At 68.2% G+C, this 55316-nt stretch carries 54 protein-coding genes, 1 tRNA gene and 2 pseudogenes (1 of these 57 running past the window's edge); 35 read left to right on the top strand and 22 right to left on the bottom strand.

All coding sequences use genetic code 11. The annotated features are described in order from the left end of the window. The coding region (locus tag EEY80_RS14655) for an ABC transporter permease (protein WP_126977653.1) at nucleotides 1-1169 on the top strand (1169 nt) is incomplete at its 5' end. Nucleotides 1170-1203: 34 nt separating this feature from the next. Here the strand turns inward: EEY80_RS14655 and EEY80_RS14660 are convergent. The 7 genes from EEY80_RS14660 to EEY80_RS14690 all read right to left on the bottom strand — a co-directional run bounded on the left by EEY80_RS14660 (nucleotide 1204) and on the right by EEY80_RS14690 (nucleotide 9917). Continuing rightward, entirely contained in the window at nucleotides 1204-3639 is a 2436-nt protein-coding gene (locus EEY80_RS14660; protein ID WP_126977655.1) for a heavy metal translocating P-type ATPase, read from the bottom strand. Between the two features lie 117 nt (nucleotides 3640-3756). Further along, entirely contained in the window at nucleotides 3757-4821 is a 1065-nt protein-coding gene (locus EEY80_RS14665) for a hybrid-cluster NAD(P)-dependent oxidoreductase (RefSeq protein WP_126977657.1), read from the bottom strand. A gap of 79 nt (nucleotides 4822-4900) precedes the next feature. Next, nucleotides 4901-6136 (bottom strand): aromatic ring-hydroxylating oxygenase subunit alpha, encoded by a 1236-nt coding sequence (locus EEY80_RS14670; RefSeq protein WP_126977659.1) that lies wholly within the window; start codon nucleotides 6134-6136, stop codon nucleotides 4901-4903. Nucleotides 6137-6340: 204 nt separating this feature from the next. After that, complete coding sequence (bktB, locus tag EEY80_RS14675) at nucleotides 6341-7528, bottom strand: beta-ketothiolase BktB (protein WP_126977661.1); 1188 nt, start codon at nucleotides 7526-7528, stop codon at nucleotides 6341-6343. Nucleotides 7529-7640: 112 nt separating this feature from the next. Then, nucleotides 7641-8132 carry a CreA family protein gene (locus EEY80_RS14680; protein ID WP_126977663.1) on the bottom strand — a complete coding sequence of 164 codons (492 nt, stop codon included), beginning with the start codon at nucleotides 8130-8132 and terminating at the stop codon, nucleotides 7641-7643. After that, the gene (locus tag EEY80_RS14685; protein WP_126977665.1) at nucleotides 8111-8929 is read right to left on the bottom strand and encodes a metallophosphoesterase family protein; all 819 of its coding nucleotides are present in this window, start codon (nucleotides 8927-8929) and stop codon (nucleotides 8111-8113) included. The genes EEY80_RS14680 and EEY80_RS14685 overlap by 22 nt, the downstream gene beginning before the upstream one ends. Before the next feature lie 4 nt (nucleotides 8930-8933). Then, complete coding sequence (locus EEY80_RS14690) at nucleotides 8934-9917, bottom strand: diacylglycerol/lipid kinase family protein (protein ID WP_126977667.1); 984 nt, start codon at nucleotides 9915-9917, stop codon at nucleotides 8934-8936. Nucleotides 9918-10093: 176 nt separating this feature from the next. Here EEY80_RS14690 and EEY80_RS14695 point away from each other — a divergent pair, with 176 nt between their 5' ends. Further along, nucleotides 10094-10981 (top strand): MBL fold metallo-hydrolase, encoded by an 888-nt coding sequence (locus EEY80_RS14695; RefSeq protein WP_126977669.1) that lies wholly within the window; start codon nucleotides 10094-10096, stop codon nucleotides 10979-10981. Here EEY80_RS14695 and EEY80_RS14700 read toward each other — a convergent pair. From EEY80_RS14700 to EEY80_RS14710, 3 genes are all read right to left on the bottom strand, one after another. Further along, nucleotides 10947-11723, bottom strand: coding sequence for a metallophosphoesterase (locus tag EEY80_RS14700; RefSeq protein WP_126977671.1), 777 nt, complete (start codon nucleotides 11721-11723; stop codon nucleotides 10947-10949). The genes EEY80_RS14695 and EEY80_RS14700 overlap by 35 nt on opposite strands. 166 nt (nucleotides 11724-11889) lie before the next feature. After that, on the bottom strand, nucleotides 11890-13485 hold the full coding sequence (gene serA / locus EEY80_RS14705; protein ID WP_126977673.1) for a phosphoglycerate dehydrogenase: 1596 nt from the start codon (nucleotides 13483-13485) through the stop codon (nucleotides 11890-11892). Between the two features lie 112 nt (nucleotides 13486-13597). After that, entirely contained in the window at nucleotides 13598-14752 is a 1155-nt protein-coding gene (locus EEY80_RS14710; RefSeq protein WP_126977675.1) for a phosphoserine transaminase, read from the bottom strand. An 888-nt stretch (nucleotides 14753-15640) separates the two neighbouring features. Here EEY80_RS14710 and EEY80_RS14715 point away from each other — a divergent pair. The 7 genes from EEY80_RS14715 to EEY80_RS14745 are packed head-to-tail and all read left to right on the top strand — an operon-like array spanning nucleotide 15641 to nucleotide 23301. Next, a complete protein-coding gene (locus EEY80_RS14715) occupies nucleotides 15641-16786 on the top strand; it encodes a glycosyltransferase (RefSeq protein ID WP_126977677.1) in 1146 nt (381 codons plus the stop codon). Further along, nucleotides 16783-17127: a glycosyltransferase family protein gene (locus EEY80_RS14720; protein ID WP_126977679.1), complete on the top strand. Its 345-nt coding sequence runs from the start codon at nucleotides 16783-16785 to the stop codon at nucleotides 17125-17127. The genes EEY80_RS14715 and EEY80_RS14720 overlap by 4 nt, the downstream gene beginning before the upstream one ends. Nucleotides 17128-17130: 3 nt before the next feature. Next, complete coding sequence (locus EEY80_RS14725; protein WP_164738270.1) at nucleotides 17131-17907, top strand: glycosyltransferase; 777 nt, start codon at nucleotides 17131-17133, stop codon at nucleotides 17905-17907. A 20-nt stretch (nucleotides 17908-17927) separates the two neighbouring features. After that, nucleotides 17928-19295 carry a Coenzyme F420 hydrogenase/dehydrogenase, beta subunit C-terminal domain gene (locus EEY80_RS14730; RefSeq protein ID WP_126977683.1) on the top strand — a complete coding sequence of 456 codons (1368 nt, stop codon included), beginning with the start codon at nucleotides 17928-17930 and terminating at the stop codon, nucleotides 19293-19295. Between the two features lie 36 nt (nucleotides 19296-19331). Next, entirely contained in the window at nucleotides 19332-20555 is a 1224-nt protein-coding gene (locus tag EEY80_RS14735) for a polysaccharide pyruvyl transferase family protein (protein WP_126977685.1), read from the top strand. A 5-nt stretch (nucleotides 20556-20560) separates the two neighbouring features. Continuing rightward, a complete protein-coding gene (locus tag EEY80_RS14740; RefSeq protein ID WP_126977687.1) occupies nucleotides 20561-22051 on the top strand; it encodes an oligosaccharide flippase family protein in 1491 nt (496 codons plus the stop codon). Nucleotides 22052-22083: 32 nt separating this feature from the next. Beyond that, complete coding sequence (locus tag EEY80_RS14745) at nucleotides 22084-23301, top strand: glycosyltransferase family 4 protein (RefSeq protein WP_126977689.1); 1218 nt, start codon at nucleotides 22084-22086, stop codon at nucleotides 23299-23301. 24 nt (nucleotides 23302-23325) lie between these two features. Here EEY80_RS14745 and EEY80_RS14750 read toward each other — a convergent pair. Next, a pseudogene (locus EEY80_RS14750) lies at nucleotides 23326-23490 on the bottom strand (IS5/IS1182 family transposase); the annotation flags it as partial. Between the two features lie 208 nt (nucleotides 23491-23698). Here EEY80_RS14750 and EEY80_RS14755 point away from each other — a divergent pair. The 9 genes and pseudogenes from EEY80_RS14755 to EEY80_RS14795 form a co-directional block, all read left to right on the top strand. Continuing rightward, nucleotides 23699-24244 (top strand): annotated as a pseudogene (locus EEY80_RS14755) (transposase); the annotation flags it as partial. 145 nt (nucleotides 24245-24389) lie between these two features. After that, a complete protein-coding gene (locus tag EEY80_RS14760; RefSeq protein ID WP_126977691.1) occupies nucleotides 24390-24671 on the top strand; it encodes a hypothetical protein in 282 nt (93 codons plus the stop codon). 137 nt (nucleotides 24672-24808) lie between these two features. Then, entirely contained in the window at nucleotides 24809-25096 is a 288-nt protein-coding gene (locus EEY80_RS14765) for a hypothetical protein (RefSeq protein WP_126977693.1), read from the top strand. Nucleotides 25097-25105: 9 nt separating this feature from the next. Then, complete coding sequence (locus tag EEY80_RS14770) at nucleotides 25106-25537, top strand: tyrosine-type recombinase/integrase (protein WP_268885660.1); 432 nt, start codon at nucleotides 25106-25108, stop codon at nucleotides 25535-25537. Nucleotides 25538-25795: 258 nt separating this feature from the next. Further along, on the top strand, nucleotides 25796-26674 hold the full coding sequence (locus EEY80_RS14775; RefSeq protein ID WP_126977697.1) for an alpha/beta fold hydrolase: 879 nt from the start codon (nucleotides 25796-25798) through the stop codon (nucleotides 26672-26674). A 44-nt stretch (nucleotides 26675-26718) separates the two neighbouring features. Continuing rightward, nucleotides 26719-27366: a hypothetical protein gene (locus EEY80_RS20290; RefSeq protein WP_205749133.1), complete on the top strand. Its 648-nt coding sequence runs from the start codon at nucleotides 26719-26721 to the stop codon at nucleotides 27364-27366. Between the two features lie 21 nt (nucleotides 27367-27387). Further along, nucleotides 27388-27990 carry a CGNR zinc finger domain-containing protein gene (locus EEY80_RS14785; protein WP_126977699.1) on the top strand — a complete coding sequence of 201 codons (603 nt, stop codon included), beginning with the start codon at nucleotides 27388-27390 and terminating at the stop codon, nucleotides 27988-27990. Nucleotides 27991-28094: 104 nt separating this feature from the next. Then, the gene (gene serB, locus EEY80_RS14790) at nucleotides 28095-28970 is read left to right on the top strand and encodes a phosphoserine phosphatase SerB (RefSeq protein WP_126977701.1); all 876 of its coding nucleotides are present in this window, start codon (nucleotides 28095-28097) and stop codon (nucleotides 28968-28970) included. Nucleotides 28971-29019: 49 nt separating this feature from the next. Then, entirely contained in the window at nucleotides 29020-29490 is a 471-nt protein-coding gene (locus tag EEY80_RS14795) for an acyl-CoA thioesterase (RefSeq protein WP_126977703.1), read from the top strand. 18 nt (nucleotides 29491-29508) lie between these two features. Here EEY80_RS14795 and EEY80_RS14800 read toward each other — a convergent pair whose 3' ends face one another. Beyond that, nucleotides 29509-30498 (bottom strand): asparaginase, encoded by a 990-nt coding sequence (locus tag EEY80_RS14800; RefSeq protein ID WP_126977705.1) that lies wholly within the window; start codon nucleotides 30496-30498, stop codon nucleotides 29509-29511. A 227-nt stretch (nucleotides 30499-30725) separates the two neighbouring features. Here EEY80_RS14800 and EEY80_RS14805 point away from each other — a divergent pair, with 227 nt between their 5' ends. From EEY80_RS14805 to EEY80_RS14830, 6 genes are all read left to right on the top strand, one after another. Next, complete coding sequence (locus EEY80_RS14805; protein WP_126977707.1) at nucleotides 30726-31259, top strand: invasion associated locus B family protein; 534 nt, start codon at nucleotides 30726-30728, stop codon at nucleotides 31257-31259. A gap of 155 nt (nucleotides 31260-31414) precedes the next feature. Further along, complete coding sequence (gene rlmN / locus EEY80_RS14810; RefSeq protein ID WP_126977709.1) at nucleotides 31415-32617, top strand: 23S rRNA (adenine(2503)-C(2))-methyltransferase RlmN; 1203 nt, start codon at nucleotides 31415-31417, stop codon at nucleotides 32615-32617. Nucleotides 32618-32668: 51 nt separating this feature from the next. Continuing rightward, on the top strand, nucleotides 32669-32884 hold the full coding sequence (locus EEY80_RS14815) for a hypervirulence associated TUDOR domain-containing protein (RefSeq protein WP_126977711.1): 216 nt from the start codon (nucleotides 32669-32671) through the stop codon (nucleotides 32882-32884). Between the two features lie 151 nt (nucleotides 32885-33035). After that, the gene (locus tag EEY80_RS14820; protein ID WP_126977713.1) at nucleotides 33036-34346 is read left to right on the top strand and encodes a PQQ-dependent sugar dehydrogenase; all 1311 of its coding nucleotides are present in this window, start codon (nucleotides 33036-33038) and stop codon (nucleotides 34344-34346) included. Between the two features lie 216 nt (nucleotides 34347-34562). After that, entirely contained in the window at nucleotides 34563-35228 is a 666-nt protein-coding gene (locus EEY80_RS14825) for a hypothetical protein (RefSeq protein WP_126977715.1), read from the top strand. Nucleotides 35229-35262: 34 nt separating this feature from the next. Next, entirely contained in the window at nucleotides 35263-36153 is an 891-nt protein-coding gene (locus EEY80_RS14830; protein ID WP_205749134.1) for a S8 family serine peptidase, read from the top strand. An 81-nt stretch (nucleotides 36154-36234) separates the two neighbouring features. On the opposite strand, the gene EEY80_RS14835 is transcribed toward EEY80_RS14830, so the two are convergent. Beyond that, nucleotides 36235-36660 carry an organic hydroperoxide resistance protein gene (locus EEY80_RS14835; protein ID WP_126977717.1) on the bottom strand — a complete coding sequence of 142 codons (426 nt, stop codon included), beginning with the start codon at nucleotides 36658-36660 and terminating at the stop codon, nucleotides 36235-36237. 121 nt (nucleotides 36661-36781) lie between these two features. Between EEY80_RS14835 and EEY80_RS14840 the strand changes: the two genes are divergently transcribed. Further along, nucleotides 36782-37237 carry a MarR family winged helix-turn-helix transcriptional regulator gene (locus EEY80_RS14840; RefSeq protein ID WP_126977719.1) on the top strand — a complete coding sequence of 152 codons (456 nt, stop codon included), beginning with the start codon at nucleotides 36782-36784 and terminating at the stop codon, nucleotides 37235-37237. A gap of 16 nt (nucleotides 37238-37253) precedes the next feature. Here the strand turns inward: EEY80_RS14840 and EEY80_RS14845 are convergent. After that, nucleotides 37254-37330, bottom strand: a tRNA-Met gene (locus tag EEY80_RS14845). Nucleotides 37331-37412: 82 nt separating this feature from the next. Continuing rightward, nucleotides 37413-38024, bottom strand: coding sequence for a L,D-transpeptidase (locus EEY80_RS14850; protein WP_235829864.1), 612 nt, complete (start codon nucleotides 38022-38024; stop codon nucleotides 37413-37415). A 424-nt stretch (nucleotides 38025-38448) separates the two neighbouring features. Here EEY80_RS14850 and urtA point away from each other — a divergent pair, with 424 nt between their 5' ends. The 7 genes from urtA (at nucleotide 38449) to EEY80_RS14885 (ending at nucleotide 44734) form a co-directional block, all read left to right on the top strand. Then, a complete protein-coding gene (gene urtA / locus EEY80_RS14855) occupies nucleotides 38449-39735 on the top strand; it encodes an urea ABC transporter substrate-binding protein (RefSeq protein ID WP_126977721.1) in 1287 nt (428 codons plus the stop codon). A gap of 98 nt (nucleotides 39736-39833) precedes the next feature. Beyond that, nucleotides 39834-41432: an urea ABC transporter permease subunit UrtB gene (gene urtB / locus EEY80_RS14860; RefSeq protein ID WP_126977723.1), complete on the top strand. Its 1599-nt coding sequence runs from the start codon at nucleotides 39834-39836 to the stop codon at nucleotides 41430-41432. 125 nt (nucleotides 41433-41557) lie between these two features. Then, nucleotides 41558-42712, top strand: coding sequence for an urea ABC transporter permease subunit UrtC (urtC, locus tag EEY80_RS14865; RefSeq protein WP_126977725.1), 1155 nt, complete (start codon nucleotides 41558-41560; stop codon nucleotides 42710-42712). Next, a complete protein-coding gene (gene urtD / locus EEY80_RS14870) occupies nucleotides 42709-43446 on the top strand; it encodes an urea ABC transporter ATP-binding protein UrtD (protein WP_126977727.1) in 738 nt (245 codons plus the stop codon). Before urtC ends, urtD begins: the two co-directional genes overlap by 4 nt. A 1-nt stretch (nucleotide 43447) precedes the next feature. Continuing rightward, nucleotides 43448-44143, top strand: a complete 696-nt coding sequence (urtE, locus tag EEY80_RS14875; RefSeq protein ID WP_126977729.1) for an urea ABC transporter ATP-binding subunit UrtE — start codon at nucleotides 43448-43450, stop codon at nucleotides 44141-44143. 68 nt (nucleotides 44144-44211) lie between these two features. Continuing rightward, nucleotides 44212-44460: a type II toxin-antitoxin system Phd/YefM family antitoxin gene (locus EEY80_RS14880; protein ID WP_126977731.1), complete on the top strand. Its 249-nt coding sequence runs from the start codon at nucleotides 44212-44214 to the stop codon at nucleotides 44458-44460. Continuing rightward, entirely contained in the window at nucleotides 44450-44734 is a 285-nt protein-coding gene (locus tag EEY80_RS14885) for a type II toxin-antitoxin system RelE family toxin (RefSeq protein WP_126977733.1), read from the top strand. The genes EEY80_RS14880 and EEY80_RS14885 overlap by 11 nt, the downstream gene beginning before the upstream one ends. A gap of 10 nt (nucleotides 44735-44744) precedes the next feature. Here the strand turns inward: EEY80_RS14885 and EEY80_RS14890 are convergent, their stop codons facing one another. The 7 genes from EEY80_RS14890 to EEY80_RS14920 all read right to left on the bottom strand — a co-directional run bounded on the left by EEY80_RS14890 (nucleotide 44745) and on the right by EEY80_RS14920 (nucleotide 51959). Continuing rightward, a complete protein-coding gene (locus tag EEY80_RS14890; RefSeq protein WP_268885661.1) occupies nucleotides 44745-45236 on the bottom strand; it encodes an RNA pyrophosphohydrolase in 492 nt (163 codons plus the stop codon). A 92-nt stretch (nucleotides 45237-45328) separates the two neighbouring features. Next, complete coding sequence (locus EEY80_RS14895) at nucleotides 45329-46717, bottom strand: S41 family peptidase (protein WP_126977735.1); 1389 nt, start codon at nucleotides 46715-46717, stop codon at nucleotides 45329-45331. A 3-nt stretch (nucleotides 46718-46720) separates the two neighbouring features. Then, nucleotides 46721-47902 carry a murein hydrolase activator EnvC family protein gene (locus EEY80_RS14900; RefSeq protein ID WP_235829865.1) on the bottom strand — a complete coding sequence of 394 codons (1182 nt, stop codon included), beginning with the start codon at nucleotides 47900-47902 and terminating at the stop codon, nucleotides 46721-46723. A 3-nt stretch (nucleotides 47903-47905) separates the two neighbouring features. Then, entirely contained in the window at nucleotides 47906-49441 is a 1536-nt protein-coding gene (gene gpmI / locus EEY80_RS14905) for a 2,3-bisphosphoglycerate-independent phosphoglycerate mutase (protein ID WP_126977737.1), read from the bottom strand. 181 nt (nucleotides 49442-49622) lie between these two features. Beyond that, nucleotides 49623-50093 (bottom strand): 23S rRNA (pseudouridine(1915)-N(3))-methyltransferase RlmH, encoded by a 471-nt coding sequence (gene rlmH / locus EEY80_RS14910; protein ID WP_126977739.1) that lies wholly within the window; start codon nucleotides 50091-50093, stop codon nucleotides 49623-49625. A 12-nt stretch (nucleotides 50094-50105) separates the two neighbouring features. Further along, nucleotides 50106-50477: a ribosome silencing factor gene (rsfS, locus tag EEY80_RS14915; protein ID WP_328590530.1), complete on the bottom strand. Its 372-nt coding sequence runs from the start codon at nucleotides 50475-50477 to the stop codon at nucleotides 50106-50108. 132 nt (nucleotides 50478-50609) lie between these two features. Then, the gene (locus EEY80_RS14920) at nucleotides 50610-51959 is read right to left on the bottom strand and encodes a mechanosensitive ion channel family protein (RefSeq protein WP_126977743.1); all 1350 of its coding nucleotides are present in this window, start codon (nucleotides 51957-51959) and stop codon (nucleotides 50610-50612) included. A gap of 348 nt (nucleotides 51960-52307) precedes the next feature. On the opposite strand from EEY80_RS14920, the gene leuC reads away from it, so the two are divergent. The 3 genes from leuC to EEY80_RS14935 form a co-directional block, all read left to right on the top strand. After that, complete coding sequence (gene leuC, locus EEY80_RS14925; RefSeq protein ID WP_126977745.1) at nucleotides 52308-53750, top strand: 3-isopropylmalate dehydratase large subunit; 1443 nt, start codon at nucleotides 52308-52310, stop codon at nucleotides 53748-53750. Between the two features lie 96 nt (nucleotides 53751-53846). Further along, nucleotides 53847-54452 (top strand): 3-isopropylmalate dehydratase small subunit, encoded by a 606-nt coding sequence (gene leuD, locus EEY80_RS14930; protein ID WP_126977747.1) that lies wholly within the window; start codon nucleotides 53847-53849, stop codon nucleotides 54450-54452. 291 nt (nucleotides 54453-54743) lie between these two features. Then, nucleotides 54744-55316, top strand: the 5' portion of a protein-coding gene (locus EEY80_RS14935; protein WP_126977749.1) for a hypothetical protein. Its footprint extends 261 nt past the window's final position; only the first 573 of its 834 coding nucleotides appear in the window; its start codon is at nucleotides 54744-54746; the stop codon falls past the right edge of the window.

Here is a 55316-nt window from a genome sequence, read left to right on the forward strand (position 1 = left end):
GGGCCGGCCGGGCGCGGGCGCTGCGCGGGCGGCCCGGCCTGCGGCTGGCGCTGGCCGCCATCGGCGGGCCGCGGGGCGAGGCGGGGCCGGTGATCCTGTCGCTGGGGCTGGGCCTGTCGGTGCTGGCGGCGGTGGGGCAGATCGACGCCAACCTGCGCGCCGCCATCGACCGCGACCTGCCCGAGGTGGCGCCCAGCTATTTCTTCGTCGACATCCAGAACGACCAGCTGCCGGGGTTCCGCGACCGGCTGGAGGGCGACCCGGCCGTGACCGGGGTGCAGACCGCGCCGATGCTGCGCGGCATCATCACCCGGATCAACGGTGCAGAGGCGCGGGCGGTCGCGGGCGATCACTGGGTGCTGAACGGCGACCGCGGCGTCACCTATTCCGCCGCGCCGCCCGAGAACACCACCATCACCGCGGGGGCCTGGTGGCCCGAGGGCTATGACGGCCCGCCGCAGGCCAGCTTTTCCGCCGAGGAGGCGGCGGAGATCGGGTTGCAGCTCGGCGACCGGATCACCGTCAACATCCTCGGCCGCGACATCGAGGCCGAGGTGACGAGCTTCCGCACCGTCGATTTCTCCACCGCCGGCATCGGCTTCGTCATCGCGCTGAACCCGGGGGCGCTGGCCGGGGCGCCGCATACGCATATCGCCACCGTCCATGCCGAGCCGCAGGCCGAGGGCGCGATCCTGCGCGATATCGCCACCGCCTATCCCAACATCACCGCGATCCGGGTCCGTGACGCCATCGACCGGGTGGCCGAGGCGCTGGCCGCCATCGCGCAGGCCACCTCCGTCGCGGCGGCGGGTACGCTCGTCACCGGCTTTGCAGTGCTGATCGGCGCGGCGGCGGCGGGCGAGCGGGCGCGCGTCTACGAGGCGGCGCTGCTGAAGGTGCTGGGCGCGGGGCGGGGGCGCATCCTCGGATCCTTCGCGCTCAGGGCGGCGATCATGGGCGCGGCGGCGGGCGCGGTGGCCGTGCTGTTCGGCGGGCTCGCCGGATGGGCGGTGATGACCTTCGTCATGGAGGCGGGCTATGCCTTCGAGCCGGCCAGCGCCTTTGCCATCGTCCTGGGCGGCGCGGTGCTGACGCTGCTGGCGGGGCTGGCCTTCGCGGTGCGGCCGCTGGCGGCACGGCCGGCGCAGGTGCTGCGGGCGCGGGACTGACGCCGCGCCCCCCGTCACCCTCCGTCGCCCTCCGTCACCCCGCGCGCCGCAGCCGCAGCGCGTTGGTCACCACGAAGACCGAGGAAAAGGCCATCGCCCCGGCCGCCAGCATCGGCGACAGCAGCATCCCGTTCACCGGGTACAGCACGCCCGCCGCGACCGGGATCAGCACCACGTTATAGGCGAAGGCCCAGAACAGGTTCTGGCGGATGTTGCGCATCGTCGCGCGGCTGAGCGTGATCGCCGTTGCCACCGCGCCGGGGTCGCCCGAGGCCAGCACCACCTCGGCGCTGTCGATGGCGACGTCGGTGCCGCCGCCCATCGCCAGCCCCACCTCGGCCGCGGCCAGCGCCGGGGCATCGTTGATGCCGTCGCCGACGAAGGCCACCGGCCCCGGCAGGGCGCGGATCGCGTCGAGCTTGCCTTCCGGCAGCACCCCCGCCGTCACCCGGTCGATCCCCGCCCGCGCCGCCACCGCCCGGGCCGTGGCCGGCGCATCGCCCGAGATCATCGCCACCTGCAGGCCCATGGCGCGCAGCGCCGCGACCGCCGGCGGCGTGCCGGGCTTCAGCGGGTCGGCCACGGCGAGGATGGCGGCGGGCCGGCCGTCGCGGGCGACGAGGATCGGGGTCTGCGCCTCTGCCGCCAGCGCCTCGGGCGCGGGGGCGCCGGGCAGCTGCCAGTCGATCCCCGCCTCTTCCATCATCCGGGCATTGCCGATCCGCAGCGCGTGGTCCCCCACCCGCGCCGTCAGGCCGCGGCCGGGCAGGGCCTGCACCTCTGCCGCCCGGGGCAGGGCCAGCCCCCGCGCCTCGGCCGCCGCAGCCAGCGCATGGGCGAGCGGGTGTTCCGACCGCGCCTCGGCCGCCGCAACCTCGGCCAGCAGGGCATCGGCCTCCAGCCCCGCGGCGACATGGATCGCGGTCAGCGCGGGGCGGCCTTCGGTCAGCGTCCCGGTCTTGTCGAAGGCCACGGTCCGCACCCCCGCCAGCCGCTGCAGCGCATCGCCGCGCCGGAACAGCACCCCCAGCTCCGCGCCCCGCCCGGTGCCGACGAGGATCGACACGGGCGTGGCCAGGCCCATCGCGCAGGGGCAGGCGATGATCAGGACGGAGATGCCGGCGACCAGCGCATGGGTCAGCCGCGGGTCCGGCCCGATGGCCAGCCACAGCGCGAAGGCGAGCGCCGCCAGCGCCATCACCACCGGCACGAAGACCCGGGTGACCCGGTCCACCAGCGCCTGCACCGGCAGCTTCACCCCCTGCGCATCCTCGACCAGCCGCACGATCCGCGACAGGACCGTGTCCGCTCCCACCGCCGTCACCCGCACCGACAGCGCGGCGGTGCCGTTGACGGTGCCGCCGGTGACGGCATCGCCCGGCCGCTTGCGCACCGGCGCGGGCTCGCCCGTCAGCATCGCCTCGTCGATATGGCTTTCGCCCTCGGTCACCACCCCGTCCGTCGGCACCCGCTCGCCGGGCGCGACATGCAGGATATCGCCGGGAACCAGATCTGCCACCGCGACCTCGATCACCCTGTCGCCGCGCGCGACGCGGGCGGTGTCGGGGGCCAGGCTCATCAGCCGCCGGATCGCCGCGCCCGCCTGCCCCTTGGCGCGCGCCTCCAGCCAGCGGCCGACGAGGATCAGCGTCACGATGGTGGCCGCCGCCTCGAAATAAACGGCGCGGGCGGTGGGGGGCAGCAGGGCGGGGGCAAGGGTGGCGACGGCCGAATAGCCGAAGGCCGCGAGGCTGCCCAGGGCCACGAGGCTGTTCATCTCGGGCGCGCCGCGGGCCAGCGCCGGCAGGCCGATGGACAGGAACATCCGTCCCGGCCCGGCCAGCACCGCCGCCGTCAGCACCATCTGGATCAGCCAGCTGGCCTGCATCCCGATCGTCGCCATGATCCAGTTGTGGAAGGCGGGCAGCATGTGGCCGCCCATTGCCAGCACCACCACCGGCAGGGTCAGCGCCGCCGACAGGATCACCCGCCGCCGCAGGCCCGCCGCCTCGCGCGCCTGCCGGTCGGCCATCGGTTCGGGCGCGCTGTTCGCCCCGGGCGGGGCGGCCGCATAGCCCGCCGCCGTGACCGCCGCCGCCAGTTCGCCGGGTGAGGTGGCGCCGGTCAGATAGCGGATGGTCGCGCTGCGGGTGGCGAGGTTCACCCCGGCCTCGACCACGCCCGGCACCGCCGCCAGCGCGCGTTCGACCCGGCCGGTGCAGGAGGCGCAATGCATCCCCTCGACCGTCAGCCGCGCCTCGGCCGTCTGCGCCGGATAGCCCGCCGCGCCGAGGGCCTGCGCCAGGGCCCGGGCATCGGCGGGGGCGTCATACTCCACCCGCGCCGTGGCCGACATCAGGTTCACCGCCGCCGCGTCCACGCCGGGCACCGTCGCCAGCGCCCGTTCCACCCGCCCCACGCAAGAGGCGCAATGCATGCCGTCAACGGCAAGCGTCAGGGTCTGGGACATGGCAAAGGGCCTCCGGCTCGTTTGCCCGGAAGCTAGGCCTGCGGCGGAGATATTTCAAGCATGGTTGAAATGGCAGGCGCCGCGGGCCTTGCGCCGCATCGCCGCAGGTGGCCCCGCCTAGACCTCGACCACCACCCGCCCGATGGGCCGCGAGCAGCAGGCGAGGATATAGCCTTCCTCGACATCCTCTTCCGAGATGCCGCCGGAATGCACCATCACCACCTCGCCCTCGGCCTTCATCACCTTGCAGGTGCCGCAGACGCCGAAGGTGCAGCCCGAGGGGATGTTCAGCCCCGAGGCCCGCGCCACGGTCAGGATCGTGTCGGTCTCGCGGCAGGTGGCGGTGACGCCCGAGGAGGAGAATTCCACCTCGGCCATCCGGTCGTCCGAGGGCACCACATCCTCGGGCACGTCGGTGGCCTCTTCCACAGGCGCGTGGAAACTTTCCTGGTGGTAGTTGGCCATGTCATAGCCAAGGCTCGCCAGCATCTCGCGCACCGAGGTCATGAAACTTTCGGGGCCGCAGCAGAACACCTCGCGTTCCAGATAGTCCGGCGCCATCAGGCCCAGCATCAGCGCATTGAACCGGCCGCGATAGCCGGTCCAGGTGCGGTAGTCGTCGTCGTCCTTCACCACCCAGTGCAGCTTCAGCCCGGGCGTCCGGCTGGCCATGTGTTCCAGCCGCTGGCGGAAGATCAGGTCCTGCGGCCGGCGGGCGGCATGGATGAAGCAGATGTCGGGCTGGTGGCCCGAATCCCAGATCCAGGTGGTCATCGCCATCATCGGCGTGATGCCCGACCCGGCCGAGATCATCAGATAGCGGCGCGGCTTCTCATCGGGCAGGGTGAAGTCGCCGCCCGGGCCGAAGGCCTTGATCCGCATCCCGGGCTTCAGCCGGTCCAGCATCCAGCGCGTCCCGACGGAGCCCTCCTGCGCCTTGACGGTGATGGTCAGCGACAGGGGCCGCGAGGGGCTGGAGGAAATGGTGTAGGTGCGGTGGACGGTGCCGCCCGGCACCGGCAGTTCCAGCGTCAGGAACTGGCCGGGCACATGGTCGAAATAGGCCCCCGAGGGCGCGCGGAAGCAGAAGCTTGCCACATCCGGCGCCTCGGGGATCACCATCGTCAGTTCCAGAGGCTCGCTGTCGCGCCAGGGCTGCGCGGGGCGGAAAGTGCCTGCCATGTCGGGTTCGGGCCTCGGTCTTCGCCGGGTATTTCGCCGGGTCTGCATCGTGGCCGGCCCTTGCGGGCCGGCGGCGGGATCACTCGGCGGCCATCACGCCGCGCCCGGTCAGGCGCTGCATCATCGTGCCGCAATACCAGTCGACGAACTGGATCACGCCTTCCTCGACCACGGTGGAATAGGGGCCGGGTTCGTAGGCGGGCGAGTTGATGCCGTACTGGTTTTCCTCGACCACCTGACGATCCTCGTCATTGGTGGCGATCCAGACCTCGGTCAGCTTCTGCAGGTCGTAGTCCACGCCCTCGACCGCGTCCTTGTGGACCAGCCATTTGGTCGTCACCAGCGTTTCCTGCGGGCTGATCGGCAGCACCCGGAAGACGATGGCGTGATCGGCGAGGAAGTGGTTCCAGCTGTTCGGGTAGTGGTAGAACAGCAGCGACCCGGCATCGTTGAACGGCACGTCGCCCATCCGCTTCGACACGGCGGCCTTCGTGTTCATGGTGAAGCTTTCGGCGTTGTTCAGCAGCGGAATCCGCGCCAGCCGCCACTGGAAGTCGGGCTTGTTGGTAAAGCGCGAGGGCAGGCCCGAGTCTTCGCAGCGCGCCCAGTGGTCCATGATCTCGGGCGCGGCGCTGTCGGGGCCGTCCATCGCGGTCATGGTGGGGCTGTCGGAATAGGTGCGGCACAGCGAGGGATGCGAGCCGCCGCAGTGATAGCATTCGCGGTTGTTCTCGATCACCAGCTTCCAGTTGCCCTTCTCGACGATGGTCGATTCGAAGGCGACCTTGGTATCCTCCAGCCGGTGCGGGCCAATATAGGCCTGCATCTTCTCGGCCAGCATGTCGAAAGCGGGCGCGATGTCGGCGAGGCAGACGAAGACCATCCCGCCCGCCTCGCGGCAGTGGACTTCCTTCAGGCTGAACTTCGAGGCGTCGAAATCGGGGCCCATGTCCTTGGCCCACAGGAGCTTGCCGTCGAGTTCGTAGGTCCACTGGTGATAGGGGCAGACCAGCTTGGGCGCCGAACCCTTGACCTTGGAACAGATGCGCTGGCCGCGATGGCGGCAGGTGTTGTGGAAGGCGCGGATCTTCTTGTCGGCGCCGCGGACCACCACCACCGGATAGGCGCCGACCTGCATGGTGACGTAGTTGCCGGTCTTCGGGATCTCGCAGGCGGGCAGCGCGAAGAGCCACTCCTTGTACCAGACCTGCTGAAGGTCGATCTCGAACAGGCCGGGATCGGTGTAGAAGGGCTGGGGCAGCGCGTGGTTGTGCTTGCGGCTGAGCAGCAGCTGGATGGCGTCGGCGTCGCGCATGGATGGTCCTCTGGCAATACGCGGTGAGGGAAAGGCGTGACGGCGATCATGCGCCAAAGCCGGCGCCGCCATTTGGCAAAAAGCGACATTCGGTGAAACGATCCCGATATGCCCATGCCACGGCGGTCACGAACCCGTCACGCGGGCCGCGCCGTCCGGGGCCGGACGGTGCCGGCCCCCCTCCCTGACCGGCCTGCGCCGCGGTCAGAGCCGTTCGATGGCGATGGCGATTCCCTGCCCGCCGCCGATGCACATGGTGATCAGGCCGAGCCGTCCGCCGGTGCGGTCCAGTTCCGCCAGCGCCTTCACCGCGAGGATCGCGCCGGTCGCGCCCACCGGATGGCCGAGAGCGATGGCCCCGCCGTTCGGGTTCACCTTCGCCGGATCGAGGTTCAGCGCCGCCGACACCGCCAGCGCCTGCGCGGCGAAGGCCTCGTTCGATTCGACCACGTCGAAGGCGTCGGGGGTAAGCCCCGTCCGTTCGCACAAGAGCCGCACCGCCGGGATTGGACCCACGCCCATGATCCGCGGCGGCACGCCCGCCACCGCATGACCCAGGATGCGGGCGCGCGGGGTCAGCCCCGCCGCCTCGGCCGCGCCGGCGCGGGCCAGCACCAGCGCCGCGGCGCCGTCGTTGATGCCGCTCGCGTTGCCGGCGGTCACGGTGCCGTCCTTCTGGAAGACCGGCTTCAGCCCGGCCAGCGCCTCGGCGCTGGTGGCCTTGGGATGTTCGTCGGTGTCGAAGGTCACAATGCCCTTGCGCGTCTCGATCTCGACCGGGACGATCTGGTCGCGGAAGCGGCCCTCGGCGATGGCGCGGGCGGCGCGGGTCTGGCTTTCCAGCGCGAAGGCATCCTGCGCGGCGCGGTCGATGCCCCGTTCCGCCGCGACGTTCTCGGCCGTCACGCCCATGTGCCCGGTGCCGAAGGGGCAGGTCAGCGCCCCGGTCATCATGTCGAGCGCCTTCACGTCGCCCATCTTCTGCCCGAACCGGGCCGAGGGCAGGATATGGGGCGACCGGCTCATGCATTCGGCCCCGCCTGCCAGCGCGAAATCGGCCTCGCCCAGCATCAGCACCTGCGCGGCCGAGACGATGGCCTGCGCGCCCGATCCGCACAGCCGGTTGACGTTCATCGCGGGGACGGTGTCGGGGATGCCGGCGTCGATGGCGGCGACCCGCGCCAGGTACATGTCGCGCGGCTCGGTGTTGATGACATGGCCGAAGACGGTGGCGCCGATGCGGTCGCCCGCGATCCCGGCGCGGTCCAGGGCGGCCTTGGCGGCGATGGTGGCCAGCCGGGTCGGCGGCAACGCGGCGAGGCTGCCGCCGAAGGTGCCGATCGGGGTGCGGGCGGCGGACAGGATCACGATCTCGTCGGTCTTGGCAGTCATGGAAACCTCCCTCGGGTGCGGGCGCAGCCTAGCCGCGCATCCCGGCGCTGGCCAGTCGCCGACGCGTCCCTGACGCTGTGTCACGGGACGTGCGGGGCGCGTGCGCGGCGGATCAGGGCGCCGGGTCGGCGGCGCCCGTCTGCCACAGCGGCACGGTAGAGATCGACATCTTCGCCGACCCTTCCGCGATCTGCGCGGAATGGGCGAGGTAGATCAGCACCTCGTTCTCGGCGTCATAGACGCGGCGCACGCGCAGCGACTTGAAGATCAGCGACCGGCTGGTGCGGAAGACCTCTTCGCCCTCGGGCGAGCGGTCGATGTCGCCCAGCCGGATCGGACCGGTCTGGCGGCAGGCGATGGATGAATTCGACGGGTCCTCGAACCAGTTGCCCTGGCTCAGCCGGTCGATCATGCCGCGTTCGAAATAGGCGACGTGGCAGGTGACGCCCGAGACCTTCGGATCGGCCAGCGCCTCCAGCACGATGTCGTTGCCGGTCCAGTCCACGCCGACGCGGCCGATCTCTTCGGCGGAGGCGGCGGAGGGCAGGGCCGTGCCGCAAAGGCCGGCGAGCAGGGCAAGGGTCAGCGCGGGGCGGGTCGCCATCCGGTCTCTCCTTCGACGAAATCGGCGCTGGTGCCGGCGGCGAAGCCCAGCCCGTCGAGCGTCGCGAAATAGCGCGTCACCCGAATCCCGCGGGCGCCGGTGCCGTCCAGCGTCTCGATCAGGTTGAAGTCGTTCTCCTCGCCGCGCAAGCGGGTCGAGAGGCCGGTGCCCGCGGCAACCAGCAGCATGGTCCGCCCGCCCTCGCGCAGGATGTCGGCCGCCGCGCCCCAGGTGTGCAGGTGCCCCGACAGCACCAGATCGGCGCCCGCCTCGTCCAGCGCCCGGGCCGCCTCGCGCCCGTTGGGCATCGGTTCCTTCTTCGATCCCGGCGGGTGGACCAGCGGGTGGTGCATCACCACGACGCGCAGCACGCCGTCGGGCGCGGTGCGCAGCCGCTCGGTGGCGCGGGCCAGGCTGCCGCGCCGGACCCGCCCGCGTTCCCAGGCCTTCGGATCGGCGGTATTGATGCCGATCATCCGCAGCCCCGGCAGGTCGAGCATCGGTTCCAGATCGCGCGAGATCTCGGACCGGTACATGGCGAAGGGCCGCAGGAAGCGCGACAGCGGCCGGTCGAGCGGGATGTCGTGGTTGCCGGGCACGCACAGCACCGGGCAGTCGATGCTGGACAACAGCGCCTGCGCCTCTTCGAACTGCCATTCGCGGGCGCGCTGCGTCAGGTCGCCGGACAGCGCGATGGCGTCGGGCTGCAGCGCCGCCACATGATCCAGCAGCGGCTTCAGCAGTTCCGGGCGGGTGCGGCCGAAATGCAGGTCGGACAGGTGCAGCAGTCTGGGCATCGGCTCAGGCCGCGCCGGCCGAAGGGACAGCCGGTTCGGCCGGCACAGCGCCGCCGACGCGATTGGCGGCGCTGGCCGATTCCCCCGCCCCCTGATCCGGCGCCAGCACGGTCAGCGCCTGTTCCCGCATGCGAAAGCGGAAGGGCTGGGCCATGCGGTCGCGTTCGCCGTCGCGGGCGATGGTGCGGCGGGGGCGGCGCGTCTCGATCACGATGTCGCGCCCGCACAGCAGCTCGAAGTCGCGCTCGGGCCGGGCCGCGCGCATCGCCAGCCGGATCGCGAACCGGATCAGCTGCCAGCGCGAACAGTCCGGGGCGAGGAACACCGCGAAGTCGCCTTGTTCCAGACAGTCGGCCCCCGGCAGTCCGAACTGGTCGAGCTGGTAGCCATTGGCCGCGACGAAAACCATCGGCGTGCGCAGCCGCCGCGCCTGCCCGTCGATGGTGACCCGCATCGACGAGGGCCGGCGAAAGCTGGCGATGGTGGTCAGCACCGACCAGTAGGCCGCCATCCGCGACCTGCCGAAGCGGCCATAGACGCTTTCCCGGTTCTGCAGGATTTCCGCATAGAGCCCGAGGCTCGCATTGTTCAGGAACAGCCTGCCGTTCACCTCGCCGACCGAGATGCGGCGCGGCACCGCCTCGGTCAGGGCGACGAGCGAGTCCTCCGGCGTCTGCGGAAAGCCGAGGCTGCGCGAGAAATAATTGAACGTGCCCATCGGCAGCACGCCCATGGCGATGTCGCTGTCCAGCAGTTCCGCCGCCACGGCGCAGACGGTGCCGTCGCCGCCTGCCGCGATGATGGTGGCGAAGCGGCCCTCGTCCCGGGCGGCGCGCGCCTCGGCCGCGATGCGGTGGCCTTCATGCACCAGCCGCACCTCGGGCGTGCCGCCGATCCGCTCGATCAGCGGGTCGAGCAGCGCATGCATCCGCGCGGCCTTCTTCTTGCCCGATCCGGCATTGGCGATGATGCAGACGGGGCCTTGCATGCAGGGACTCTCCTTGTCGGGGCGCACGGGATGCCATGGCCAACGCCGGCCCCCCGGCCGGGTTCCGCAGCGCGGCGTCGGCGGCGGGCGACCGGGGGCGCAGGCAAATCGCGGGTTGATGGCCGCGGGAAAACAGGCGATCTGCAGGGGACGCCGTGGAATTCAGGAGATGGAATATGAGAAACCCGATCGTGCGGAGCTTCTTCGACCGGGCCACGGGCAGCCTGCAATATGTCTTCCACTGCCCGGCGACGCTGCGGGGCGCGGTGGTGGACCCGGTCTGGAACTACGATCCCCGGGCCGTCGCCGTCTGGACCGACAGCGCCGACGAGATCGAGGCCTATGTCCGCGACAGCGGGATCACGCTGGACTGGATCCTCGACACCCATCCCCATGCCGACCATTTCAGCGCCGCGCCGATCCTGTCCGAACGCTTCGGCGGCGTGCCGCGCGCCATCGGCGATCAGGTGCCGCGTATCCAGAGGCTGTGGCAGGAGATCTATGGCTGGACCGAGGACGAGACGCCGGGCCCCGAGGTCTGGGACCGGCTGTTCGCGGCGGGCGACAGGTTCATGGTGGGCGAGGTGCCGGTGCGGGTGCTGTTCTCGCCCGGCCATACGCTCGCCTCGGTCAGCTATGTCGCCGGCGATGCGGCCTTCGTCCACGACACGCTGATGAAGCCCGCCAGCGGCACCAGCCGGGCGGATTTCCCTGGCGGCGATGCGGGGCAGCTGTGGGATTCGATCCAGGAGATCCTCGCCCTGCCGCCCGAGACGCGGCTCTATGTCGGGCATGACTATCCGGCTAAGGACGCCGACCCCGAGCCGATGGCGACGGTGGCCGCGCATCGGGCCGCGAACGCGCATGTGAAGGAGGGCACCGCCCGCGCCGATTTCGTCGCGCGGCGCGAGGCGCGGGACGCGACCCTGCCGCTGCCCGAACGGATGATCGCGGCGCTGCAGGTCAACCTGCGGGGCGGGCGCCTGCCGCCGGCCGGGCCGGACGGCCGTTCGCGGCTGGTCTTCCCGGTCAACCGCTTCGCGCCGCACCGAACGGGGCGCTGAGCGGGGCGGCGGGCAGCAGGGCCTGCCGCCCGGCCCCGGTCAGGCGGAAGGCGTCGCGCCCCTCGATCACCACCGCCACCAGCGGCCGGCCATAGCCCGCGCCGCCGTCGATGTTCAGCCGGTTGCGGTAATGCTGCGGCGCCTCCAGCGCGGTATGGCCGTGCACCACCAGCGCGCCGTGATCGCGCGTATCGTCGAGAAAGTCGCGGCGGATCCAGACCAGATCGGTTTCCGTCTGGTAGGGCATGCCGACGCCGGGGCGGATGCCGGCATGGACGAACAGCGCCTCGCCCCGCAGGTGCCAGGCGGGCAGGGCGCGCAGGAAATCGACATGGGCACGGGGCACGGCGGCGCGCGCCTCGGCATGGACGGGGGCCACGGGCCGGTCGGCGGGCGCGTGCAGCCCGTAAGAGGCGAGCGTCATCCCGCCGCCGATATTGGGGTGCAGATAGCTGAGATCCGCCCGCAGACCGGGATCGCGCGCCTGCGGATCGTCCATGAAGGTCGTGAACATCCGGTCGTGATTGCCCTTCAGCACCACCCAGGGTTCGCCGCGGGCCTGCCCCTGCATCAGATGCTCGATCACGCCGCGGCTGTCGGGACCGCGATCCACCAGGTCGCCCACATGCACCACCACCGCCTCGGCATCGCCGGTCGCGGCGCGATCCGCCTCGATCAGGGCATGGGCGGCCAGAAGCGCGTCATGCTGGCCGTGGATGTCGCCGATGGCATAGGTCCGCATCTCGTCTCCGCGTCGGGAAGGGGGAAGGTTCAAGACAGAGCCCTGCGGGCCGAGGGGACCGCAGGGCTTCGTCGCGTCCTATAGCGCGACTGTAACGCTTCGTCGAAGGGCGGCGTTCCGCGCCCGCGGTCCGCCGCCGATCGGGCCCCGATGGGCCCCTGCTGGATCAGGCCGCCTCGAACTGCAGCGGGCGCACCTGCTGGAACAGGCCCGTCGCCTCCAGGTCCAGACGCACCGCCTCGGGCAGCGGTTCGTCCAGATAGAGGATGGCGATGGCATCGCCGCCGGTATCCGACCGGCCGAGGGTGAAGTTGGCGATGTTCACCCCGTGCTTGCCCAGGGTGCCGCCGAGCGCGCCGATGATGCCCGGCACGTCGCGGTTGGTGGTGTAGAGCATGTGGCTGCCGACCTCGGCGTCAATGTTGATGCCCTTGACCTGGATGAAGCGCGGCTTGCCGTCCGAGAAGACGGTGCCGGCGATGGACCGTTCGCGGCTGTCCGTCACCATCGTCAGCTTGATATAGGCGTCGAACACGCCCGACTTTTCCTGCCGGGTGGTCGAGATCTGGATGCCGCGTTCCCGGGCGATCACCGGGGCCGAGACCATGTTGGTGTCGGGGTTGGTGGCCTTCATGATGCCGGCGATGGCGGCAGCGTTCAGCGCGGCGAGGTTCATCTCGGCCACGGCACCGTCATAGAGGATGTTGATCGCCTTGATCGGCTCGTCGGTCATCTGGCCGACGAAGGCGCCCAGATGGCCCGCGAGCTTCACCCACGGCCCCATCACCGCGGCCTCTTCGGCGGTGACCGAGGGCATGTTCAGCGCGTTCTGCACCGCGCCGGTCAGCAGGTAGTCCGACATCTGTTCGGCCACCTGCAGCGCGACGTTTTCCTGCGCCTCGGTGGTCGAGGCTCCCAGATGCGGCGTCACCACCACGTTCGGCAGGTTGAACAGCGGGCTGTCGGTCGCGGGTTCCACCTCGAACACGTCGAAGGCCGCGCCGGCCACATGGCCCGAGGCCAGCGCCTCGGCCAGCGCCTTTTCGTCCACCAGCCCGCCACGGGCGCAGTTGACGATCCGCACGCCCTTCTTCGTCTTGGCAAGGTTCTCGGCCGACAGGATGTTGCGGGTCTTGTCGGTCAGCGGCACATGCAGGGTGATGAAATCGGCCCGCGCCAGCAGCTCGTCCAGTTCGACCTTCTGCACGCCCATGGTCTTGGCCCGCTCTTCCGACAGGAAGGGGTCATAGGCCACGACCTTCATGTGCAGGCCAAGCGCGCGGTCGCAGACGATGCCGCCGATATTGCCCGCGCCGATCACGCCCAAGGTCTTGTTGAACAGCTCGACCCCCATGAACTTCGACTTCTCCCATTTCCCGGAATGGGTCGAGGCAGAGGCTTCGGGCAGTTGCCGGGCGACAGCGAACATCATCGCGATGGCATGTTCGGCAGTGGTGATCGAGTTGCCGAAGGGCGTGTTCATGACGATCACGCCCTTCTTCGACGCGGCCGGGATGTCGACATTGTCGACGCCGATGCCGGCGCGGCCGATGACCTTCAGGTTTGTGGCCTTTTCCAGCAGGGCGGCGGTCACCTTGGTGGCGGAGCGGATGGCGAGGCCGTCATACTGATGGATGATCTCGGCCAGCTTTTCCTTGTCCTTGCCGAGCTTCGGCATGTAGTCGACCTCGACGCCGCGGTCGCGGAAGATCTGGACGGCGGTTTCGGAAAGTTCGTCGGAAACGAGAACGCGGGGGGCCATGTCGGGCTCCTGGAAAATGAGGATGGGGAAGGGCCGGGCGCGATCCGCCCGGTCGGGTATCCGGCGTCCGGAAGGGCGGGTGGGCCTGCGCCCTCCCGGACCTCCCGAGGGATCAGGCGGCTTTCGCCTGCGCCTCGATCTCGGCCGCGAAGGCCCATTCGATCCACGGCATCAGCGCGGCGACATCGGCGGTTTCCACCGTCGCGCCGCACCAGATGCGCAGGCCGGGGGGCGCATCGCGATAGGCGCCCGCATCCAGTGCCACGCCCTCTTTCTCCAGCCGCTTGGCCACGGCCTTGGCGAAGGCCGCGCCATCCGCGATGCGCGGGTCGGTGAACTTCAGGCAGACCGAGGTGCAGGAGGCGGTGGCGGGATCGACGGCGAGGTTCGCGATCCAGTCCTTGTCGGCGATGTAGCCGGCGATGGCCGCGGCATTCGCCTCGCTCCGCGCGATCAGCGCGGGCAGGCCACCAAGCGACTGCGCCCATTTCAGCGACACGAGGTAATCCTCGACACACAGCATCGACGGCGTGTTGATCGTCTCGCCGGTGAAGATGCCCTCGATCAGCTTGCCGCCCTTGGTCATGCGGAAGATCTTCGGCAGCGGCCAGGCGGGGCTGTAGGTTTCCAGCCGCTCCACCGCGCGGGGGCTGAGGATCAGCACGCCATGCCCGCCCTCGCCGCCCAGCACCTTCTGCCAGGAGAAGGTGGTGACATCGAGCTTGTCCCAGGGCAGGTCCATCGCGAAGGCGGCGCTGGTCGCGTCGCAGATCGTCAGGCCGGCGCGGGCGGCGGGGATCGCGTCGCCGTTCGGCACGCGCACGCCCGAGGTGGTGCCGTTCCAGGTGAAGACCACGTCGCGGTCGAAATCGACCTCGGCGAAATCCACGATCTCGCCATAGGGGGCCTTGCGGACCGTCGCATCCAGCTTCAGCTGCTTGACGACATCGGTGACCCAGCCCTCGCCGAAGCTTTCCCAGGCCAGCATCTCGACCGGGCGGGCGCCGAGCAGCGACCACATCGCCATCTCCACCGCGCCGGTGTCGGAGGCGGGGACGATGCCGATGCGGTACTCCGCCGGCACGCCCAGAATTTCGCGGGTGAGGTCGATCGCCTCTTTCAGCTTCGCCTTGCCGATGGCGGCGCGATGCGACCGTCCGAGCGGCGCGTCAGCGAGCATGTCGAGGGAGTAACCGGGGATCTTCGCGCAGGGGCCCGAAGAAAAGCGCGGGTTTGCCGGGCGCGCGACCGGGGCGTTCAGTGCCATGCTGGTATCCTTCCAGATAACCGCCCTTCGTTGGGGAAGGGTGTCCCGCCGCCGGAGATACGAAAGCCCGTGAAATAAAGCAAGGGGCAAAAGCGGTTGCCTGCAGGCGTGTGCGGGCGAAGGCAGAACTTTGCGAGAACTTAGGAGGCTAATTCGCACAAAATCCGCACAAGATGTTCTGGGCTCGTTCGGGCCAACGAGAGGAGAACCCTGGATCCAAGCTCCCCGAGAGGCGTCGATGGCGCCTGCAGCTGCCAGCCTAAATTCTCCGCGGACCGGCGGTTTTCTGCACATGCAGCATGCCGGCCGATGATGGAGGGGGTTCTCGCTGCACGCGGGGGTTGCGCTTGATGAAAGCGCCCCATACGACAGACACAGTCGCAAGACTGACACTGTTGCGCCGTAAGCCCTGCAAAGGCCACCTGTTGCCGAGATTCGACGCGTAGTCAGTGCAGTTGCCGTGATTGGACGCGTAGTCAGTAGTTGTCAGCCCTGTTGGCCCCTCAAGCGGGGCCCGTCGCCGGAGCCGCCGGGGGATGTAAGGGGCTGGTGCAGTGCAAGCCAAGAGAAGCAAACCGCGAAGCCTGTCTTCGCATGACCAGAGCGGGCGTATGGCCAAGGCAGTTTCAGGACCACCGTCCCTGCCCTTCCAGATGGAGACAGCGCCTTGCGCCAGATGATTGTCGGCAACGACTCTGACCCAGAGCTCGCCGGCGTTGCTTTGTGCAGGACGGGGCCGACCGGGATGGTTGCTGAAGCCGGGCACGAGGATGCCACCGAACACGACGAACCACTCCGGAGTGGTTTGGGGTCGAACCGCGCGCGGCTGCTCGCGGGGCGGATGGCGATGCCCTATCGGGATTGGCTTGCGCGGAAAGGCGCGCCGCGATGACCCGGGCTGTCCCGCATTCAGACCGCGTGTCGAAGCGTTCGCTGGTTTTCCTTTGGAAGATTTTTGGACCCATGCATGCTGACCGTTGCGACGCTGTCGCTAGGCTCTACGGGCCCAAGGCGCACGTCGCAGGGTTGGAATTGTTGTCTCGCTCCGAGGTCTATGCATGGGACAGTGAGGCTCGGGCCAGTTTCGACAAGACCACTCTTTTTCCGCAGGCGGCGAAACGGCTGGGCGTCCTGAAACATCTCCGCGAAATCGCACGCTTCCGGGCACGACATCCCAATTCTGATTGGTTCATGTGCCATTACGAACGGCCTGAGATGTTGCTGGCGGCCTGGTATCTTCGGCTGCGCGGCCACCGAGTGTTCACCATGGGATGCTCCAAGTTCGACGACTTGCCCCGCAAGGTCTGGCGCGAATGGACGAAGTCACTTTACCTAAGACCCTATCATGGCGCGATCGGTTCCGGGATCCGATCGGTGGGCTATTTCCGCTTCCTTGGGCTGGGGAAGAGGCCTGTCGTCGGCGAACACAACACCGTCTCACTCGCGCGGATCCGGGCGCTTTCGAACACTGCACCCGCACTAGGCGGCCTGCCCTTCGCGGAACGTCACTTCACCATCGTGGCGCGCCTGGTGCCCAAGAAGAACCTCGCGATGGCCCTGCGCGCTTACGCGCAATATCGGGCGTCCGCCGTGAGTCCCCGGCCCCTGCATCTGTGTGGCTCCGGGTCATTGGAAGCAGAGCTGCGAGCCTTGGCGCAGTCCTTGGGCATAGACACCCATGTGACATTCCACGGCTTTGTGCAGACAGCCGATGTCGCCAAGATACTCGGCTCGACGCTGGCGCTGCTGCTGCCGAGCGTAGAAGAACAGTTCGGGAATGTGGTGATCGAAGCTCAGGCCATGGGGCTGCCGGTCATCTTGTCCGACAGCTGTGGCGCGCGCGATCTTTTAGTGCGAATAGGTGTGAACGGCTTCGTGATCGAGCCCGACAACCCCGCCGGCCTCGCCTGGTGCATGAGCCGCATGTCGGATGACGAGCAGACCTGGACGTCGATGGCAACAGCGGCCGCACAGAGCGCCGAGGGCGGCGATGTGGCTAAGTTCGCAGAAGCAGCGAGAGAGCTGGCGCCATGAAGATCCTTCACATCATACCCTCTGTCAGCGCCGAATGGGGCGGTCCGACCGAATATGCGCGCATCATGGCAGAGGAGCATGCCCGTGTCGGACATCAATCGGAGTTTGCGACCTTAGATTCCTCCGGCGCCCCGCATGTCGAAGCATTTCATTTTCCGGTCCATGCCTTCGGCCCGGGCTTCGGCCGCACGAAGGTCACGCCAGCTTTTGGCCGAGGTGTAGAGAAACTGGTCCCCGGTTTTGACGCTGCCGTTGTGCACGGCTTGTGGCACCATGCGTGCGCCGGCGCCTTCGGGGCGATGAAACGCCATAATCTGCCTTGGCTGGTCTTCACGCACTAGATGATGGATCCCTACTTCCGCAGCGAAAGGCCCGTAAAGCACGCGGCAAAACAGGCGTTCTGGCTGCTCTGGCAGGGTAGGATGCTGTCCAATGCTCATGCTGTTCTTTTCACCTGCAAGGAAGAGAAGCGCCTGGCCCGCGGGACGTTCTTCGGCCACGCTGACTATCGGGAAAGAGTGGTTGCGTTCTGCGCCGCAGATCAGGCTACATCAGCAGCGCCCGGCCTTGATGCCTTCCGTGCAGCGCACCCAGTCCTTCAGGACCGCGACTACCTACTGTTTGTCGGACGCATCCACCCGAAGAAGGCTTACGACCAGCTTATCACCGTCTTTGCTACCGTGGCAGATCTCGACCCGGGGATTGACCTCGTCATCGCGGGGCCAGACCAGACCGGGTGGGTTCCGGCATTGAAGGCGCAGGCCGAAACCCTAGGCATCGGCAACCGCGTGCACTGGCCGGGCATGATCGGCGGTGATGTGAAGCAGGCAGCCTGTGCCAATGCTCGTGCCTTCGTTCTGCCCTCTCATCAAGAGAACTTCGGGATCGTTGTGGCTGAAGCGCTTTCGGCCGGCACGCCCGTGCTCATTTCGAACAAGGTCAACATCTGGCGTGAAATCGAGTCTGATGGGGCAGGCCTCGTGGCGCCCGATACGGTCGAGGACACCTCGGACATGCTGCGCCGCTTCCTGACGATGCCGGCGGAGGCCGCGCCCGACATGCGCCTGGCGGCGCGGCGCTGCTATGATGAGCATCTCATGAGAAGGAACGCAGAGACGTGACTGTTGCACGCGTAGGGGCGATGAGCTTGAAGGATGAAATCGCCCCGGTGATCGCTGGTGGTTTCTGTGTAGGTTGCGGGGCCTGCGCGGTCGCGGCCCCCGAGGCAATCAGCATGGTGCGCGACCTTGACGGTGTCTGCCAGCCGCAGATCCGTAAGCCCGCGCTGCTGGATGGCGTTGCGGGGGGCGTCTGCCCGTTCTCGGACGCCGCCCCGGACGAAGACGCCCACGCGCGCCGCTTGTTCCCGGGCGATGTGACGCCCGATGCACATCTGGGCCGCTACCGGCGAACCCTGGCAGGCCATGCAGCTGAAACGGATTTCCGTCAGGGTGGCAGTTCGGGCGGCGTCACCACGTGGGTCCTAGTCGAAGCTCTGCGCCAAAACAAGATCGACGCCGTCGTGCATGTGCACCCCGCAGCGGGCGGGGCACTGTTCGATTTCGATCTAGCCCGGACAGAGGATGAGATCCGCTCCGGGGCCAAGACGCGCTACTATTCGGTCAGCTTCGAGACTGCCCTGAGGTGCGCCGTCGATGCCAAGCTCAGGATCGCCTTTGTCGGGGTGCCCTGCTTCGTGAAGGCGGTGCGCAACCTGGCGGCGCGGGACCCCGACATCGCACAGCAGGTGGTGCTGACGGTCGCAATCATCTGCGGGCACATGAAGTCGCCGGGCTTCGCCGAAAGCCTCGCCTGGCAGGCCGGTGTGCCGCCTGATGACATCGCTGCAGTTGACTTCCGGGTCAAGCGGCCGGGGCATTCGGCCAAGCAATACGGGTTTTCGGTGAAGCGCGCAAAGGACGCCGCGACCTTGGTCAAACCGATGGGCGAAATGGCGGGGCGACGTTGGGACGGCGGATATTTCCGGCTGAAAGCCTGCAATTTCTGCGACGATGTGGTGGGCGAGACGGCGGATATATCCTTCGGTGATGCTTGGCTTAAAGAATACGACGGTGATCCGGGCGGCACCAACGTCATCGTTGTGCGCAGCGACTTGGCAGATGCCCTGATCCATAGCGGTCAGAGTTCGGGGGCGCTCGACGTGCATGACCTTCCCCCCGAACGCGCGATTGCCTCGCAGAGTGCGGGGTTTCGCGACCGGCGGGATGCACTAGCCTACAGGCTCTGGCTAGCCGATCACCGAGGCGGCTGGCGTCCGCAAAAACGGGTGCAGCCGGGGCGTGACCATCTCACGTTTATGCGCCGGGTGATCTATCGGATAAGGGGCGTCGTGCGCGTCCGGAGTTTTGCCAGCCTGCGCCTGAGCAAGCGGTTGGGTAGCCCGCGTCCCTATGTGTGGGAAATGACATTCTGGCACGCCATCCTGCGGCTCGCCGGAGATCTTGAAACCCTCACCGTGAAGATTTCCTCGCGCCGCCGCCGCCGCTAGGCGCCGGCGCCCCGCAACCTAATCAAGGCTCTAACCATGAAAAAGACGGTCCTCTTTTCCTACCAGCAGCTGTCGAACGTCGGCTGCGAGATCATCATCCGGGGCACGGTCGCGTTCCTGGCCCGAACTTTCCCGCAATACGATCTGGAGTTCGTCGTCTCCAGCTACAACCCCGAGAGGGACAGGGCCTTGCTGGCGGACGTGGCGGGGGTAAGGGTCGTGCCAATGCAGGGCTGGAAACGCTATCTGCGCGGGTTTCTTCAGAAGACTGGCTTGTTCGACTCGCGCTGGGTTCCCCGTTTCGCCACATCGGAGTTTCGCCGAGCGGATCTGTTCTGCTCGGTTGGCGGCGACATCTACACGATGTTCGGCAACTCCATTCCGCATGACTGGCTGGGCTATGAGAACTTTGCGACCAGACACGGCATTCCTTCTATCATGTTCGGCGCCAACATGGAGCGCTTTGAGATCGTGCCAGAGGCTGACCGCAGGAAGCTGATCGACCACCTCAAGCGGTTCAAGGTGCTGGCCGTGCGCGACGCGGGCACGGTCGAGTATCTGGGCAGTCACGGCGTTTCCGACAACGTGACCCTACACCCCGACCCTTGTTTCTGCCTGCGCCCCATCACGACCTTCGAACGTAGGCCGATCCGACGGATCGCGATCAACTTCACGCCCATCCTGACCCGCGACTTCGGCGCGCCGGTTGTTGAGCGCTTTGCGAAGGTCGTCGAAGCTCTGGTCGGAAAGGGCTATGAAGTCTCCCTTGTGCCACATGTCTACTCCAGCGAAGGCCTGCCCTCGCTCAGCGATCCCGACGCGCTGGCGCGCCTCTACTCGGCCCTGTCGCCCGACGTCCAGGCAAAGGTGCTGAGGTTCGAGGGCCCGATCTCCTTCGCCACCGTGGCCGCCGCCCTGCGCGAGATTGACCTGTTCGTCGGAGGCCGAATGCATGGCTGCCTGAACTCGCTGACCCTCGGCAAGGCAGTCTGCTTTGTGGGCTATAGCCGGAAGGTGCGCACGATGGTTGACTGGCTCGCCTCGGAGAGCCCGTTCAGCGTAGTGTCGCAAAGCTATGGCGCGGTGCCCGCAGATGAGATCGATGCGGCCTGGCTGGAACAGCTGATCGCGGCCCATGACGCTTGGGCAGCGGCCGACCCCGACGGGAAAGTGGTCATAGACACGCAAGCCTACCTCGACAGTTTGTCCGCCCGCGCTCGAGTGGCCGAGGCGGTCGACTTGAGTGCGTCGAGACGATAGCGAGCATGGCAGAGGATCCAAAAGGGCAGCGGCCAGCAGGCAGCGGGCGCGTTGCCTTCAGGGGCATGGTCTGGACCGCCGCGGCGCTGATCTTTTCCAAGGCGCTGTCCTTTGTCAGTCAGATCGCCCTTGGCTATCTCCTGGCGGTCGAGACCTATGCGATCTTTGCACTCCTCACGACGGCCATGATCTTTGTAAGCGGTTTCCAGAATTCTGGCGTGTCCAAGGCGCTGATCCAGCAGCAGGAGCGTCTGGACGCTCTGTTGCCCGAGTATTCTGCGTTCGCGCTGTGGATGGGCCTGATCGGTTTTGTGCTGCTGATCGTGACGGGGGCAGCCTTCCAGAGCCTCTACGACGTGCCAGGCCTGTTCCTCATCATCTTTGTTCAAGCTCTTAGCCTGCCGCTGATCGCGATGTCGACGATCCTGATGGCGGTGCTCAGCGCTCGACTGGCGTTCCGGACGTTGAACCTGATAGAGATGCGCCGGTCGCTGACCTACTACGCAGTGCTAATCATCGGGGCGGCCGTCGGAACTGCGGGTTTCACGATGGCGCTGGCGCTGTTGGCTGGCGCGATACTGCATCTGACTATGCTCGCGCGCACGGCGGCGCCATTCCACATCGGTTTCCGCCTGTCATTCGCCCGGTTCCGTGCGATGGCCTGGCAACTGCGCTGGATCATCATTTCGGCCTTCCTGTTCGCGCTTGGCATGAACGGCGATTACCTGGTTCTAGGCAAGATGCTGCAATCGCAGGACGTGGGGTATTATTTCTTCGGCTTCATGCTAATCACCAACGTGACGATCTTGCTGGCCAGCGGCATCAACCAAACCCTGCTTCCGGTCTTTTCCAAGCTCAAGAACGACCTTCCCGCGTTGCAGAGACAGGTTCTGATGTCGAGCGGGGCGATCACGCTGATGGCGTGCATGCTGTCGATCTGTCTGATCGGTTTTGGCGCCGTTATGGTCCATCTGATCTGGGGCGGCAAGTGGGACGGCGCGATCGTGGTCGTGCTGTCGGTTGCTGCAATCCAGCCGGTGCGCCTGACGGCGACGATGGGCGGTGTCGTCCTCGAGGCACAGGGCGCATGGAGCCTGCGGCTGGGCACGCTTGTGTTCGACGGAGCGCTGATCCTGGTCTGTTCGGCCGTCGGAGCCTGGCTGGGTGGACTTTATGGCGCCGCCATCGCCGTGGCAGTCCAACGGGCGGCGACGGGGCTGATAACCTTTCCGATGGGTGTGCGCCGGATCGGAATTGGCTGGCGGCGGATCGGGGCCTTCTGGCTGCGTTGCCTTGGGCCTTACTTCCTAGTGGTGGGGGGGCTGTTTCTGCTGGCGCCGGACCGCTATGCAGATGCCGATACTTGGGCAATTGTGGGGCGGGCAGCGCTGGAAACTGCCGGAGCACTGGCGGTTTTCGTGGCCGCCAACATGGTGTTCAATCGCGAACTGCTCGGGGCGATGGCCGGAGTGATCCGGTCGCGGAAACCCGCATGAAACAGCTATCTTTATAAAGTGCGGATCCGGCAATGACCCAGCAAAAGCGCCTTCTCTTCATCGCCTCGGGCACAGAAGGCTATGGCGTGCGGCGGGTCTGGGACAGCCTCGTTGGCGGCCTGACGGCCCGCGGCTACACTGTCCATGTTGCCCTCTTGACGGGCGGAGCCGGAGCAGCGCAAGGCTGGTGCGCGATGGGCGCAGAGATCACTCAAATCGCGCCGGGCGCCTCCCTGCAGAACGCCGGTGAGGCCCGCTGGGGAAAAGCAGCGGCACTAGGATCACGAGCGTTGACACAGTTCCGGATGATCGGGCGCCTAACGGCGCTGGCGCGCAATACAGCGGCAGATAGGATCGTAGTTCAGAGCCCCCTCGAAGTGCCGATGGCCGCACTGGTTGCCAGACGCTGCGGTATTCCTCTTTATTGGATGATGCCCAACGGTGTCTCGGACACGTATCCGCTGGACATTAATCGGAGGCTTTATGCGCTGCTCGGGCGCCGGGCAAACCTCGTGCCGCTGGCCAACTCCCGCTATACGCTAGGCACCTTGGGGTCGCGGGCCGTTCAGGCGGAAGTCTTGCATCTGGGGATCGACATTCAGGAGTTCTTCCCCGGGCGTTGGGATCCTGCCGCTGCCGCGGAACTGCGAAGATCCCTCGGGCTGCGCGGGGATGGCGCGGTTCTTGGACTATTCGCAAGGCTTGTGCCGAACAAGGGCCTTGGCGTTCTGGTCGAGGCCCTGGGCCTGCTGGCGGCTGAGGGTCATCGCCCGAACGTGCTGATTTGCGGCGGCCCTTTGGATAGCAGTTTTGTCGCGTCTGTGAGGTCCCGGGCGCAAGAACTAGGCGTGAGTGAGCAGCTTTTCTTTCAGGGGCCGATCCAAGACATCGGCCCCTGGTATGCGGCAAGCGACATCATCCTCAACACCCGCCTTGACCCGGAACCCTTCGGCTTGTCGGTGATTGAGGGCATGGCAATGGCGAAACCGGTTCTCGCCCACCAAGCCGGTGGCCCCGCCGAAACAGTGCTCGACGGAAAGACGGGGTGGCTGATCACCGCACCAGATCCCGCTTCGTTTGCCGCAGGGATGCGCCGCGCCTTTGCAGATAGGCCGCGGTGGCACGAAATGGGTCTTGCCGCTCGCGCCCAAGTCGAGCGCAATTTCAGCGAGGATAAGATGCTCGACCGGCTTGAAGCCGTCTGGGGCCGGGCGGAGCGGGGCCGACGGGGGACGGCTGGTGTCCAATGAAGAAGCGCCTGTGCGCTGCCTAGGTCATGTTGACAAATGGCGGAGCCAGAGACGGATCGAGGTGATGTCGATGAACCCCAATAAGCTCTCTGCGGTTTTGTCTTAGCGGGTGGCGACGCGGCGGGCGTTCTTCAGCTTGTTGAAGCAGCGCTCGACGAGGTTGCGCAGCCGGTAGAGGGTGCGGTCCACTGTGAGCTACCCCCCGAAATCGGACAGTGACGGAAGCTACGATCTGACGTCTGCTGGTCTCCAAGACCGAGGAGATCAGGCCATGATGAAGTTCGCCCTGAACAAGGCCCATGCCATTGACTTTGCGCTGAAACGTTGCGAATTTTCTCGCCTTGGCCTGCAGGGTTTTGTATGATTTCCGCGGAAACCTTGCAGTTTTGGTTCTGCCATGAAGCACCGTCCGCGCCCTCCGGAACAGGATGACCTGCTGCTCCCTCGGCTTGTCGACATGATCGACCCGCGGCACGAGTTGGTGAAACTGGCGGCGCTGATCGACTGGGAGGCGTTCGAGCGGGAATGGGCGGGGTTCTTTCCGTCCGGCAAGGGACGGCCCGCGACAGTGCCGCGGCTGGTGGCGGGGCTGCTCTATCTCTAGCACGCCTATCGGCTGTCGGACGAGGCGGTGGTCGCGCGTTTGGTGGAGAACTCGCATTGCCAGCACCTCACCGGCGAGACCTTCTTCCAGCACAAGCTGCCGATTGACCCCTCCTCGCCGACCCGCTCACGTGGTCGCATCGGCGAGGAAGGGGTCGAATGGCTGCTGACCCAGACGATCCGGGCCGGCAGAGGTCCGGTGCCATCGACGGGGACAGCGTCAAGCGCGGGGCGGTCGACACGACCGTGATGGAGAAGGCGATTGCCCATCCGACCGATGCCCGGGCTTGACGAGCGGGCGCGGGATCAACTGGTGGTTCTGGCTCAGGAGGCGGGGGTGGCCGCCTGACACAACGCGCGGCGCAGAGTGACGTCGCCCTCACTCTCCAGCCTTGGTTAACAGCAGGTCGGTCTGAGGTTCACCCCCGGCGCTATCTCCCGGTCACTTAAACCTCCGCGTCCGCCCCTCTCTCCGGCCCGACATCATGGGCGCCTCGAATGCGTCGAAGACGCTCATCATCCGGCAGACCCATCTCGGCGCGCACCGCGGCCAGTTCAGCGGCATCGCTCGCCAGCTTCTCCCGCTCATGCCAGTCACGCGCGACGTTCTGGTCGCCACGCTCTGCACGAGCCACTCGGCCACCGGGCGGATCGACGAAGCGCGCGTTCGCGCGGCCCTGCCAGAGGACAAGGTGCTGTCGAGCATCAGTCCCACACGCCCGCAGACATCGACGCGATCATCGCGCAGCGGATCGCAGCGGAAGTAGAGGCCGCAGAGTGGCGGCGGCACCTCGACGGACCCCACGCGCATGTCACGTTCGCGCAGGCGGCTCTTTCCTACGTCGATGCCGAGAAGTCGGACAGGTTCGTGCTGAGGGTCGCCGAGCATTGGAAGGACACCCGCTTGCGCGAGATCACCGGCGAGGCGGTCCGGCAGTCGGCGTTCACGCTGTATCCGAAGGTGAAAGGCGCAACCCGGAACCGCCAAGTCATCGCGCCGACTCAGGCGATCATCAACCATGCCGCGGGCCTTGGCTGGTGCGCGCCCATGAAGATCAAGCGCTTCCCGGTCGAGGTGAAAACCAAGACCATCATCGACCCCGCATGGGCCCATGCCTTTGCGGACCATGCCTCTCCGCATCTTGGCGCGTTGTGCCTGTTCATGCTGGGCACCGCGGCGCGGATCAGCTAGGCGCTGGCGGTGACTTGGCGGCATGTCGATCTAGAAGCCGGGACAGTGAAGATCCCCATGAGCCACAAGAACAACGAAGAGAACATGTCGCATCTGCCAGCCGAGGTGGTCATCGCCCTGGAGGGCACCCCGAGCAACCGCGCGCCCGATGATCATGTGTTCGGCTACTCCGCCAGGGACAGCGTGACCCAGCCCTGGAAAAACGCGATCGAGCGCGCATGCCTCGACCATCGCAGTCCCCATTGCTGCCGGCATGGATTTGCGACGCTGATGCTGCGGGCGGGGCTCGATGTGAAGACCGTCGCCGCCCGCGGTGGATGGAAGGATGCCGGCATCGTCCTGAAGACCTACGCCCACGCTATCGAGGATCGCACGGTGACCGATGCGGTGTTTAGCACAAAACCTGCACAGCCCCGGAAGAAGACGCCAGCAAACCAATGAAAATGATAGGTAATTTAGGCGCTTTCTTCTCCCATCGTTGGGGAAGGGTGTCCCGCCGCGGAGATTACGCGGGCCGGGGCGCGAAAGCAAGGGTCTTGATCGCAGCGCGCTTCGTTTTGCCCGCGCCTTCCCCGCGCCCTCCCGAGCGACGCGGGCGCACAGCCAGCGCGGGGCCATGCGGCGGGGTGGGCGATCGCCTCTCCGCGTGGAACCTCGCACCGGCTAAATGCGTTTTGACGGTGTAGAAGGGGGGATATCATGACTGACCCGTTCATCCGGCATCGCCACGAGATCATCGGTGGGCATCGCCTGTTCCTGCGTGAGGCGGGCGCGACGCATGCCCCGGTGGTTCTGCTGCCGCATGGCTATCCCTGTTCCTCCTACCAGTTCCGCCGGCTGATGCCGGCGCTGGCCGATCGCTGGCGAACCGTGGCGTTCGACTGGCCGGGTTTCGGCTACAGCGACACGCCCGACCCCGGCGGATTCGGCTACGACTTCGACGCCTTTGAAACCGTGCTGACCGCCGTCGCCGACCATCTCCGCCTCGACCGCTATGCCCTGTGGCTGCACGATTACGGCTCGCAGATCGGCCTTCGGCACGCCATCGCGCATCCCGACCGGATCGCCGCGCTGATCATCCAGAACGGCGACATCTACGAAGACGCGCTCGGCCCGAAATACGCGACGATCCGGGCCTACTGGGCCGACAAGACCGCGCAGAACCGCCGCCCGCTGGAGGAGGCCGTCAGCAAGGACGGTTTCCGGGCAGAGTTCGTCGGCGAGGTGGCGGATGACGTCGCGATGCGCATTCCGCCCGATCTGTGGAAATTGCACTGGCCGTTGATGGACACGCCCATGCGCCGCAAGATCGCGGTCGGGCTGATGGAGAAGCTCGAACAGAACCTTCGCTGGTTTCCGCACTATCAGGCCTTCCTGCGCGAGCGGCGCCCGCCGACGCTGATCGTCTGGGGGCCGCAGGACGGCTACATGCCGGCCGAATCCGCCCGCGCCTATCACCGCGACCTTCCGGATGCCGAACTGCATCTTCTGGAGGATGCCGGCCATTGGCTGCTTGAGACCCATTTTGACCAGGCGCTGCCCCTCATCCGCGATTTCCTCGCCCGGCGACACGCTTGACACCCGCGCGTTCGGCATGCCGCCACCCGTTCCCGGAGATGACCATGCCGACCAGACCGACCATCGCCCGCATCTGGTGCGGGCGGACCCGCCGCACCGACGCCGACGATTACGCGGCCTATAACCGCCGCGAAGGCGTTCCGCCGCTCGAGGAGACCGCGCTTGGCGTGCAGCTTTTCCGCGAGGATCGTGAGGACGAGACGTGGTTCACGACGGTGTCCTACTGGGCCGACATGGAGGCGATGACCAGCTTCACCGGGGGGGATCCGACCGAGGTCCATCATCTCGCCCGGGACCCCGAGTTGCTGATCGACCTGCCCGCGCGAATCGAGATCCACCGCATCCTGGACGACCGGCAGGGGTTGCGGGACGGCGGGCCGCGTCTCGCCCGCATCTGGCGGGCGCGGACCCGCCGCGCCCGGGCCGACGATTACGAGCCCTATCTGCGCGCCGGCGGGATCCCGCCCCTTCAGGATACCGCCATGGGATTCCAGCTTCTCCGCGAGGACCGGGAACAGGAAAGCTGGTTCACCTTCATCTCCTACTGGAACGAGATGGCGGAGATGCGCGCCTTCACCAAGGGTGACCCGACCAAGGTCCACCTCTTGCCCCGCGGCGACGAACTCCTGATCGAAAAGCCCGACCGGGTGGAGATATGCCGCATTCTTGTGGACCGGGAGGGGCTGCGCTAGCGGTGGGGCAGGGGGTGCGGGATGCAGGCAAGCGGGGAACCGGGGGATCGTCGTGACGCGGAGGAGCAACCTCCTCTGCCGCGGCGCGTCGGCGGCAACCTCGCGCTCGATCTCGCCAACACCTTCAGCTTTCGCGGCACGGCGCGCGAGGTCGATCATCTGGCGACGGTCGAGGCGGTGCGGCGTTGGGCGGTCGCGGCAGGACTGATCGAGGACGGCTGGTCGCCCGCAACCGACGAGGCGCGAACGCTCGTTGCGACCGTCCACCGCCTGCGCCGCGCCGTGGATGCGACGGGCGCCGCCATCGCGCATTCCGAGGAACCGCCGGCCGAGGCGCTTGCTACCATCCGCGATCTGGCTGCCGGCAGCCTTGCGCGCGCGACCCTCGCCGGAGTGCCGGCGCATCTGTCGTTCGACGGTCCCGACCGCATCGTCGGGCCGGTCGCATGGGCGGCGCTCGACCTGCTGCGCGGGTCGGACCTCGACCGGCTGAAGCAATGCCCGCCCGAGGACTGCCACTGGCTGTTCATCGACCGGACCAAGAACGGCTCGCGCCGCTGGTGCGAGATGGCGACCTGTGGCGACAAGGCGAAACGGCGGGCCCGCAGGTCCGGCACAGGATGAGCGCCGATGCCGGACCTTTCCCCGGGGCCCTCCACATCGCGGATACTGGCCTGCCCCGCGAATATCGCGTAACCCCGCCCCCGCATCACCACAGGGGCAGAGCCATGTTCACCGTCACCCTTCTTGCCAGCCCGGCCCGGGCCGACCTGCAGCGCACGACCGTCGAATCGCTGCGCGACGCCTGGGGCGGGGGCGATGCGCGCTGGCTGGCGGAGGGGATCGCGGCGGAATTCGCGGTGCCGTCGATCCCCGCCAACCGGTGGGAGGTCTGGGAGGGTCTGCAGGGCCTCGGCACCGATCTGGTGGTGCAGCCGACCGAGGGGCGGCGGCGGGCGCTGCTGCTGGCGGACATGGATTCGACCATGATCGGGCAGGAATGCATCGACGAACTGGCCGACCTGGCGGGCGTCGGGCCGCGGGTGGCGGCGATCACCGCCCGGGCGATGAATGGCGAACTGGATTTCGAGGGCGCGCTGAAGGAGCGGGTGGGCCTGCTGGCCGGTCTGCCGGAAGGCGTGATTGCGCAGGTTCTGGCGGACCGCATCACCTATACCCCCGGCGGGCGGGAACTGGTGGCGACGATGCGCGCCAATGGCGGCTTCGCGGCGCTGGTGTCGGGGGGGTTCACCGCCTTCACCGCTGCGGTGGCGGCGCATCTGGGGTTCGACGAGAACCGCGCCAACACGCTGTTGGTCGAGGACGGCCTGCTGACGGGCCGGGTGGCCGAGCCGATCCTTGGCCGCGAGGCCAAGATGCAGGCGCTGACCGAGATCTCGGCGCGGTTGGGCATCGGCCATGACCGGGTGATCGCGGTGGGCGACGGGGCGAACGACCTGGGGATGCTGGGCATGGCGGGCGCGGGGGTGGCGCTGCATGCCAAGCCCGCGGTCGCCGCGCAATGCGACATCCGCATCAACCACGGCGATCTGACGGCGCTTCTGTATCTGCAGGGCTATTCCGCCGAAGAATTCGTGGCCTGATCGCGCCCGCCGCGCTAGCAAGCGGTAGGGGACAGCGAACGAGGCGGCGATGAACGACCACCAGTTGGAAATGACGGTGCTGATGACGCCGGACATGGCGAATTTCAGCGGCAAGGTGCATGGCGGCGCGCTGCTGAACCTGCTGGACCGCGTCGCCTTCTCCTGCGCCTCGCGCTATTCCAAACGCTATGCCGTCACGCTGTCGGTCGATCAGGTGTTCTTCCTCGAACCGATCAATGTGGGCGAACTGGTCACCTTCCGCGCCGCGATCAACCTGACCGGCCGCACCTCGATGGAGGTGGGCATCCGGGTCGAAGCCGAGGATATCCGCGCCGGCACCCGCCGCCACACCAATTCCTGCTATTTCACCATGGTCGCCGTGGATGACGAGGGCCGGCCCGCCGGGGTGCCGCCGCTGGTGCCCGCGACCGATGCCGAGCGGCAACGGATGCGCGCGGCGGAGCTGCGGCGGGAACTGCGGCGCGAGCATCGCGAACGGCTGGAGGCGGTGAAGGGCTAGCCGCCTCCCGCCCCGCCGTCAGGCAAAGCCGGGGGCCAGCCGCATCTCGCCGGTGACGATGCCGCGCCAGTTCTTCTGCGGCCCGGTCAGATACTGCGCCACCACCGGATGCCCCGGCTCCAGCGCGCCCAGCCGGACCAGGAGCGCGGTGATCGCCGCCTCGGCCGCGCGGGTGCCGCCATCGACGATCTTCAGCGCGATGCCGCGCCGCTGGTCGGGCAGGATCCCCACGAACACCGCCTCGGCGCCGGTCTTCACCGCGACGCGGCCCCCCATCGCCCGCATCAGCGCGGTGCAGGCCCGGCCCTCGCCCGCCACCAGTTCGGGAAAGGCGGCCATGGCCCGGGTCAGCCGGGCGGCGGCGCGGTCGCGCGCCCCGCCTTCGGGGTTCGCGCCGGCGAAGAAGGCCATCGCCCGCGCCAGCCCCGCGACCGTGGTGGCGAAGTTCGGGGCGGAACAGCCGTCGATCCCGAAACCGGGGGAGGCTTCCTGCGTCACCTCCTCGAAGGCGGCGCGGATCGCCTGCTGCAGCGGGTGGTCGACTTCGACATATTCGGGGCCGGCTTTGGCGTGGCGCGTCCAGGTCAGGAAGCCCGCATGCTTGCCCGAACAGTTGTTGTGAATCTGGCAGGGGCTGGTGCCGGAACAGGTCAGCCGGTCGCGTTCCGCCGGATCGCCGGGCATGTGGCTGCCGCAGCGCAGGTCGGCCTCGCCCAGCCCGAGGTCCGACAGCCAGCGCCCCACCGCCTCGACATGCAGCGCGGCGCCGTTGTGGCTGGCGCAGGCCAGCGCCAGCTGCGGCTCGGTCAGGCCGGCGGCATCGGCCGCGCCGCTTTCCAGCAGCGGCAGCGCCTGCAGCATCTTGCAGGAGGACCGCGGGAAGATCACCGCCTGCGGATCGCCCCAGGCCATCTCGATCCCCGACGGGCCCCATATCACCGCGTGGCCGGCATGCCAGCTTTCCAGCATTCCGCCCCGCCACAGTTCGATCATCGGTTCGGCCGTCATCCCGGATCCCCTCACACATGCGCGATTTTCCGCCTCCGGGGCTTTCGTCACGCGCCGGACTTGGGCTATCAGGCACATATCGAGTTGAAATGCCCGCCGCCAACGGAAAAGGTGCAAAAAACCCGGGGTTGCCGCGATCCGGCGAACCAGGGCAGCCCGCAGGTGGGGGGCTCGGCAGGAACGCCCGCAAGGGCGAAGAGGCAGAGACGGCTGGAGGCATTGAGACGATGACATCACGCATCACGCGGGGTTTCGCGACTGCGGCGGCACTGGCCGGCGCGCTGGCAGCGGGCATGGCCGGGGCCCAGGAATCGAGCAACCGGGTCGCGGCCAAGACCGACTGGAGCGTCTTCGTCGAGGAGAACCCGAAGGAATGCTGGGGCGTGTCCAAGCCCAAGGAGACGGTGAACACCCGTGACGGCCAGGCCGTCCAGGTGCAGCGCGGCGACATCCTGCTGTTCATCACCTTCCGTCCGGGCAACGCCACGGGCGAGGTGTCCTTCACCGGCGGCTATCCCTTCGCCGGCGGCTCGACGGCGGATCTGGTCGTCGGCAACAGCACCTACAACCTGTTCACCGATGGCGAATGGGCCTGGTCGGGGTCGCGGGATGACGATGCCCGGATCATCGCGGCGATGAAGGCGGGGTCCTCGGCCGTGCTGACCGCGCGGTCGAGCCGGGGTACGCAGACGCAGGACACCTTCTCGCTGCTCGGCTTCACCGCGGCGATGGACGAGGCCGCCAGGCGCTGCGCCAGCTGACGGCGGCCGCCATGATCGACGGATGGCCCGGGCGATGGTCCGGGCCTTTGTCATGTCCGGTCTGCGGCAAGGGCTGTTTTGTTTTGCCCGCGAATCCCATATAGAGGCGCATTCCCGCCGCAGCCTTCCGCCGCCCAAGCCCGCCCGAGGCCCCGATGACCGACCAGACGCCCGCCCAGACCGCCGTCGGCACGCCGATCACGCAGGACGTGCTGACGATCCCGCGCCGCCTGCCGGATGCGGCCCGCGTCAACATCGTCGGGCTGACGCGGGACCAGTTGCGCGCGGCGCTGGTCGAGGCGGGCACGCCCGAGAAGCAGGCGAAGATGCGCGTCGGCCAGATCTGGCAATGGGTCTATTACTGGGGCGTGCGCGACTTCGCGGCGATGACCAACCTCGCCAAGGACTACCGCGCGCTGCTGGCCGACCGGTTCGAGATCGCCCTGCCCGAGGTGGTGTCGCGTCAGGTCTCGGCCGACGGCACGCGCAAATACCTCGTCCGCATCGCCGGCGGGCATGAGGTCGAGGTCGTCTATATCCCCGAAGAGGGGCGCGGCACGCTGTGCGTCTCGTCGCAGGTGGGCTGCACGCTGACCTGTTCCTTCTGCCATACCGGCACGCAAAAGCTGGTGCGCAACCTGACCGCGGGCGAGATCGTGGGGCAGGTGATGCTGGCCCGCGACGATCTGGGCGAATGGCCCGCCGTCGGCACCGGATCGACCGGCGACCGGCTGGTGTCGAACATCGTGCTGATGGGCATGGGCGAGCCGCTCTACAATTTCGAGAATGTGCGCGACGCGATGCGCGTGGTGATGGATGGCGAGGGCATCGGGCTGGGCCGCCGCCGGATCACGCTGTCCACCTCGGGCATCGTGCCGGAAATCGCCCGCACCGCCGAAGAGATCGGCTGCCAGCTGGCGATCAGCTTCCACGCCACCACCGACGAGGTGCGCGACCGGCTGGTGCCGGTGAACCGCAAGTGGAACATCGAAACGCTGCTGGCCGCGCTGCGCGACTATCCGAAACTGTCGAACAGCGAGCGGATCACCTTCGAATATGTGATGCTGAAGGACGTGAACGACAGCGATGCCGATGCGCGGCGGCTGGTGAAGCTGATCCAGGGCATCCCCGCGAAGATCAACCTGATCCCCTTCAACGAATGGCCGGGCGCGCCCTATCAGCGGTCGGACTGGGAGAGGATCGAGGCCTTCGCCGACATCATCTACAAGGCGGGCTATGCCTCGCCGATCCGCACGCCGCGGGGCGAGGATATCATGGCCGCCTGCGGCCAGCTGAAATCCGCGACCGAGCGCGCCCGCAAGTCCCGCGCCGCCATCGCCGCCGAGGCGGGGCTCTAGGGAACGCCGCCGCCCGCCCGCGCGTTGGCCGCAAGGCCGATGGAGGGTGCGATGGCGAAATTCTCGAAGGGCGACACCGTTCGCTGGACCTGGGGCCGGGGCGAGGGCAAAGGCGAAGTGGCCGAGGTCTTCACCCGCCGCGTGCAGCGCACCATCAAGGGCAAGACCATCACCCGCAAGGGCACCAAGGCGCGACCCGCCTATCTGCTGCGGCAGGAGGATGGCGACCGGGTGCTGAAGCTGGAAAGCGAATTGTTGAAGGGGTGACGGCCCCGCGACCGTTCCCGGCCCCCCCGATAACCGCATGGTGATCCGCTGTTATCGAACCGGCGCCGGGCCGGCCCGTTGGGCCTCGGGCGCGTGCGCGTGTGCGGGCCCCATTCGCCACATGAACTCGCCATCAGACAGGGGATCTGCCATGCAACGACCGACCCTCCGAGCGACGCCCGCCTTCGTGACCGGAACCTCCGCCAGCCTGCTGGCCTTGTTGCTGGCGGGCCCGGCGCTGGCGCAGGGGGCGGAAGGCACCGATCCCGCGCATGGCGACGAAGGCACGGCCGCCGGCCTGCCGGTGGAAACCGCCGCCCCCAACGCCCCCGACCAGGAACCCGCCTTCATCGGCCAGACCCGCGCGCCGCAGCCCCGCGAGATGCCCGAGGTCGAGACCGAGGTGGTGGCCGAGGGCCTGCCGCAGCTGTGGTCGATGGAATTCCTGCCGGACGGGCGCATGCTCGTCTCGGCCAAGGAAGGCGCCATGCACATCGTGGCCGAGGACGGCAGCGTCGGCCCCGCCATCGAGGGCGTGCCCGAGGTGGCGGCGGTGGGGCAGGGCGGTCTTCTGGACCTCGCCCTGTCGCCGGAATTCGAGGAGGACGGGCTCGTCTTCTTCTCCTTCGCCGAACCGCGCGATGGCGGCAACGGCACCTCGGTCGCCCGCGGCCGGCTGGAGATGGGCGAGGATGCCACGACCCTGACCGATGTCAGCGTCATCTTCCGCCAGATGCCCACCTATGACGGCGACAAGCATTTCGGCTCGCGCCTCGTCTTCGACGGCGAGGGCGACCTGTTCGTCACCGTGGGCGAACGCTCCGACCGCCAGACGCGGGTCGAGGCGCAGGACCCGGAAAGCGGGTTCGGCAAGATCTTTCACATCACGCCCGACGGCGCGCCCGCGCCCGGCAATCCTTTCGCCGAGGGCGGTGCCAATGCCGGCGCCGGCCTGCCCGAGGTCTGGAGCATCGGCCACCGCAACCTGCAGGCGGCGACGCTGGGGCCGGACGGGGCATTGTGGACGGTCGAGCACGGTCCGCGCGGCGGCGACGAACTGAACCGTCCCGAGGCCGGGCGCAACTATGGCTGGCCGGAAGTCACCTACGGCATCGACTACAGCGGCGCGCCCATCGGCGACGGCATCACCGAGATGGAGGGCACGCAGCAGCCGATCTATTACTGGGATCCGGTGATCGCCCCCTCGGGCATGGCGCTGTACCAGGGCGACGAGTTCCCCGAATGGCAGGATGCGCTGCTGGTGGGCGGGCTGGTCTCGGAAGGCGTGGTGGTGCTGCATGTCGAAGGCGACCGCGTCCATTACGAGGAACGGGTGCCGCTGGACGCGCGGGTCCGCGACGTGAAGGTCGGCCCCGATGGCGCGGTCTATGCCGCGACCGAGAACCGGCAGGCGGGAAGCTCGCAGATCCTGCGCCTGACCGCGGCCGGGTCCGGCCAGTAAGGCAACGGCAGGACAGGCTGTTGCGGCGGCTGGCCAAAAGTTCTGGCCAGCCTGACGGCGGAATGGCAATAGGGCCACGTTCCGGCCCGCGGGCAATTGGCGCCCGCGGGTCCGGTAGTCGGGACCCGCATCTTGCCGCACTGCCCAAGACCCGCCTTCTGGCCGCGCCCCCGGCGTCCCGCGCCGCCCGGCCGCCGGCGCAGTGCTGTCCACGCGGTGCGGGCGGCGCTTGCCCCCATCCTGCTGGCCCTGGCGCTGGCGGGCGCGCCGGTCCCCTCGGCGGCGCAGACCGCCCCGCAGTTTCCTGCCCCGCCGCCCGCCCGCTCGGGTTTTTCCGGCCCCTCCTTTTCGGCCCGGCCCTTCGCCCCGCCGGTGCCGTTTCCCGAGGAACGCCGCACCAACCTCGTGTCGCTGCGGCAGGGCGGCCAGCGCAGCACCGATGTCCGCAGCCTGCGCCCCGGCGGCTATGAGCTGTCCGACGGCACCCGTGTGCGGTTCCGGGACTGGTACAGTTCGGACTGGGAGGATCTGAGTATCCTGCTGCTGACCCAGGTGACGCCGGATTTCGGCATTCTCTGGGGCGTCAGCACCGGCGAATCCGGGCCGAAATACCGCATCGACCCCAGCCTGCGCCTTGGCTTCACCCGGCAGTGGCAGGTCTCGCCCAATGCCTTCCTTACGCTGACCGCCTCGACGATTCTCGGCGGATCGGTGACGGAGGAGACATGCACCGCGGACTACGGTGCCATTGGTGGCGTGCAGGAGGTCAATTGCAGGCTCGCTGCCTCGACTCTTGCTCCAAGCGAGACGCTGCAGTATCTCCTCGACGTGCCGCCTTACGATCGACACGTTGTTACGTTGAGCTACCGCTGGAATTTCTGAGGGATCCGCGCAGTCGCGGTTTGGAGTAATCAAAATGACTTTCAAGGGAATGGCCTTGGCGGGCATCGCTGCCGTCACCCTGTCCTTGTCGGCGGGTGTTGCCGGGGCGCAGGTTCTGCAGGACTGGATGAGCGACGATGTCGCCGATGCCTGGGCCGACGATTACAAGGGCCAGGGCGTGTCGGTGACCGTCATCGACGACTTCACCAGCAATGACCGCTTCCGCGGCAACCTGGGCGAAGGCTCGAAGAAGTGGACCCACGGCATGTGGACCGGCCGCCAGATCATGCTGCTGGCGCCCGAGGCGGATTTCTACGCCAAGAACTTCACCTCGAACTCGGCTGTCCAACTGCACAGCGGGCTGGACGTGCTGAACCTCAGCTACGGGATGTACATCCCCAAGCGGTTCCCGACGGGTGCGATCCCGTGGGGCGCGCGCGAGGAATCGATCATCGAATATGCGCAGACCGGGCAGGCCGTGGTCGTGAAGGCCGCCGGCAACGACGCGGTCGCGATCGGCGATGCCGTGGGCGGCAGCATCGACCAGCTGAACATGGCGCTGGTCGGCGGCGAATCGACCCTGTTCGTCGGCGCGCTGGAACATAACGGCACCGTGGACAATCCGGCCTATCTGGCCGATTACTCCAACTACGCCGGCGACAATGCCGAGGTGCAGGAAAACTTCCTGGTGGTCGGCGTCGAGGGCGACATCACCGGCCTCTACGGCACCTCCTTCGCCGCGCCGGTCGTGTCGGGCTATGCCGCCATCCTGGGCAGCAAGTTCACCACCGCCACGCCCGAGGACATCACCAACCGCCTGCTCGACACCGCCCGCACCGATACGGTCGCGGATTACGACGTGGCGGTGCACGGGCAGGGCGAGGCGAGCCTGTCGCGCGCGCTGGCGCCGAACACCATCAACTGAGATCCCGCCCGCAGGCAGGATCGGAAGGGCCGGGACATCCCGGCCCTTTTCGCATGCGGCGACGCGTGCCGCGGCAGGGGATCAGAGGACGGTCAGGCCGACATCGACATTGTTGCGGGTCGCGTTGGAATAGGGGCAGGTCTGGTGCGCCGCCGCGACCAGCCGTTCCGCATCCTCGCGCGCCAGTCCCGGCAAGCTGATCGCCAGATCAGCGGTGATGCCGAAGCCGCCTTCCGCGCGCGGACCGATCCCGACAGAGGCGGTGATGGACGCATCGGCGGGGATCTTCAGCTTCTGCTGACCGGCGACTGCCTTCAGTGCGCCGAGGAAGCAGGCGGCATAGCCCGCGGCGAACAGCTGTTCGGGATTGGTGCCGGCGCCGCCCGCACCGCCCAGTTCCTGCGGCGTCGACAGCGCGACCTCCAGACGGCCGTCGTCGCTGCGGGCCTGACCTTCGCGCCCGCCGGTGGCAGTGGCCTGGGTCTTGTAGAGAACCTTGACAGACATCATCGCTCCTTTTTGCTTATCGCGGTAATTATGTTCGCGACAAGTGAACGACTGGCCGCTGCGACGGATCATGCCCAGCTTTTTCGTTGCCGCGATAACTAATATCGTGGTAAGTGGCGCCATGACCCACATTCCCACACTTGATGAACGTCTCTGCTTCTCGCTCTACGCGGCCTCCCTTGCCATCAACCGGCTCTACAAGCCGCTGCTGGACCGGCTGGGCATCACCTATCCGCAATATCTTGTGCTGCACGTGCTGTGGGAGGAGGATGGCCGCGGCATCGGGGCAATCGCCGCCCGGCTGGATCTGGAGCCGAGCACGATCACGCCGCTGGTCAAGCGGCTGGAGGCGGCGGGGCTCGTCAGCCGGGCGCGCCGGGTCGACGACGAACGCGGGGTTCTGGTGACGCTGACGGATCGCGGCCGCGCGCTGCAGGCCGATACCGTCTGCCTGGCCGAGGCGCTGTTTGCCCAGGCCGACATGTCGCCCAAGCGTTTAGCGGCGCTCAACCACGAGATCCGGCACCTGCACCACGCGCTGACGCAACGCAAGGGCGAGGCCCCGGCCGGGGCGTGATCCTAGAAGGGGAGGGTGGTGGCGAGGGGGGGACTCGAACCCCCGACCCCGTGATTATGAGTCACGTGCTCTAACCTGCTGAGCTACCTAGCCGCCGTGCCGCGCTAGCTAGACAAGGCGGGGTTCGGCGTCAAGGGGAAACCCGCCCGCGGACTGCGGACCGCCTGCCTGCGCCTCAGAACACCGTCACCGGCGTGCCGATCGCCACGCGGGAATAGAGGTCGATCACATGCTCGTTCACCATCCGGATGCAGCCGTTCGACACGGCGCTGCCGATGGATTGCGGCTCGACCGTGCCGTGGATGCGGATCGCGGTGTCATGGCCGTTCTGGTAGAGGTAGAGCGCGCGCGCCCCCAGCGGGTTGTTCGGCCCGCCCGGCATCCCGTCCGCATATTTGGCGTAATGTCCGGGGCTGCGTTCGATCATCTCGGGCGTGGGCTTCCAACTGGGCCATTCGACCTTGCGCGCGACCTCGGCCGTGCCGCGGAACTTCAACTCGGCCCGGCCGACGGCGACGCCATAGCGGATCGCCACGCCGGGGCTGGAGATATGATAAAGGTGGAAGCGGTCCGACAGCACGATGATCGAGCCCGGCTCCAGATCGCGGCGCACGCGCACGACCTGCGGCATCAGTTCCGGCGCCAGCACCGGCCCGCCCACCGGCAGGAAATCCCCGACCCGTGCCGCCACCGCCGCCCGAGCGATGCCCGGCGTGGACAGGGCGGCAAGGGCGGCCAGTGCGGCGGACCCCATCATCATCTCGCGGCGGGACAGCGTGCCGTTCATGGCCAGATCTCCGTTTCCTTGCCTTGAGCCTAGCAAATGCGGGCTTTGCCGCAATGGTTCCCTTCGCACCCGGACCGGGGCCGCGCCGTGTCGGCCCGGCACCTCCCCTTTCGGCCCGTCGCGGGCCGAATCGTGCATTCGACCGAGCCGGGGCGTCGGGTCCTGCAAAACATTCGCGCAGACGCGGCGGGAAACCGGGCATTTCTTGCGCAGTGGTGAAATATCTTTCGCTGGCGCAGCATGGGGACCGGGCGGGCGTTCACAGTCGTGTCAGCGCCTGCAAACTGCCCTAGGGGAAGCACCCTGGGGAGGCGGCGGCCCGACCGTCGCGAGGGAAGCAACAAGAAAGCGCGCGCTGACGTCCGGACCGCGGTTCCGGGCCCGGAACGGCTGTGCCGCGCACCAGAGAGGGATTTCAAGGACCATGTCCTTTTTCACCAAGACGACTCTGACCTCGGGACTTGCGGCGCTGATGCTGTCGACGGCGGCCTTCGCGCAGGACGACACCATCAAGGTCGGCATCCTGCATTCGCTGTCGGGCACGATGGCGATTTCGGAGACGACGCTGAAGGACGCCATGCTGATGCTGGTGGACGAGCAGAACAAGAAGGGCGGCATCAACGGCAAGATGCTGGAAGCCGTGGTGGTGGACCCGGCCTCGGACTGGCCGCTGTTCGCGGAAAAGGCCCGCGAACTGATCGAGGCGAACGACGTGGACGTGGTCTTCGGCTGCTGGACCTCGGTCAGCCGCAAGTCGGTGCTGCCGGTCTTCGAGGAACTGAACTCGATCCTGTTCTACCCGGTGCAGTACGAAGGCGAGGAAAGCCAGCGCAACGTCTTCTACACCGGCGCCGCGCCGAACCAGCAGGCGATCCCGGCGGTGGATTACCTGATGAACGAGGAAGGCGTGGAACGCTGGGTGCTGGCCGGCACCGACTATGTCTATCCGCGCACCACCAACAAGATCCTCGAGGCCTATCTGCAGGCCAAGGGCGTCGCGCCCGAAGACATCATGATCAACTACACGCCCTTCGGCCATTCCGACTGGCAGACGATCGTGTCGGACATCAAGACCTTCGGTTCCGCCGGCAAGAAGACGGCCGTAGTCTCGACCATCAACGGCGACGCGAACGTGCCCTTCTACAAGGAACTGGGCAACCAGGGCGTGTCGGCGGAAGACATCCCGGTCGTCGCCTTCTCGGTCGGGGAAGAGGAACTGGCTGGTCTGGATACGGCGCCGCTGGTCGGCCACCTGGCCGCCTGGAACTACTTCATGTCGGTGGACACGCCGGAAAACGCGGCCTTCATCGACACCTGGCACGAGTTCATCGGCAGCGACGCCCGCGTCACCAACGACCCGATGGAGGCGCATTACATCGGCTTCAACATGTGGGTGAAGGCGGTCGAGGCCGCGGGCACCACCGATGCCGATGCGGTGATCGACGCGCTGCCGGGGATCGAGGTTCCGAACCTGACCGGCGGCACCTCGGTCATGCTGCCCAACCACCACATCACCAAGCCCGTGCTGATCGGCGAGATCCAGGACGATGGCCAGTTCGACGTGGTCTGGGAAACCGAAGAGCTGGTGCCGGGCGACGCATGGTCCGACTTCCTGCCGGAATCGAAGCCGCTGGAGGCCGACTGGGTCGAGCTCGACTGCGGCAACTACAACACCGAGACAAAGACCTGCGGCGGTTCGGCCTCGAACTGATCTCAGGCACCAGGGGCGCGGATCACCTCCGCGCCCCGACGAATCCCGGGCGCGTTACGACGCGACGCGCCTGACAGAACGCCGCTGCGGAGCCCCAGATGACCTTCTTCCGTGCCGCCTTCGCCGCGACGATCCTCGCGCTGATCCAGATCCTCGCCACCGCCGCCACCGCGCAGGACTTTGCCGGTCTGGTGCGCACCCTGCCCGAGGGCAGCTATTCCGACCGCGCCGCCGTGGTCGCGGCCATCGCCACCAGCGGCGACGCGCGGGCCGAACCGGTGCTGGCCGCGCTGCTGGAGGGCGAGTTGGGCGTCGTCGAGGCGACGGGGCAGGTGATCGTGCAGGGCAGCCCGCCCACCGATGCCGTCACCGGGGACGAGGTCGATGCCGCCACGGCCGACGCGGCAGAGCGCATCCGGGTGAACAACAGCCTGCGCCGCGACATCCGCGCCGCCATCGGCCTGCTGACACTGAGCAGCCCCGATCCGGCCAAGCGCATGGCGGCGGCCGAGGCGGCGATCCGCGCGCCGGACCCGGACCAGATCGCCGCGCTGGAAACGGCCATCGCGGCCGAAGAGGACGGCCGGGTGCGCACCCGTCTGGGCGAGGCGCGGGCCATCGCCGTGCTCGCCTCCGACGCGGGGACCGAGGCACGGATCGCCGCCATCGACACGCTCGCCCGGCGCGGCGACCAGGTGGCGCAATCGGCCATCGCGCCGCTGGCCGGTGCCGAGGATCCCGCCCTGGCCGAGGCCGCGACCCGGGCGCTGGCCGCCATCGAACAGTCGCGGATGCTGTGGGGCTATGCCCAGAACATCTGGTACGGCCTGTCGCTGGGATCGGTGCTGCTGCTGGCGGCGATCGGGCTGGCCATCACCTTCGGGGTGATGGGCGTCATCAACATGGCGCATGGCGAACTGGTGATGCTGGGCGCCTACACCACCTTCGTCGTGCAGGACGCGATCCGCAGCCATGCGCCGGGCCTGTTCGACTGGTCGCTGCTGATCGCGGCGCCGCTGGCCTTCCTCGTCGCGGGCGGCATCGGCGTCGCCATCGAACGCGGCATCGTGCGGCATCTCTATGGCCGGGCGCTGGAAACGCTGCTCGCGACCTGGGGCGTCAGCCTGATCCTGCAACAGGCGGTGCGGTCGATCTTCGGCCCCAACAACCGCGAGGTCGGCAACCCGTCCTGGATGTCGGGCAGCTTCGATGTCGGGCAGATGACCGTCACCTGGAACCGGCTGTGGATCCTGCTGTTCGCGCTGGCCGTCTTCGCGGTACTGCTGGCGGTGATGAAGCGCACCCCGGCCGGGCTGCAGATGCGCGCCGTCACCCAAAACCGGCCGATGGCCGCGAACATGGGCATCCGCACCGCATGGGTCGACGCGATGACCTTCGGCCTGGGCGCCGGGATCGCGGGGCTGGCGGGCGTGGCGCTGAGCCAGATCGACAACGTGTCTCCGAACCTGGGGCAGGGCTATATCGTCGACAGCTTCATGGTCGTGGTGTTCGGCGGCGCGGGCAATATCTGGGGCACGCTGGCCGGGGCCTTCAGCCTCGGCATCGTCAACAAGTTCCTCGAACCCTATGCCGGCGCGGTGCTGGGCAAGATCCTCGTGCTGGTCGCCATCATCCTGTTCATCCAGAAACGTCCCCGCGGCCTCTTCGCCGTCAAGGGCCGCGCGGTGGAGGGCTGAGCGATGCCGGCCTTCGCCCTGCGGCTGATCCTGCCCGTCGAACCGCTGCCCGCCTGGGCCCGCGCTGCCGCCCCCCAACCGGCCGCTCCGGCCGTCCCTGCCGCGAACGACAAGGAGCGGACCGCATGACCACCCTCATCGACCGCCGGATGGGGGTCTTCCTCGCCGGTCTCTTCGTGCTGACCGTGCTGATCCCGGCCGGCAACCTCGCCTCGGACGGGGCGCTAGTGCCCAGCTACATCGTGTCGCTGTTCGGCAAATACCTTTGCTATGCGCTGCTGGCGGTGGCGCTGGACCTCGTCTGGGGCTTCTGCGGCATCCTCAGCCTCGGCCACGGGGCGTTCTTCGCGCTCGGCGGCTATGCGATGGGCATGCATCTGATGCGCGAGATCGGCGACAGGGGCGTCTATGCCAATCCGCTCCTGCCGGATTTCATGGTGTTCCTGAACTGGAAGGAACTGCCGTGGTTCTGGCTGGGCTTCGACCAGTTCTGGTTCGCCAGCCTGATGGTGATGCTGGTGCCCGGGGCGCTGGCCTTCGTCTTCGGCTGGTTCGCCTTCCGCAGCCGGGTGACGGGCGTCTACCTGTCGATCATCACCCAGGCGATGACCTATGCGTTGCAACTTGCCTTCTTCCGCAACGAGATGGGCTTTGGCGGCAACAATGGCCTGACCGACTTCAAGGACGTGCTGGGCATCCCGCTGCAGACCGACACGGCGCGCGCCGGGCTGTTCGTGCTGTCGGCGCTGGCGCTGGCGGCGGGGCTGCTGATCGCGCGGGCCATCACCACCTCGAAGCTGGGGATGATCCTCGTCTGCATCCGCGATGCCGAAAGCCGGACCCGGTTCATGGGCTACCGGGTCGAGGGCTACAAGCTGTTCATCTTCGTCGTCTCGGCGATGATGGCGGGCGTGGCGGGCGCGCTCTACACGCCGCAGGTGGGCATCATCAACCCGGGTGAATTCAGCCCCGCCAACTCGATCGAGATCGTGATCTGGGTGGCGCTCGGCGGGCGCGGCACGCTGGTCGGCGCGGCGCTCGGCGCGATCATCGTCGCCGCGTCGAAGACCCTGTTCACTGGCTGGTTCCCCGAATTCTGGCTGTTCGCCCTGGGCGGGCTGTTCATCGTCGTGACCCTGTTCCTGCCCCGGGGCGTGCTGGGGCTGATCGAGGACGGTCTGGCCAGCCTGCGCGGCGGCGGCGCCCGGCGGGCCGTGTCTGCCGCGCGCGAGGACGGGCAGGCGCCGGACGCCGCCCCCGAGGCGGAGGCACGGGCATGAGCGTTCAACTGCAACTGGACGGCGTGAACCGCAGCTTCGACGGCTACAAGGCGATCAACGACCTGTCGCTGTCGGTGGACAAGGGCGAGCTGCGGGCGGTCATCGGCCCGAACGGCGCGGGCAAGACCACGATGATGGACATCATCACCGGCAAGACCCGCCCCGACAGCGGCAAGGTGCTGTGGAACCAGTCGCTGGACCTGACGAAGATCGACGAGGCCGGATCGGCCCGGCTGGGGATCGGGCGCAAGTTCCAGAAGCCCACCGTCTTCGAGACCCATACCGTCGAGGAGAACATCGCCCTGTCGCTGAAGGCGGAGCGCGGCGTCTTCGCCACGCTGTTCCACCGCCGGACCGAGGCGGAACGCGCCCGGATCACCGAACTGCTGCAGCTTGTCCGGCTGGAAGAGGCCCGCGACCGGCCCGCCGCCGACCTGAGCCACGGCCAGAAGCAATGGCTGGAAATCGGCATGCTGCTGGCGCAGGACCCGGAACTGCTGCTGGTGGACGAACCCGCCGCCGGCATGACCGATGCCGAAACGATGCGCACTGCCGATCTGCTGCGCAGCCTCGCCGGCCGGCACACGGTGATTGTCGTCGAACATGACATGGATTTCGTCCGGGCGCTGAACTGCCGGGTGACGGTACTGCATCAGGGCCATGTGCTGACCGAAGGATCGCTCGATCATGTGTCGTCCAATCCCGAAGTGATCGAAGTCTATCTGGGGCGCTGAGATGCTGGATATTCGCGACATCGACGTGTTTTACGGCGCGGCGCAGGCCCTGCGCGGCGTCTCGCTGACCGCGGTGCCGGGGCGCGTGACCTCGGTGCTCGGCCGCAACGGGGTGGGCAAGACCACGCTTCTGCGGGCGATCACCGGACGGCAGCCGGTCAGGTCGGGCCGGATGACCTGGGAAGGGCAGGACCTGAACCGCCTGCGCCCCGAGGCCCGCGCCCGCGCCGGCATCGCCTTCGTGCCGCAGGGGCGCGAGATCTTCCCGCTGCTCAGCGTGCGCGAGAACCTCGAAACCGGCTTCGCGCTGCTGCCGCGCGCGGAACGGCGCATCCCGGACGAGGTCTTCGCGCTGTTCCCGGTGCTGAAAGAGATGATGGGCCGGCGCGGCGGCGACCTGTCCGGCGGCCAGCAGCAGCAACTGGCCATCGGCCGGGCGATGGTGATGCGCCCGCGGCTTCTGGTGCTGGACGAACCGACCGAGGGCATCCAGCCCTCGATCATCCAGGACATCGGCCGGGCCATCAAGTTCCTGCGCGACCGCGGCGACATGGCCATCGTGCTGGTCGAGCAGTATTTCGACTTCGCCCGCGACCTCGCCGACGATTTCGTGGTGATGGAGCGCGGCCAGATCATCCGCGCTGGCGTTCGGGCCGACATGGAGGGCGACGCGGTGCGAAACCTGCTGACGGTGTGAGGGCGCCTTGAATGGTGCCACATGCCGCGCTAAATTTGGCGCCATTGTTCGTGCCATCGGGGAAGAGCATGCCTCACATCATCCACGCCAGGGTGACGGCCAGCGTCACGGAGCTGAAGCGCAATCCGATGGGGACCATGGCGGCCGGGCAGGGCGCGGCGGTCGCAATCCTTAACCACAACGCCCCGGCCTTCTATTGCGTGCCCGCCGCCGCCTACGAAGCGATGCTGAACATGATCGAGGATGCGGAACTGAACGCGATTGCGGATGCGCGCATGAACAGTCCCGAGATCGCGGTCACGCTGGATGACCTATGACCTGCGCTTTCGCGAAGAGGCGCGAAAGGAGTGGGACGGGCTTGGCGCGACAGTGCGCGCGCAATTCAAGAAGAAGCTGTCCGAACGCTTGCTGAACCCGCATGTCCCTGCGGACCGGCTGCACGGCGCGGTGAACCGCTACAAGATCAAGCTGCGTTCGGCGGGCTATCGGCTGGTCTATGAGGTTCGGGACAGCGAACTGGTCGTCAGCGTGATCGCAGTCGGCCGCCGTGACCGCAGCGCTGTCTATCGCGCGGCAGAGGGAAGACCCTAGTCGTGCCGCCTCACCCCAGATGCGGGCGGAACGCCTCCACCACCTGCTCGTAGACCGCGCGCTTGAAGGGCACGATCTCGGCCAGCAGCCGGTCGGCGTCGATCCAGCACCATTCGGAAAACTCGGGATGTTCGGTGGCGATGTTCACCTGCGCGTCGCTGCCGGTGAAGCGGAACAGGAACCACTTCTGCTTCTGCCCGCGATACTTGCCGCCCCAGACCTTGCCCAGCAGGTCCGGCGGCAGGTCATAGGCCAGCCAGCCCTTCGACTTCGCGACGAATTCCACCAGTTCGGCGGGGATGCCGGTTTCCTCCCACAGCTCGCGCAGGGCGGCGCGGCGGGGCTTCTCGCCGTCGTCGATCCCGCCCTGCGGCATCTGCCAGGCGGGAACCGGGCTGTCGATGCGCCGGCCGGCGAAGATGCGGCCCTGCTCGTCGATCAGCATCACGCCGACACAGGGACGGTAGGGCAGGCTGTCGGGATCGATGCTGGCGGTCGTCACGGCGGGCGGGCTTTCGGGCAGGGGGATCTAGGGCAGGGGACAAAGACACAGCCCCGGCCGTTCGGGGCCGGGGCTGTGGATCGCGTAGTGGATCAGGGGGCCGTCGAGACGTCGGCCGAGGCGGCGCGCGCGATGTTTTCCGGCTCGATCGCCGCAAGGCCCTTCAGGATGTCGATGGCATAGGCCATCTGGTAGTCCTCCTGCCGCAGCTTCGCCGCTTCCTCGGCACGGGCCTGCTCTTCCTCGGCCTGCCGCTTTTCGTCCTCGGTCATCGAGTCGTTGGAGATCGCCCCCCGCAGGTCGGCCTCGCTGCGCAGGCGCAGGGCGGCGCTTTCCGGCGTCTCCGCCTCGTCCTCGACGGCTTCGGGCTGCGGCGCGGGCTGCTGCACCACGATGTCCGGCGCGATCCCGAGCGCCTGGATCGACCGCCCCGAAGGCGTGTAGTAGCGCGCCGTCGTCAGCCGCATCGCCCCGTCGCCCCGCAGCGGCACCACCGTTTGCACCGATCCTTTGCCGAAGCTCTTGGTCCCGACGACGATGGCGCGGCGATGGTCCTGCAGCGCGCCGGTGACGATCTCCGAGGCCGAGGCCGAACCGCCATTGATCAGCACCACGATCGGCTTGCCCTCGGCCAGGTCGCCCGCCTCGGCGTTGAAGCGTTCGCTGTCCTCGGGTTCGCGGCCGCGGGTGGACACGATCTCGCCCGCGTCGAGGAAGGCGTCCGACACCTTGATCGCCTGGGTCAGCAGCCCGCCCGGATTGTTGCGCATGTCGATGACGAAGCCGTTGACGTTGTCCATCCCGCCGGCTTCCTCGACCGAGCTGCGCAGCCCTTCCTCGAGGTTGGCGTAGGTCTGGTCGTTGAAGGTGGTCACGCGCAGCACGACGGTGCTGCCTTCCAGCCGGGCGCGAACCGCGGTCAGCTTGATCGTGTCCCGGATCAGCGTCAGGTCGAAGGGTTCGGCCGTGCCCTCGCGGCCGATGGTGATGACGATCTCGGACCCGACCGGGCCGCGCATCTTTTCCACCGCCTCGTCCAGCGTCAGGCCCAGCAGGCTTTCGCCGTTGACATGGGTGATGAAGTCGCCCGTCTGCACGCCGGCCTCGGCGGCGGGGGTGCCGTCCATCGGCGACACGACCTTGACGAAGCCGTCCTCCTGCGTGACCTCGATCCCCAGCCCGCCGAATTCGCCGCGCGTCTGTTCGCGCATGTCGGTGAAATCCTCGGGCGGCAGATAGCTGGAATGCGGGTCGAGCGAGGTCAGCATGCCGTTGATCGCGGCCTCGATCAGCTCGCCCTCGTCGACCTCTTCGACATACTGGGCGCGGATGCGTTCGAAGATGTCGCCGAACAGGTCGAGCTGTTCATAGACCGAGCTGTCCTTGCTGGCCTCCTGCGCGAGCAGGGGGGCGGCCACCTGCGTGGCGAGCACGGCGCCGGCCACGGTTCCGCCAAGCGCGGCCATCAGGAACTTTCTCATGCGCTAGTCATCCCTCGTTTCGCTGAACCAAGGGGCAGGATCGACCGTTTCCCTGCCCTGTCGCAGCTCCAAGTAAAGCGTCTCGCTGCGGTCGGCGCCACCGCCTTCTTGCACCGCCGCCAGGAACTCGCGTCCGCCGGGTTCGGCCCCGCCCATCAGCCCGACCGGCGCCCCGGCATCGAGAACGTCGCCCACTTCGCCATAGACCGTCCCGAGCCCCGCGAGAACCAGCAGATAGCCCTCCGCAGGCTCAAGGATCATCACATTTCCGTAGTCGAGCAGCGGTCCGCGATAGCGCAGCGTCGCGGGCCAAGGCGTCGTCACCAGCGCGGCGGGGCGGGTCGCGATGACCAGCCCCGGCCGCCGGATGCCCGCCGCGTCCGCCTCGCCCGCGCGGCGCAGGACCGTGCCCAGAACCGGCAGCGGCAGCGTGCCGCGCGCGCCCTCGAAATCCTCCATCGGCGCGCCGATGTCCTGTTCCATCGTGGCGATCCCGCCCGCGAAGGCGTCGAGTGTCTCGGCGCTGTCGCGCAGGCGGCCCAGTTCCTCGGGCTCCTCGAGGAAGCGGCGGGGCAGGTCGCCCCGGTCGGCCATCGCCTGATTGAGCGTCGCGCGCGCCTCCTGCGCGGCGGCGAGCCCCTGCGACAGCAGCGTCTCGGCGCTTTCCTGAAGACGGCGGATCTCGGCCACCTCGCGCAGGCTGCGCGACAGCGCCGCCGCCTCCTGCTGCAGGGCGGGGGTCACGTCGGACAGGATCATCCCGGCGCGCACCGCCGCCTCGGGGCCTTCGGGATGCAGCAGGGTCAGGGGCGCGGGGCTGTCCTGCATCACCATCATCGCCCCCAGCAGGCGCGACAGGCGCGCGCGCCGCGCCTCCAGATCGGCGGCGATCTCGGCCTCGCGCAGGGCGGCGCGGCGCAGCCCGTCGCGCAGGTCCGCCAGACCCGCCTCATAGGCGCGGATCGTCCGGCTGAGCGCCACCGCCTGTTCGCGGCCGCTGCCTGCCCGCTGCAATTCGTCGATGGCGGCGCGCAGCCCCTCGGCGGCGCTGGCGGCATCCTCGGCCACGCTGATCGGCCGGGGCGGGGCGCCGCGCGCCGCCGCCTCGGGCAGGTCGCCGCCGTCCTGCGCCAGCAGGGCCGAGGCCGACAGGACCAGGCAGAGGACAGCCAGACCGCGCCGCATCCGTCAGCCGCGCAGGATCAGGCTGGTGCCGGTCATCTCCGGCGGGGCGGGCAGGCCCATCAGGTCGAGCAGCGTCGGGGCGATGTCGGCCAGCCGCCCCGGGCGCAGCCGCGCGCCCGCCGGCCCGCCGATCAGCGCCACGGGCACCGGGTTGGTGGTGTGGGCGGTATGCGGTCCGCCGGTGACGGGGTCGATCATCACCTCGCAATTGCCGTGATCGGCGGTCAGCAGCATCGCGCCCCCCGCCGCCTCCAGCGCCTGAAGCGCCACGCCCAGACCCGCATCCACCGCCTCGCAGGCGGCGATGGCGGCGGGCAGGCTGCCGGTATGGCCCACCATGTCGGGATTGGCGAAATTGACCACGATCAGGTCATAGCCATGGCGGATCGCGCCGACCAGCTGCGCGGCGACCTCGGGGGCCGACATTTCCGGCTGCAGGTCATAGGTGGCGACCTTGGGCGATTTCGGCATGAACCGGTCCTCGCCCGGTTCGGGCGCCTCTTTCCCGCCGTTCAGGAAGAAGGTCACATGCGGGTATTTCTCGGTCTCGGCCAGCCGGAACTGCGTCAGTCCCTGCGCCGCCACCCATTCGCCCAAGGTGTTGACGATCTCCTGCTTCGGATAGCAGGTGGTCATGAAGGCGTCGTGGCGGCCGGAATAATCGACCATGCCCAACAGCGCCGCCCAGGCGGGGCGCGGGCCGGCGCCGGTTGCGGTGTCGAAGCCGTCGAAATCCGGCGCGCCGAGCGCCAGCAGGATTTCCCGCGCCCGGTCGGCGCGGAAGTTCAGGCAGAAGAAGCCGTCCCCGTCCCGCGCCCCGGCAAAGCCCGCGATCGCCGTGGGCTGGATGAACTCGTCCATCTCGCCCCGCGCATAGGCGGCGTCCACGGCGGCGGCGGCATCGGGGGCCGCCAGCCCCTCGCCCGCGACCATCGCGCGATAGGCGCGCTCCACCCGCTCCCAGCGGTTGTCGCGGTCCATCGCCCAATAGCGGCCGATCACGGTGGCCACGCGCGCGCCCTCGGGCAGCCGGTCCAGCAGGTCGGCGACGAAGCCCGCGGCCGAGGAGGGCGGCACGTCGCGCCCGTCGGTGATCGCGTGCAGCGCGACGGGCACCCCCGCCTGCACCAGCGCCCGGCAGGCCGCCAGCACATGGTCGATATGGCCGTGCACGCCGCCATCCGATACCACGCCCATCAGATGCGCGGTGCCGCCCGTCCGCTTCAGCGTCGCGGCGAAGGCGGTCAGGGCGGGGTTGGCGAAGAAGCTGCCATCCTCGATGGCGAGGTCGATCTGCCCCAGATCCATCGCCACCACCCGGCCCGCGCCGATATTGGTGTGGCCCACCTCGGAATTGCCCATCTGCCCCTTCGGCAGGCCCACATCCGGGCCATGGGTGATCAGCGTGCTGTGCGGGCAGGTCGCCATCACCCGGTCGACATTCGGGGTGGCGGCCAGCAGCGGCGCATTGCCCTCGGCGCGGTCGCTGATGCCCCAGCCGTCGAGGATGCACAGGACGACGGGTTTCGGTCGGGTCATCGGGCAGGCTCCGTTCCGTGCGGGGTCCGTGGCTTGATACGCCGCCTGCCACCCGGCGGCAACCGGGGCGCGCGCCTGTCTGCGGGGGAAAGGGGGCTGTCTGCCCCATCCTGGCCGTGCCGGCCAGTTCACCCCCCGAGGATATTTCCGAACAGAAGATGAGGGAGCGGACGCGCCCGGATCAGACGCGGTGATAGGGGCTGCCGGCGAGGATGGTGGCGGCGCGATACAGCTGTTCGGCCAGCATCGCCCGCACCAGCATATGCGGCCAGACCATCGCGCCGAAGGACAGCGCCGCCTCGGCCCGGTCGCGCAGGGCGGGGGCGATCCCGTCGGCGCCGCCGATCAGGAAGGCCACGTCCGACCGCCCCCCGTCGCGCCAGCGCCCCAGAAGGTCGGCGAAATCGGGCGAGGACATCTGCCGCCCGCGCTCGTCGAGACAGCAGATCAGCGCGCCCGGCGGGGCCGCGCGGGCCAGAAGCTCGGCCTCTGCCTCCATCCCGCCGCCGCGGCGATCCTCGACCTCGTGTTCCGTCGCGGGGCCGAGCCCCAGCGGCCGGCCGGTCCGGTCGAAGCGCTTCAGGTAGTCGTCGACCAGCGCGCGTTCCGGGCCGGACCGGATCCGGCCCACCGCGCAGAGATGCAGGCGCATGCGGTCCCGGGATCAGGACCGGCGGGGCGGCAGGCCGGCGCCCGCGGGCATCCACATCTTCTCGAGCTGGTAGAACTCGCGCACCTCGGGGCGGAAGACATGGACGACGACATCGCCCGCGTCGATCAGCACCCAGTCGCCCTGTTCCTTGCCCTCGACCTTGCAGGTCTGTCCGAATTCGGCCTTCAGCCGCTCGGCCAGCTTGTCGGCGATCGAGGTGACCTGCCGCGACGACCGGCCCGAACAGATGACCATGTGATCGGCCACAGAGGACCTGCCGCGCAGGTCGATGGCGATCACGTCTTCGGCCTTGTCGTCGTCGAGGGAAGCCAGAACACGGTCGAGCAACTCGTCGCTCGTCACGTCATGGGTCAGCGCGGTCACGGGCGCCGATCCTGCGGCCCCGGCAGCGGCCGCGTGGAGTGTGGTAGACAGGACATCGTCCTCCAGGGTTGCGCGCCGGTGACGGCCCCGGCGCCGGGCATGGGATCAATGTAGCATCGGACGCGCGAAATCTCAACGTGCGGGGCTGTCGGATCGGGCCGGAGCGTCCCCGGCCGGCCGGAGGCCGCCTGCCGGGGGCGCGGCGGGCAGGATGCGGACCTCGCGCTGCGGGAAGGGAATGGTGATGCCATGCGCGCGGAAGGCGTCCCACAGCGCCAGGTAGACATTGCCGCGCACATTGGTCAGGCCCTGCGACGGATCGTGAATCCAGAAGCGCAGGATGTAGTCCACCGAACTGTCGCCGAAGCCGGTGATGTGGCAGACAGGGGGCGTCTTCGCCTCGACCCGCTTCACCCCCGCCGCCGCCTCGATCGCCACGCGGCGCACCAGATGCGGGTCGTCCTGGTAGGAGCAGCCGAAGAAGATGTCGAGCCGGACCAGATCGCTGGTATGGGACCAGTTCACCACCTGCCCGGTGATCAGATCCTCGTTCGGGATCAGGTAATCCTTGCCGTCGCGGGTCGAGATCGAGACGTAGCGGGCGCCCAGTTCGGTGATCCAGCCGAAGGTCTCGCCGATGGTGATGACGTCGCCGGGCTTGATCGACTTGTCGAGCAGGATGATCACGCCCGAGATCAGGTTCGACACCACCTTCTGCAGGCCGAAGCCGATGCCGACCCCGATCGCCCCGGACAGGACGGCAAGGCCCGTCAGATCGAACCCCACGGCGCGGAGGCCGAGGAAGAAGGCCGCGGCGTAGAGCGACACCTGCAACCCCTTCAGCGTCAGCACCTGCATCGAGGGCGAGATATCCTCGCGCCCGCGGATGCGGGTCTGGGCGACCGCGGACAGGAACCGCGCCCCCGCCAGCAGCAGCGCCGTCACCGCCACCGCCTTCAGCAGGTCGAGCAGGGACAACCGTGCGCCGCCAAGGCTGATCGCCGCGCTGTCGAGCGCCTGTGCCGCCTCGTCCAGAAGGCCGGTCAGGTAGAGCGTCACCCAGATCCAGGCCACCCATTTCACCAGGCCGCGCAGGCTGGGACTGGCGATCAGCCGGCTGGCAAGCGCCACGGCCAGCCAGCCGGTCGCCAGCGAGGCGGCCGAGGCGAGGATCGCGCCCTCGCCGGGGCGCAGCGCGCGGAACAGCCCCGCCGCGAGCCACGCCAGCGCCGCGAAGCTGCCGATGCCGATCCGGTCGCGCAGCACCACGATCAGCCGCAACCGCGCCCGCGGCCAGCCGGCCCGCTGCCGGATCCAGTCCGACACCCGCGGCACCGATGCGCGCCGGATCGCCAGCGCCAGCGCCGCCAGGAGCGCGAGGACGGCCATCTGCGCCAGCCGGGCGGGATCGGTCAGGCCCTGAAGGAAGGCCTCGACCGTCATCGCCAGATCCTGCAGCAGGTCGAGCAGCCTGTCCGTCATGCGCGCCTCCGCCGGGACAACCGGCCGCGGCTGTGGCGGTTCCGGGCGGGCGGGGCGGGCAGGGCGGCGAAGTCATTGCCTCGGCCGGGATTCGGGCGTATGACCGCTTTCCATGCAGGGCTTCGTCTATTTCGACATCCACGACCGTGCGCGGCTTCCGGGCCGTTTCTTCGGCGTGTCGCATTCGATCCGCGCGCGACTTTGATCGCGCGGGCGTGCACGCCTGACGTGCCGCCGCCGCGCTTGCCGATCCGCCGGCCCCAGTCGGCCCGGCCCTCCCGACAGCCCGATCCATCTGAACAGCCGCGGGCCGATTGCCCGTCCCGCCATTCGTGAGAGACAACAGCCATGACCGATGCGCCCACCGCCACGCCGAAAACGCTTTACGACAAGATCTGGGATGCCCATGTCGTCGACCGGTCCGAGGACGGCACCTGCCTGCTCTATATCGACCGCCACCTCGTGCATGAGGTGACCTCGCCCCAGGCCTTCGAGGGGCTGCGCATGACCGGGCGCAAGGTCCGCGCGCCGGACCGCACCATCGCGGTGCCCGACCACAACGTGCCCACCACCGCGGGCCGCGACACCCATATCGAGAACGAGGAAAGCCGCATCCAGGTCGAGGCGCTGGATACCAATGCGCGCGACTTCGGCATCCACTACTATCCGGTCAGCGACATCCGGCAGGGCATCGTCCACATTGTCGGGCCGGAACAGGGCTGGACCCTGCCGGGCATGACCGTGGTTTGCGGCGACAGCCACACCGCGACGCATGGCGCCTTCGGCGCGCTGGCGCACGGCATCGGCACTTCGGAAGTGGAGCACGTTCTGGCCACGCAGACGCTGATCCAGAAGAAGTCGAAGAACATGAAGGTCGAGATCACCGGCAAGCTGCGCCCCGGTGTGACCGCCAAGGACATCACCCTGTCGGTGATCGGCGCCACCGGCACCGCGGGCGGCACCGGCCATGTCATCGAATATTGCGGCGAGGCGATCCGCGACCTGTCGATGGAAGGCCGGATGACCGTCTGCAACATGGCGATCGAGGGCGGGGCGCGCGCCGGGCTGATCGCGCCCGACGAAAAGACCTTCGCCTATGTCATGGGCCGGCCCCATGCGCCGAAGGGCGCGGCCTGGGAGGCGGCGCTGGCCTGGTGGAAGACGCTCTATACCGACGAGGGCGCGCATTTCGACAAGGTGGTGACGCTGCGCGGCGAGGACATCGCCCCGGTCGTGACCTGGGGCACCTCGCCCGAGGACGTGCTGCCGATCACCGGCGAGGTTCCCGCGCCCGAAAGCTTCACCGGCGGCAAGGTCGAGGCGGCGCGGCGGTCGCTGGACTACATGGGCCTGACCGCCGGCACCAAGCTGACCGACATCGCCATCGACGCGGTGTTCATCGGGTCCTGCACCAACGGCCGGATCGAGGATCTGCGCGCCGCGGCCGAGATCCTGAAGGGCCGCCGCATCGCGCCGGGCGTGCGCGGGATGGTCGTGCCGGGTTCGGGTCTGGTGCGCGCGCAGGCCGAGGACGAGGGGCTGGCGCAGATCTTCATCGACGCGGGCTTCGAATGGCGGCTGGCGGGCTGCTCCATGTGCCTTGCCATGAACCCCGACCAGCTGCGCCCCGGCGAACGCTGCGCCGCCACCTCGAATCGCAATTTCGAGGGCCGGCAGGGCCGGGGCGGGCGCACGCATCTGATGTCGCCCGCGATGGCCGCCGCCGCCGCCGTCACCGGCCGGCTGACCGATGTGCGCACGCTGATGGCGGCCGAGACCGCCACCGCCTGACCCCATGCCTGCGCCCGCGCGGCGCCACCGGGGCGGTATGAATTCCATATCGCAACCGGATGGCCCGCGCGGGCGCGATCACACAGGATTGGACCAATGGACAAGTTCACCACCCTCACCGGCGTCGCGGCGCCCATGCCTCTGGTCAATATCGACACGGACATGATCATCCCGAAGCAGTTCCTGAAGACCATCCAGCGGTCGGGACTGGGCAAGAACCTGTTCGACGAGATGCGCTATAACCCCGATGGCAGCGAGATCCCCGACTTCGTGCTGAACCAGCCGGCCTACCGGCAGGCACAGATCATCGTGGCGGGCGACAATTTCGGCTGCGGCTCGTCGCGCGAACATGCGCCCTGGGCGCTGCTGGATTTCGGCATCCGCTGCGTGATTTCCACCAGCTTCGCCGACATCTTCTACAACAACTGCTTCAAGAACGGCATCCTGCCGGTGGTGCTGCCGCCCGAGGCGGTGGCCGCGCTTATGGAGGATGCGCGCAATGGCGCGAATGCCCGGATCACCGTCGATCTGGAAAACCAGACGGTGACCGGCTCGGACGGCCGGAGCCATGCGTTCGAGGTGGACCCCTTCAAGAAGCACTGTCTTCTCAACGGGCTGGACGATATCGGCCTGACGCTGGAGAAGGTGTCGGCCATCGACAGCTACGAAACCCATGCAGCACAGTCGCGGCCTTGGGTCTGACACCCGCGCCGCGCGCGCCGGCCGGGGCATCGTCCCGGGCCGACGCGCGCCTATCCCCTGCGACGGAGCGGCGGGCGGCCATCTTGCTGCCCGGATGATGATGCAAAGTCGCACCAGTTCGACCATCAAATCGCCGTTCCCGTTTCGTCAATGGGATCAGCGGGTTGTTTCGTGTCCCGCAACGGGTCAGGATCGATGCTGATGGGACGGTCTGCGGGACTGATGCGCAGCACGGGTCGGAACAAGGGGGCGGCGCGCAATCGCTTCCGGCCGGCGAAAGGGTATGGGGCAGTGATTTCGCGTCTGGCCGGGGCGGCCATCCGGGCAGGACTGGTCGTGGTGATGATCGCCACGCCCTCGGTGCTGACCCAGTCCGTGACGCAGGACACGGCCGAGGTGGTGGCGCTGGTCGCGCTGTTCGCTGCCGCGCTGACCTTCTTCGAATATGCCTCGACCTATCCCGGCCTCGTGGAATTCCGCGACGCGCCGCCCTTCAACCGCATCCGGTTCTGCGCGCTGTTCCTGATGGTGTTCCTGCTGTCGGTCGTCTGCATGCAGGGCGCCGACGGCACCCTGCTGATGAAGCTGGTCAAGGCGCTCGGCGGTCAGGTCTCGGTCGCGCTCGACTTCCCCTACAGCCCGGTGCGGCTGATGACGCTCAGCCTGTCGGAACAGGCGCCGCCGGCGCAGGTCGATCTGGTCCGCACCACGGCGGGGGTGGCCTACGGCATCTCGATGGTGACGATGGTGGGCTTCGTGCTGGGGATGCGCGCCTTCGGCTGGCCCGCCTCGGAAGGCAGCTTCAACGTCTGGATCAACCTGCCCACCTTCGACCCGACCACCGGCGGCGATGTGGTGGACCGG

The organism is Frigidibacter oleivorans (assembly GCF_003993775.1).
GTDB lineage: Bacteria > Pseudomonadota > Alphaproteobacteria > Rhodobacterales > Rhodobacteraceae > Frigidibacter > Frigidibacter oleivorans.

What these genes read in the sequence shown, in the direction of transcription:
- serB (WP_126977701.1), top strand. Translation starts at nt 28,095, where the DNA reads ATGTTCACCGTCACCCTTCTTGCCAGCCCGGCCCGGGCCGACCTGCAG.
- rlmN (WP_126977709.1), top strand. Translation starts at nt 31,415, where the DNA reads ATGACCGACCAGACGCCCGCCCAGACCGCCGTCGGCACGCCGATCACG.
- urtC (WP_126977725.1), top strand. Translation starts at nt 41,558, where the DNA reads ATGACCACCCTCATCGACCGCCGGATGGGGGTCTTCCTCGCCGGTCTC.
- EEY80_RS14695 (WP_126977669.1), top strand. Translation starts at nt 10,094, where the DNA reads ATGAGAAACCCGATCGTGCGGAGCTTCTTCGACCGGGCCACGGGCAGC.
- EEY80_RS14840 (WP_126977719.1), top strand. Translation starts at nt 36,782, where the DNA reads ATGACCCACATTCCCACACTTGATGAACGTCTCTGCTTCTCGCTCTAC.
- EEY80_RS14815 (WP_126977711.1), top strand. Translation starts at nt 32,669, where the DNA reads ATGGCGAAATTCTCGAAGGGCGACACCGTTCGCTGGACCTGGGGCCGG.
- leuC (WP_126977745.1), top strand. Translation starts at nt 52,308, where the DNA reads ATGACCGATGCGCCCACCGCCACGCCGAAAACGCTTTACGACAAGATC.
- EEY80_RS14670 (WP_126977659.1), bottom strand. Translation starts at nt 6,136, where the DNA reads ATGCGCGACGCCGACGCCATCCAGCTGCTGCTCAGCCGCAAGCACAAC.
- EEY80_RS14775 (WP_126977697.1), top strand. Translation starts at nt 25,796, where the DNA reads ATGACTGACCCGTTCATCCGGCATCGCCACGAGATCATCGGTGGGCAT.
- EEY80_RS14785 (WP_126977699.1), top strand. Translation starts at nt 27,388, where the DNA reads ATGCAGGCAAGCGGGGAACCGGGGGATCGTCGTGACGCGGAGGAGCAA.
- EEY80_RS14715 (WP_126977677.1), top strand. Translation starts at nt 15,641, where the DNA reads ATGACCCGGGCTGTCCCGCATTCAGACCGCGTGTCGAAGCGTTCGCTG.
- bktB (WP_126977661.1), bottom strand. Translation starts at nt 7,528, where the DNA reads ATGACTGCCAAGACCGACGAGATCGTGATCCTGTCCGCCGCCCGCACC.
- urtD (WP_126977727.1), top strand. Translation starts at nt 42,709, where the DNA reads ATGAGCGTTCAACTGCAACTGGACGGCGTGAACCGCAGCTTCGACGGC.
- leuD (WP_126977747.1), top strand. Translation starts at nt 53,847, where the DNA reads ATGGACAAGTTCACCACCCTCACCGGCGTCGCGGCGCCCATGCCTCTG.
- EEY80_RS14700 (WP_126977671.1), bottom strand. Translation starts at nt 11,723, where the DNA reads ATGCGGACCTATGCCATCGGCGACATCCACGGCCAGCATGACGCGCTT.
- urtE (WP_126977729.1), top strand. Translation starts at nt 43,448, where the DNA reads ATGCTGGATATTCGCGACATCGACGTGTTTTACGGCGCGGCGCAGGCC.
- EEY80_RS14880 (WP_126977731.1), top strand. Translation starts at nt 44,212, where the DNA reads ATGCCTCACATCATCCACGCCAGGGTGACGGCCAGCGTCACGGAGCTG.
- serA (WP_126977673.1), bottom strand. Translation starts at nt 13,485, where the DNA reads ATGGCCCCCCGCGTTCTCGTTTCCGACGAACTTTCCGAAACCGCCGTC.
- EEY80_RS14885 (WP_126977733.1), top strand. Translation starts at nt 44,450, where the DNA reads ATGACCTATGACCTGCGCTTTCGCGAAGAGGCGCGAAAGGAGTGGGAC.
- EEY80_RS14820 (WP_126977713.1), top strand. Translation starts at nt 33,036, where the DNA reads ATGCAACGACCGACCCTCCGAGCGACGCCCGCCTTCGTGACCGGAACC.
- EEY80_RS14850 (WP_235829864.1), bottom strand. Translation starts at nt 38,024, where the DNA reads ATGAACGGCACGCTGTCCCGCCGCGAGATGATGATGGGGTCCGCCGCA.
- EEY80_RS14760 (WP_126977691.1), top strand. Translation starts at nt 24,390, where the DNA reads ATGGGCGCCTCGAATGCGTCGAAGACGCTCATCATCCGGCAGACCCAT.
- gpmI (WP_126977737.1), bottom strand. Translation starts at nt 49,441, where the DNA reads ATGACCCGACCGAAACCCGTCGTCCTGTGCATCCTCGACGGCTGGGGC.
- EEY80_RS14920 (WP_126977743.1), bottom strand. Translation starts at nt 51,959, where the DNA reads ATGACGGACAGGCTGCTCGACCTGCTGCAGGATCTGGCGATGACGGTC.
- EEY80_RS14805 (WP_126977707.1), top strand. Translation starts at nt 30,726, where the DNA reads ATGACATCACGCATCACGCGGGGTTTCGCGACTGCGGCGGCACTGGCC.
- EEY80_RS14720 (WP_126977679.1), top strand. Translation starts at nt 16,783, where the DNA reads ATGAAGATCCTTCACATCATACCCTCTGTCAGCGCCGAATGGGGCGGT.
- EEY80_RS14800 (WP_126977705.1), bottom strand. Translation starts at nt 30,498, where the DNA reads ATGACGGCCGAACCGATGATCGAACTGTGGCGGGGCGGAATGCTGGAA.
- EEY80_RS14795 (WP_126977703.1), top strand. Translation starts at nt 29,020, where the DNA reads ATGAACGACCACCAGTTGGAAATGACGGTGCTGATGACGCCGGACATG.
- rlmH (WP_126977739.1), bottom strand. Translation starts at nt 50,093, where the DNA reads ATGCGCCTGCATCTCTGCGCGGTGGGCCGGATCCGGTCCGGCCCGGAA.
- EEY80_RS14735 (WP_126977685.1), top strand. Translation starts at nt 19,332, where the DNA reads ATGAAAAAGACGGTCCTCTTTTCCTACCAGCAGCTGTCGAACGTCGGC.
- EEY80_RS14830 (WP_205749134.1), top strand. Translation starts at nt 35,263, where the DNA reads ATGACTTTCAAGGGAATGGCCTTGGCGGGCATCGCTGCCGTCACCCTG.
- EEY80_RS20290 (WP_205749133.1), top strand. Translation starts at nt 26,719, where the DNA reads ATGCCGACCAGACCGACCATCGCCCGCATCTGGTGCGGGCGGACCCGC.
- EEY80_RS14725 (WP_164738270.1), top strand. Translation starts at nt 17,131, where the DNA reads ATGGATCCCTACTTCCGCAGCGAAAGGCCCGTAAAGCACGCGGCAAAA.
- EEY80_RS14730 (WP_126977683.1), top strand. Translation starts at nt 17,928, where the DNA reads ATGAGCTTGAAGGATGAAATCGCCCCGGTGATCGCTGGTGGTTTCTGT.
- EEY80_RS14660 (WP_126977655.1), bottom strand. Translation starts at nt 3,639, where the DNA reads ATGTCCCAGACCCTGACGCTTGCCGTTGACGGCATGCATTGCGCCTCT.
- EEY80_RS14740 (WP_126977687.1), top strand. Translation starts at nt 20,561, where the DNA reads ATGGCAGAGGATCCAAAAGGGCAGCGGCCAGCAGGCAGCGGGCGCGTT.
- EEY80_RS14745 (WP_126977689.1), top strand. Translation starts at nt 22,084, where the DNA reads ATGACCCAGCAAAAGCGCCTTCTCTTCATCGCCTCGGGCACAGAAGGC.
- EEY80_RS14835 (WP_126977717.1), bottom strand. Translation starts at nt 36,660, where the DNA reads ATGTCTGTCAAGGTTCTCTACAAGACCCAGGCCACTGCCACCGGCGGG.
- EEY80_RS14685 (WP_126977665.1), bottom strand. Translation starts at nt 8,929, where the DNA reads ATGCCCAGACTGCTGCACCTGTCCGACCTGCATTTCGGCCGCACCCGC.
- EEY80_RS14690 (WP_126977667.1), bottom strand. Translation starts at nt 9,917, where the DNA reads ATGCAAGGCCCCGTCTGCATCATCGCCAATGCCGGATCGGGCAAGAAG.
- EEY80_RS14710 (WP_126977675.1), bottom strand. Translation starts at nt 14,752, where the DNA reads ATGGCACTGAACGCCCCGGTCGCGCGCCCGGCAAACCCGCGCTTTTCT.
- EEY80_RS14900 (WP_235829865.1), bottom strand. Translation starts at nt 47,902, where the DNA reads ATGCGGCGCGGTCTGGCTGTCCTCTGCCTGGTCCTGTCGGCCTCGGCC.
- urtB (WP_126977723.1), top strand. Translation starts at nt 39,834, where the DNA reads ATGACCTTCTTCCGTGCCGCCTTCGCCGCGACGATCCTCGCGCTGATC.
- EEY80_RS14665 (WP_126977657.1), bottom strand. Translation starts at nt 4,821, where the DNA reads ATGGCAGGCACTTTCCGCCCCGCGCAGCCCTGGCGCGACAGCGAGCCT.
- EEY80_RS14895 (WP_126977735.1), bottom strand. Translation starts at nt 46,717, where the DNA reads ATGAGAAAGTTCCTGATGGCCGCGCTTGGCGGAACCGTGGCCGGCGCC.
- EEY80_RS14680 (WP_126977663.1), bottom strand. Translation starts at nt 8,132, where the DNA reads ATGGCGACCCGCCCCGCGCTGACCCTTGCCCTGCTCGCCGGCCTTTGC.
- urtA (WP_126977721.1), top strand. Translation starts at nt 38,449, where the DNA reads ATGTCCTTTTTCACCAAGACGACTCTGACCTCGGGACTTGCGGCGCTG.